This is a genomic window from Pseudonocardia yunnanensis (assembly GCF_039534065.1).
GTDB classification, from domain to species: Bacteria; Actinomycetota; Actinomycetes; order Mycobacteriales; family Pseudonocardiaceae; genus Pseudonocardia; species Pseudonocardia yunnanensis.
This window is the reverse complement of the sequence record NZ_BAAAUS010000032.1, coordinates 1-56,644: the sequence shown is the minus strand read 5'-3', so window position 1 is coordinate 56,644 and position 56,644 is coordinate 1. Positions and strand designations below refer to the sequence as shown.

The 56,644-nt window shown below is 71.3% G+C and carries 56 protein-coding genes (1 of these 56 cut by a window edge); 20 read left to right on the top strand and 36 right to left on the bottom strand.

Annotated features, from left to right (window positions below):
• The 7 genes from ABD743_RS28785 to ABD743_RS28755 form a co-directional block, all read right to left on the bottom strand.
• Window positions 1-198, bottom strand: the beginning of a protein-coding gene (locus ABD743_RS28785) for an arginine repressor (protein WP_344725485.1). It extends 324 nt beyond the left edge of the window; 198 of the gene's 522 nt are visible here — the first part of the coding sequence; the start codon lies at window positions 196-198; its stop codon lies off the left edge, out of view.
• A gap of 82 nt (window positions 199-280) precedes the next feature.
• Window positions 281-1,201 carry an ornithine carbamoyltransferase gene (gene argF / locus ABD743_RS28780; protein WP_344725484.1) on the bottom strand — a complete coding sequence of 307 codons (921 nt, stop codon included), beginning with the start codon at window positions 1,199-1,201 and terminating at the stop codon, window positions 281-283.
• Window positions 1,194-2,330, bottom strand: coding sequence for an acetylornithine transaminase (locus tag ABD743_RS28775; protein ID WP_344725498.1), 1,137 nt, complete (start codon window positions 2,328-2,330; stop codon window positions 1,194-1,196). The genes argF and ABD743_RS28775 overlap by 8 nt, the downstream gene beginning before the upstream one ends.
• Window positions 2,331-2,383: 53 nt before the next feature.
• Window positions 2,384-3,256, bottom strand: a complete 873-nt coding sequence (gene argB, locus ABD743_RS28770; protein ID WP_344725497.1) for an acetylglutamate kinase — start codon at window positions 3,254-3,256, stop codon at window positions 2,384-2,386.
• Window positions 3,257-3,308: 52 nt separating this feature from the next.
• Window positions 3,309-4,475, bottom strand: a complete 1,167-nt coding sequence (gene argJ / locus ABD743_RS28765) for a bifunctional glutamate N-acetyltransferase/amino-acid acetyltransferase ArgJ (RefSeq protein ID WP_344725483.1) — start codon at window positions 4,473-4,475, stop codon at window positions 3,309-3,311.
• Window positions 4,472-5,491, bottom strand: coding sequence for an N-acetyl-gamma-glutamyl-phosphate reductase (gene argC / locus ABD743_RS28760; RefSeq protein WP_344725482.1), 1,020 nt, complete (start codon window positions 5,489-5,491; stop codon window positions 4,472-4,474). Before argC ends, argJ begins: the two co-directional genes overlap by 4 nt.
• 75 nt (window positions 5,492-5,566) lie before the next feature.
• Window positions 5,567-6,121: a DinB family protein gene (locus ABD743_RS28755; RefSeq protein ID WP_344725481.1), complete on the bottom strand. Its 555-nt coding sequence runs from the start codon at window positions 6,119-6,121 to the stop codon at window positions 5,567-5,569.
• Between the two features lie 92 nt (window positions 6,122-6,213).
• On the opposite strand from ABD743_RS28755, the gene ABD743_RS28750 reads away from it, so the two are divergent.
• The 4 genes from ABD743_RS28750 (at window position 6,214) to ABD743_RS28735 (ending at window position 9,632) form a co-directional block, all read left to right on the top strand.
• Entirely contained in the window at window positions 6,214-7,185 is a 972-nt protein-coding gene (locus ABD743_RS28750; RefSeq protein WP_344725480.1) for a helix-turn-helix transcriptional regulator, read from the top strand.
• Window positions 7,186-7,210: 25 nt separating this feature from the next.
• Complete coding sequence (locus ABD743_RS28745; protein ID WP_344725479.1) at window positions 7,211-7,894, top strand: DNA alkylation repair protein; 684 nt, start codon at window positions 7,211-7,213, stop codon at window positions 7,892-7,894.
• Window positions 7,895-7,922: 28 nt separating this feature from the next.
• Window positions 7,923-8,972: an LLM class flavin-dependent oxidoreductase gene (locus tag ABD743_RS28740; RefSeq protein ID WP_344725478.1), complete on the top strand. Its 1,050-nt coding sequence runs from the start codon at window positions 7,923-7,925 to the stop codon at window positions 8,970-8,972.
• 90 nt (window positions 8,973-9,062) lie between these two features.
• Window positions 9,063-9,632: a hypothetical protein gene (locus tag ABD743_RS28735; protein ID WP_344725477.1), complete on the top strand. Its 570-nt coding sequence runs from the start codon at window positions 9,063-9,065 to the stop codon at window positions 9,630-9,632.
• Between the two features lie 7 nt (window positions 9,633-9,639).
• On the opposite strand, the gene pheT is transcribed toward ABD743_RS28735, so the two are convergent.
• The 6 genes from pheT to infC form a co-directional block, all read right to left on the bottom strand.
• Window positions 9,640-12,138, bottom strand: a complete 2,499-nt coding sequence (gene pheT, locus ABD743_RS28730) for a phenylalanine--tRNA ligase subunit beta (RefSeq protein ID WP_344725476.1) — start codon at window positions 12,136-12,138, stop codon at window positions 9,640-9,642.
• Window positions 12,139-12,169: 31 nt separating this feature from the next.
• On the bottom strand, window positions 12,170-13,234 hold the full coding sequence (gene pheS / locus ABD743_RS28725) for a phenylalanine--tRNA ligase subunit alpha (protein ID WP_344725475.1): 1,065 nt from the start codon (window positions 13,232-13,234) through the stop codon (window positions 12,170-12,172).
• A gap of 12 nt (window positions 13,235-13,246) precedes the next feature.
• The gene (locus tag ABD743_RS28720) at window positions 13,247-14,101 is read right to left on the bottom strand and encodes a TrmH family RNA methyltransferase (RefSeq protein WP_379659440.1); all 855 of its coding nucleotides are present in this window, start codon (window positions 14,099-14,101) and stop codon (window positions 13,247-13,249) included.
• 68 nt (window positions 14,102-14,169) lie between these two features.
• Window positions 14,170-14,559 (bottom strand): 50S ribosomal protein L20, encoded by a 390-nt coding sequence (rplT, locus tag ABD743_RS28715; RefSeq protein ID WP_344725474.1) that lies wholly within the window; start codon window positions 14,557-14,559, stop codon window positions 14,170-14,172.
• Window positions 14,560-14,610: 51 nt separating this feature from the next.
• Window positions 14,611-14,805, bottom strand: a complete 195-nt coding sequence (gene rpmI, locus ABD743_RS28710; protein ID WP_344725473.1) for a 50S ribosomal protein L35 — start codon at window positions 14,803-14,805, stop codon at window positions 14,611-14,613.
• A gap of 68 nt (window positions 14,806-14,873) precedes the next feature.
• Window positions 14,874-15,509 (bottom strand): translation initiation factor IF-3, encoded by a 636-nt coding sequence (gene infC / locus ABD743_RS28705; RefSeq protein WP_344725495.1) that lies wholly within the window; start codon window positions 15,507-15,509, stop codon window positions 14,874-14,876.
• 866 nt (window positions 15,510-16,375) lie between these two features.
• On the opposite strand from infC, the gene ABD743_RS28700 reads away from it, so the two are divergent.
• Window positions 16,376-16,609 carry a DUF397 domain-containing protein gene (locus ABD743_RS28700; RefSeq protein WP_344725472.1) on the top strand — a complete coding sequence of 78 codons (234 nt, stop codon included), beginning with the start codon at window positions 16,376-16,378 and terminating at the stop codon, window positions 16,607-16,609.
• Between the two features lie 29 nt (window positions 16,610-16,638).
• Here ABD743_RS28700 and ABD743_RS28695 read toward each other — a convergent pair whose 3' ends face one another.
• A complete protein-coding gene (locus ABD743_RS28695; RefSeq protein ID WP_344725471.1) occupies window positions 16,639-17,538 on the bottom strand; it encodes a helix-turn-helix domain-containing protein in 900 nt (299 codons plus the stop codon).
• Between the two features lie 310 nt (window positions 17,539-17,848).
• Between ABD743_RS28695 and ABD743_RS28690 the strand changes: the two genes are divergently transcribed.
• Window positions 17,849-18,940: a class I SAM-dependent methyltransferase gene (locus ABD743_RS28690; RefSeq protein ID WP_344725470.1), complete on the top strand. Its 1,092-nt coding sequence runs from the start codon at window positions 17,849-17,851 to the stop codon at window positions 18,938-18,940.
• 13 nt (window positions 18,941-18,953) lie between these two features.
• On the opposite strand, the gene uvrA is transcribed toward ABD743_RS28690, so the two are convergent.
• The gene (gene uvrA, locus ABD743_RS28685) at window positions 18,954-21,923 is read right to left on the bottom strand and encodes an excinuclease ABC subunit UvrA (protein WP_344725469.1); all 2,970 of its coding nucleotides are present in this window, start codon (window positions 21,921-21,923) and stop codon (window positions 18,954-18,956) included.
• 339 nt (window positions 21,924-22,262) lie between these two features.
• On the opposite strand from uvrA, the gene ABD743_RS28680 reads away from it, so the two are divergent.
• Entirely contained in the window at window positions 22,263-22,673 is a 411-nt protein-coding gene (locus ABD743_RS28680) for an OsmC family protein (protein WP_344725468.1), read from the top strand.
• 25 nt (window positions 22,674-22,698) lie between these two features.
• On the opposite strand, the gene ABD743_RS28675 is transcribed toward ABD743_RS28680, so the two are convergent.
• The 7 genes from ABD743_RS28675 to ABD743_RS28645 are packed head-to-tail and all read right to left on the bottom strand — an operon-like array spanning window position 22,699 to window position 28,085.
• Entirely contained in the window at window positions 22,699-23,031 is a 333-nt protein-coding gene (locus ABD743_RS28675) for a DUF202 domain-containing protein (protein WP_344725467.1), read from the bottom strand.
• Window positions 23,028-23,522: a YidH family protein gene (locus ABD743_RS28670; RefSeq protein ID WP_344725466.1), complete on the bottom strand. Its 495-nt coding sequence runs from the start codon at window positions 23,520-23,522 to the stop codon at window positions 23,028-23,030. The genes ABD743_RS28675 and ABD743_RS28670 overlap by 4 nt, the downstream gene beginning before the upstream one ends.
• A 34-nt stretch (window positions 23,523-23,556) precedes the next feature.
• On the bottom strand, window positions 23,557-24,261 hold the full coding sequence (locus ABD743_RS28665) for an ABC transporter ATP-binding protein (RefSeq protein WP_344725465.1): 705 nt from the start codon (window positions 24,259-24,261) through the stop codon (window positions 23,557-23,559).
• Window positions 24,258-25,016 carry an ABC transporter ATP-binding protein gene (locus ABD743_RS28660; protein ID WP_344725464.1) on the bottom strand — a complete coding sequence of 253 codons (759 nt, stop codon included), beginning with the start codon at window positions 25,014-25,016 and terminating at the stop codon, window positions 24,258-24,260. Before ABD743_RS28660 ends, ABD743_RS28665 begins: the two co-directional genes overlap by 4 nt.
• On the bottom strand, window positions 25,013-26,008 hold the full coding sequence (locus ABD743_RS28655; protein WP_344725463.1) for a branched-chain amino acid ABC transporter permease: 996 nt from the start codon (window positions 26,006-26,008) through the stop codon (window positions 25,013-25,015). The genes ABD743_RS28660 and ABD743_RS28655 overlap by 4 nt, the downstream gene beginning before the upstream one ends.
• A complete protein-coding gene (locus ABD743_RS28650) occupies window positions 26,005-26,868 on the bottom strand; it encodes a branched-chain amino acid ABC transporter permease (protein ID WP_344725462.1) in 864 nt (287 codons plus the stop codon). The genes ABD743_RS28655 and ABD743_RS28650 overlap by 4 nt, the downstream gene beginning before the upstream one ends.
• Complete coding sequence (locus ABD743_RS28645) at window positions 26,868-28,085, bottom strand: ABC transporter substrate-binding protein (RefSeq protein WP_344725461.1); 1,218 nt, start codon at window positions 28,083-28,085, stop codon at window positions 26,868-26,870. Before ABD743_RS28645 ends, ABD743_RS28650 begins: the two co-directional genes overlap by 1 nt.
• A gap of 150 nt (window positions 28,086-28,235) precedes the next feature.
• Here ABD743_RS28645 and ABD743_RS28640 point away from each other — a divergent pair, with 150 nt between their 5' ends.
• Window positions 28,236-28,910, top strand: a complete 675-nt coding sequence (locus ABD743_RS28640) for an MBL fold metallo-hydrolase (RefSeq protein ID WP_344725460.1) — start codon at window positions 28,236-28,238, stop codon at window positions 28,908-28,910.
• 113 nt (window positions 28,911-29,023) lie between these two features.
• Here the strand turns inward: ABD743_RS28640 and ABD743_RS28635 are convergent, their stop codons facing one another.
• Entirely contained in the window at window positions 29,024-29,317 is a 294-nt protein-coding gene (locus tag ABD743_RS28635; protein ID WP_344725459.1) for a hypothetical protein, read from the bottom strand.
• A gap of 205 nt (window positions 29,318-29,522) precedes the next feature.
• On the opposite strand from ABD743_RS28635, the gene ABD743_RS28630 reads away from it, so the two are divergent.
• Window positions 29,523-30,305 (top strand): bestrophin-like domain, encoded by a 783-nt coding sequence (locus ABD743_RS28630; RefSeq protein WP_344725458.1) that lies wholly within the window; start codon window positions 29,523-29,525, stop codon window positions 30,303-30,305.
• A 55-nt stretch (window positions 30,306-30,360) separates the two neighbouring features.
• Complete coding sequence (locus ABD743_RS28625) at window positions 30,361-30,732, top strand: DNA polymerase ligase N-terminal domain-containing protein (protein ID WP_344725457.1); 372 nt, start codon at window positions 30,361-30,363, stop codon at window positions 30,730-30,732.
• A gap of 207 nt (window positions 30,733-30,939) precedes the next feature.
• Here the strand turns inward: ABD743_RS28625 and ABD743_RS28620 are convergent, their stop codons facing one another.
• Window positions 30,940-31,350 (bottom strand): VOC family protein, encoded by a 411-nt coding sequence (locus ABD743_RS28620; protein WP_344725456.1) that lies wholly within the window; start codon window positions 31,348-31,350, stop codon window positions 30,940-30,942.
• Window positions 31,351-32,156: 806 nt separating this feature from the next.
• Here ABD743_RS28620 and ABD743_RS28615 point away from each other — a divergent pair.
• Window positions 32,157-33,368 carry an LCP family protein gene (locus tag ABD743_RS28615; RefSeq protein WP_344725455.1) on the top strand — a complete coding sequence of 404 codons (1,212 nt, stop codon included), beginning with the start codon at window positions 32,157-32,159 and terminating at the stop codon, window positions 33,366-33,368.
• 18 nt (window positions 33,369-33,386) lie between these two features.
• Here ABD743_RS28615 and ABD743_RS28610 read toward each other — a convergent pair whose 3' ends face one another.
• The gene (locus tag ABD743_RS28610; RefSeq protein ID WP_344725454.1) at window positions 33,387-33,929 is read right to left on the bottom strand and encodes an FKBP-type peptidyl-prolyl cis-trans isomerase; all 543 of its coding nucleotides are present in this window, start codon (window positions 33,927-33,929) and stop codon (window positions 33,387-33,389) included.
• 106 nt (window positions 33,930-34,035) lie between these two features.
• On the opposite strand from ABD743_RS28610, the gene ABD743_RS28605 reads away from it, so the two are divergent.
• Window positions 34,036-36,120 (top strand): S9 family peptidase, encoded by a 2,085-nt coding sequence (locus tag ABD743_RS28605; protein ID WP_344725453.1) that lies wholly within the window; start codon window positions 34,036-34,038, stop codon window positions 36,118-36,120.
• Window positions 36,121-36,132: 12 nt separating this feature from the next.
• On the opposite strand, the gene ABD743_RS28600 is transcribed toward ABD743_RS28605, so the two are convergent.
• Complete coding sequence (locus ABD743_RS28600; RefSeq protein ID WP_344725452.1) at window positions 36,133-37,644, bottom strand: MFS transporter; 1,512 nt, start codon at window positions 37,642-37,644, stop codon at window positions 36,133-36,135.
• A 66-nt stretch (window positions 37,645-37,710) separates the two neighbouring features.
• Here ABD743_RS28600 and ABD743_RS28595 point away from each other — a divergent pair, with 66 nt between their 5' ends.
• From ABD743_RS28595 to ligD, 3 genes are all read left to right on the top strand, one after another.
• Window positions 37,711-38,085 (top strand): FKBP-type peptidyl-prolyl cis-trans isomerase, encoded by a 375-nt coding sequence (locus tag ABD743_RS28595; protein WP_344725451.1) that lies wholly within the window; start codon window positions 37,711-37,713, stop codon window positions 38,083-38,085.
• Between the two features lies 1 nt (window position 38,086).
• On the top strand, window positions 38,087-38,608 hold the full coding sequence (locus tag ABD743_RS28590) for a metallophosphoesterase family protein (RefSeq protein WP_344725494.1): 522 nt from the start codon (window positions 38,087-38,089) through the stop codon (window positions 38,606-38,608).
• Between the two features lie 166 nt (window positions 38,609-38,774).
• Window positions 38,775-39,731, top strand: a complete 957-nt coding sequence (gene ligD / locus ABD743_RS28585) for a non-homologous end-joining DNA ligase (protein ID WP_344725450.1) — start codon at window positions 38,775-38,777, stop codon at window positions 39,729-39,731.
• A gap of 41 nt (window positions 39,732-39,772) precedes the next feature.
• Here the strand turns inward: ligD and ABD743_RS28580 are convergent, their stop codons facing one another.
• Window positions 39,773-40,165 carry a cupin domain-containing protein gene (locus ABD743_RS28580; protein WP_344725449.1) on the bottom strand — a complete coding sequence of 131 codons (393 nt, stop codon included), beginning with the start codon at window positions 40,163-40,165 and terminating at the stop codon, window positions 39,773-39,775.
• Between the two features lie 68 nt (window positions 40,166-40,233).
• Between ABD743_RS28580 and ABD743_RS28575 the strand changes: the two genes are divergently transcribed.
• From ABD743_RS28575 to ABD743_RS28565, 3 genes are all read left to right on the top strand, one after another.
• Entirely contained in the window at window positions 40,234-40,524 is a 291-nt protein-coding gene (locus ABD743_RS28575; protein ID WP_344725448.1) for an antibiotic biosynthesis monooxygenase family protein, read from the top strand.
• Window positions 40,525-40,612: 88 nt separating this feature from the next.
• Window positions 40,613-43,477 (top strand): alpha/beta fold hydrolase, encoded by a 2,865-nt coding sequence (locus tag ABD743_RS28570; RefSeq protein WP_344725447.1) that lies wholly within the window; start codon window positions 40,613-40,615, stop codon window positions 43,475-43,477.
• A 2-nt stretch (window positions 43,478-43,479) separates the two neighbouring features.
• Entirely contained in the window at window positions 43,480-44,370 is an 891-nt protein-coding gene (locus ABD743_RS28565) for an ABC transporter permease (protein WP_379659442.1), read from the top strand.
• Window positions 44,371-44,378: 8 nt separating this feature from the next.
• Here ABD743_RS28565 and ABD743_RS28560 read toward each other — a convergent pair whose 3' ends face one another.
• From ABD743_RS28560 to uvrB, 4 genes are all read right to left on the bottom strand, one after another.
• The gene (locus ABD743_RS28560; RefSeq protein ID WP_344725446.1) at window positions 44,379-45,299 is read right to left on the bottom strand and encodes an EamA family transporter; all 921 of its coding nucleotides are present in this window, start codon (window positions 45,297-45,299) and stop codon (window positions 44,379-44,381) included.
• A gap of 57 nt (window positions 45,300-45,356) precedes the next feature.
• Window positions 45,357-45,701: an MmcQ/YjbR family DNA-binding protein gene (locus ABD743_RS28555; RefSeq protein WP_344725445.1), complete on the bottom strand. Its 345-nt coding sequence runs from the start codon at window positions 45,699-45,701 to the stop codon at window positions 45,357-45,359.
• Complete coding sequence (locus ABD743_RS28550) at window positions 45,698-46,987, bottom strand: glycosyltransferase family 87 protein (protein ID WP_344725444.1); 1,290 nt, start codon at window positions 46,985-46,987, stop codon at window positions 45,698-45,700. The genes ABD743_RS28555 and ABD743_RS28550 overlap by 4 nt, the downstream gene beginning before the upstream one ends.
• 201 nt (window positions 46,988-47,188) lie before the next feature.
• Window positions 47,189-49,372, bottom strand: coding sequence for an excinuclease ABC subunit UvrB (gene uvrB / locus ABD743_RS28545; protein WP_344725443.1), 2,184 nt, complete (start codon window positions 49,370-49,372; stop codon window positions 47,189-47,191).
• Window positions 49,373-49,503: 131 nt separating this feature from the next.
• Here uvrB and ABD743_RS28540 point away from each other — a divergent pair, with 131 nt between their 5' ends.
• Window positions 49,504-50,034, top strand: coding sequence for a ribonuclease FAU-1 family protein (locus tag ABD743_RS28540; protein WP_344725492.1), 531 nt, complete (start codon window positions 49,504-49,506; stop codon window positions 50,032-50,034).
• A gap of 101 nt (window positions 50,035-50,135) precedes the next feature.
• Here ABD743_RS28540 and ABD743_RS28535 read toward each other — a convergent pair whose 3' ends face one another.
• The 5 genes from ABD743_RS28535 to rpsA form a co-directional block, all read right to left on the bottom strand.
• Entirely contained in the window at window positions 50,136-50,921 is a 786-nt protein-coding gene (locus ABD743_RS28535) for a hypothetical protein (protein WP_344725442.1), read from the bottom strand.
• Window positions 50,922-50,938: 17 nt separating this feature from the next.
• Window positions 50,939-51,808 carry an RNA polymerase sigma factor gene (locus ABD743_RS28530; RefSeq protein WP_344725441.1) on the bottom strand — a complete coding sequence of 290 codons (870 nt, stop codon included), beginning with the start codon at window positions 51,806-51,808 and terminating at the stop codon, window positions 50,939-50,941.
• Between the two features lie 38 nt (window positions 51,809-51,846).
• Window positions 51,847-53,043 (bottom strand): dephospho-CoA kinase, encoded by a 1,197-nt coding sequence (gene coaE / locus ABD743_RS28525; RefSeq protein WP_344725440.1) that lies wholly within the window; start codon window positions 53,041-53,043, stop codon window positions 51,847-51,849.
• 18 nt (window positions 53,044-53,061) lie between these two features.
• Window positions 53,062-53,766: a hypothetical protein gene (locus tag ABD743_RS28520; RefSeq protein ID WP_344725439.1), complete on the bottom strand. Its 705-nt coding sequence runs from the start codon at window positions 53,764-53,766 to the stop codon at window positions 53,062-53,064.
• Window positions 53,767-53,921: 155 nt separating this feature from the next.
• Window positions 53,922-55,391 (bottom strand): 30S ribosomal protein S1, encoded by a 1,470-nt coding sequence (gene rpsA, locus ABD743_RS28515; RefSeq protein WP_241041234.1) that lies wholly within the window; start codon window positions 55,389-55,391, stop codon window positions 53,922-53,924.
• 168 nt (window positions 55,392-55,559) lie between these two features.
• Between rpsA and ABD743_RS28510 the strand changes: the two genes are divergently transcribed.
• On the top strand, window positions 55,560-56,441 hold the full coding sequence (locus tag ABD743_RS28510; protein ID WP_379659439.1) for a class I SAM-dependent methyltransferase: 882 nt from the start codon (window positions 55,560-55,562) through the stop codon (window positions 56,439-56,441).
• Window positions 56,442-56,644 lie beyond the last annotated feature (203 nt).

The window sequence follows — 56,644 nt, the reverse complement described above, 5'->3', positions numbered from 1 at the left end:
CTCGTCGAGGTCGCGCGACAGAGTGGCCTGCGTGGTGCCGATGCCCTCGGCCTCCAGCAGCGCCAGCAGCTCGGACTGGCTGTGCACCGCCTGCTGCGTGATCAGTTCGACGATCCGGGCCTGGCGCCCGGCCCGCGTCCGGCCAGGCCCCGGTGCGGGCACGCCCGACGTCACGGCGTCGTCGCCCACCGCTGTCATCGGCCCGCTCCTCTGGTCCCTGTCATCGTCCCGCCCCGGTCATCGCTTGCTGGTGTTCACCTCGATCAGCGCAGTAACTCGGTCAGCGCCGCATCAGCCATGTGAGCAGCGCTTTCTGCGCGTGCAGCCGGTTCTCGGCCTCGTCCCACACCACGCTCGCCGGCCCGTCGATCACCTCGTCGGTGATCTCGTCGCCGCGGTGGGCCGGCAGGCAGTGCATCACGATCGCGCCGGGCGCGGCGCGGCGCACGAGAGCAGCGTTCACCTGGAGCCCCCGGAACGGTGCCGCACGGTCCAGGCCGTCGTCCTCCTGCCCCATCGACACCCAGGTGTCCGTCACGATCACGTCCGTGCCGTCGACGGCCTTGTCGACATCGGCGATCAGCTCCACCCCACCACCGGTGGCGGCCGCGCGGTTCGTCGCGTCGCGCAGCACCCCCGCATCCGGCTGGAAACCCTCGGGCGCACACACCCGCACGTGCAGCCCGGCGGTGGCGCCGCCGAGCAGCAGCGAATGGGACATGTTGTTGGCGCCGTCGCCCAGGTAGGTCAGGGTCAGCCCGGCGAGCCGGCCGAAGTGCTCCCGGACCGTCTGCAGGTCGGCGAGCACCTGGCAGGGGTGGAACTGGTCGGTCAGCGCGTTGACCACAGGCACGGTCGCGACGGCCGCCATCTCCTCGATCCGCGACTGGTCACCCGTGCGCCAGACGATCGCGTCGACGTAGCGGGAGAGCATCCGCGCGGTGTCGCTGATCGTCTCGCCGCGTCCCATCTGGCTGGACCGGGCGTCGACGATCAGCGGATTCCCGCCCAGCTGCGCGATCCCGGCCTCGAACGACAGCCGCGTGCGGGTAGATGGCTTGTCGAACAGCACGGCGACCGGGCGCGGACCTGCGAGCGGCCGGTGCGCGTACCGGTCGGCCTTCATCGTGTCGGCGAGGTCCAGCACCTCCCGCTGCTCGTCGGGGGTGAGGTCGTCGTCGCGGAGAAAGTGCTTAACCATGGCCGGCGTCCAGGAACGACGGGAGCGCGGAGAGGAACTCTCCGGCCTGCTCCTCGGTGATGATCAGGGGCGGAACCAGCCTGATCCGGTCGGGAACCGCGTTGTTGATCAAGAAGCCGGCGTCGCGTGCGGCGGCGGCGACGGCGGCGGACACGGGCGCGGTGAGACCGATGCCGATGAGCAGGCCCGCCCCGCTCACCTCGCGCACCAGCGGGTGGCGCAGCTCCTCGATGCCTGTGGCGATGCCCTTGCCGACCAGCGTGACGTGCTCCAGCAGCCCGTCGGCGGCGATGGTGCGCAGCACGGCCACTGCGGCGGCGCAGCACACCGGGTTGCCGCCGAACGTCGTGCCGTGCTGCCCGGGTTCGAGCAACGACGCCGCCGCCCCGATCCCGATGCACGCCCCGATCGGAAGCCCTCCACCGAGGCCCTTCGCCAGGGTCACGACGTCCGGGACGATGCCCTCGCGCTGGTGGGCGAACCAGGTGCCGGTGCGGCCGATGCCGGTCTGCACCTCGTCGAGCACGAGCAGGGCGCCACGTGCCGCGGTGATCTCCCGAGCGGCCTTGAGATACCCCTCCGGCGGGGTGATCGCGCCGGCCTCGCCCATGATCGGCTCGAGGACCACGGCAGCGGTGTCGGGACCGACAGCGGCATCCAGCGCGGCGACGTCGCCGTAGGGCACGTGCGAGACGCCGGGCGGCATCGGCTCGAACGGCGCGCGCTTGGCCGGCTGACCGGTGAGGGCCAGCGCGCCCATCGTGCGTCCGTGGAAGGCGTTCTCTGCCGCCACCAGGTTCGGCCTTCCGGTGCGCCGGGCGATCTTGAACGCCGCCTCGACCGCCTCGGTGCCAGAGTTGCAGAAGAGCACTCGCGCGTCGGGCTGCTCGAGAAGCTCCTTGAGCCTCTCCGCGAGCTCGAGGCTGGGCTCCGTGATGTAGAGGTTGGAGGTGTGGCCCAGCGTGGTCAGCTGCTGGGTGACGGCCTCGACCACGGCCGGGTGCGCGTGCCCGAGGGAGTTGACGGCGATGCCGCCCACCAGGTCGAGGTAGCGGCGGCCGTCGGCGTCCCAGACCTCGGCGCCCGCACCGCGCACGAGCGCGAGCGGCGGCACGCCGTAGTTGTTCATCAGGGACGCCTGCCAGCGGCCGGCGAAGTCGTTCTTCGTCACGTTGCCCTCGTTCACGGGATCACCATCGTTCCCACTCCCTCACTGGTGAACACCTCGAGCAGCACCGAATGCGGCACCCGCCCGTCGATCACGTGCGCTCGCCCGACCCCGCCGCGCACGGCACGCAGGCAAGCCTCCATCTTCGGTGCCATCCCACTCTCGAGTTCCGGGAGCAGCGGCTCCAGCTCATCGGCCGTGAGCGCGCTGATCACGGACTCCGGGTCCGGGTAGTTCGCATACAGGCCCTCGACGTCGGTGAGCACCACGAGCTTCGCTGCACCGAGAGCGGACGCGAGCGCGGCGGCCGCGCTGTCGGCGTTGATGTTGTACACGGTGCCGTTCTCGTCGGGTGCGACACCCGCCACCACCGGGATCCGGCCCGCCTCGACGATGTCGAGCACCGCATCGGGGTTGACCTCCACGACGTCCCCGACGAGGCCGATGTCGACCGGCTCCCCGCCGACGAGCGCGGTGCGCCGCTCCGCCCGGAAGAGCCCGGCGTCCTCCCCCGACAGGCCCACGGCGTAAGGGCCGTGCTGGTTGATCAGCCCGACCAGCTCCCGGCCGACCTGCCCGACCAGCACCATCCGGACGACGTCGATCGTCTCCGGAGTGGTGACGCGCAGGCCGCCGCGGAACTCGGCCTGCATGCCCAGGCGGCCCAGCATCGCGGTGATCTGCGGCCCGCCGCCGTGCACCACGACCGGATGGATACCGGCGAGCCGCAGGAACATCATGTCCTGCGCGAACGCCTGCTTGAGGTCGTCGTCGATCATGGCGTTGCCGCCGTACTTCACCACGACGATCTGGTCGTGGAAACGCTGCAGCCACGGCAGAGCCTCGGCCAGCACGCCGGCCTTCTCGGTCGCCCGTTTCAGACGCATGGCCGTGGACCCCTCGTCGTCGCCCGCGGCGTCGGCGGCCGGGGAGGCGCCCTCAGGTGGGGTAGGCACTGTTCTCCTCCACGTAGCCGTGCGACAGGTCCGTGGTGCGGATCTCCGCGGTGCCCGTCCCGATCCCCAGCTCGATCTCGACGAGGACGTCCTTGCCGGACAGATCGGCGTCCGTGCGGCCACCCGCCGCGACACCGCCCTTGCACAGCAGCGCATCGTTGATCGTGACGTCCAGCCGGTCCGGGTCGACCTCCGCGTCGGAGTAGCCGACGGCAGCCGCGATCCGGCCCCAGTTGGCGTCCGAGCCGAAGATCGCGGTCTTGACCAGGCTGTCCCGGGCCACCGTCCGCGCGATCGTGACGGCGTCGTCCTCGTCGGCTGCGCCCGTGACCCGCACCGTGATCCGCTTGGTGACGCCCTCCGCGTCGGCCTGCATCTGGCGCGCGAGGTCCTGGCAGACCGCGGTCAGCGCGGCGGTGAACTCCTCGGCCGCAGGGGTGACGCCCGAGGCGCCGGAGGCGAGCAGCAGCACCGTGTCATTGGTGGACATCGAACCGTCGACGTCCAGGCGGTCGAAGCTGACGCGCACGGCGGCCCGCAACGCGGCGTCGAGCGCGGCGGGCTCGAGCACGGCGTCGGTGGTCAGGACGCTCAGCATCGTGGCCATCGACGGCGCGATCATTCCCGCGCCCTTGGTGGTGCCGCCGATGCTCCAGCCGGCCTGGTCGCTGTGCACCGCCTGCTTCGCGACGGTGTCGGTGGTCATGATCGCGGTGGCCGCGGCCAGCCCGGCCGCGGCGCTGTCGGCCAGCCCCGCGGCGGCTTTCTCGACCCCCGCCAGCACGAGGTCGCGCGGCAGCTGGCGGCCGATCAGGCCCGTGGAGCACACCGCCACCTCGATGGCGCCGCAGCCGAGCAGCTCGGCTGCCTTCTCCGCCGTGGCGTGCGCGGTCTGGAAACCTTCCGGGCCGGTGCACGCGTTGGCGCCGCCGGAGTTGAGCACCACCGCGCGCAGCTGTCCGGTGGTGAGCACCTGCTGCGACCACAGCACCGGCGCGGCCTTGACCTTGTTGCGCGTGAACACACCGGCCGCGTCGAACCGCGGCCCGTCGTTGACCACGAGCGCAAGGTCGGAGGCCCCGCTGGTCTTGAGGCCGGCGATCACGCCTGCCGCGCGGAACCCCTTCGGGGCGACGACACCCTGGCTCACGGAGCCACCCCCGTGAACGGCAGCCCCGTGGTCTCGGGAAGCCCGAGAGCCAGGTTCATGCTTTGCACGGCGGCGCCGGCCGTGCCCTTCGTGAGGTTGTCGATCGCGGCGACGGCGACGAGTCGCTGTGCGTCGGGATCGACGGTGACCTGCACTTGCGCGGTGTTCGCACCCAGCGTGGCCGCTGTGGTGGGCCAGCTGCCCTCGGGGAGCAGCGCGATGAACGGCTCGTCGGCGTAGGCCTTCTCGTACACCTCCCGGATGCCGGTTCCGTCACCGGTCAGTGCCGCGGTGCACGTGGCCAGGATGCCGCGCGGCAGCGGGGCGAGCACCGGCGTGAAGCTCACCGTGACGGGAACGCCGGCCGCTCCCGACAGGTTCTGCACCAGCTCCGGCGTGTGGCGGTGCGTGCCGCCCACCCCGTACGCCGAGAGCGAGCCCATCACCTCCGCACCGTGGAGGTGGGGCTTGGGCGCCTTGCCTGCGCCGGACGTGCCGCTGACGGCCGTGACCACCACGTCCGGCGCGACGAGCCCGGCGGCCAGTGCGGGGAAGAGCGCAAGGGTGGCCACTGTCGGGTAGCAGCCCGGCACGGCAACCCGCCGGGTGCCGCGCAGCGCGTCCCGGGCACCGGGCAGCTCGGGGAGTCCGTACGGCCAGCTCCCGGCGTGCTCGCTGCCGTACCAGCGGGTCCAGGCGGCCGGGTCGGTGAGCCGATGGTCCGCGCCGCAGTCGATCACAACGGTGTCGTCGCCGAGCTGCGCGGCCAACCGGGCCGAGCTGCCGTGCGGGAGCGCGAGGAACACGACGTCGTGGCCCGCGAGGGTCTCCGGCGACGTCTCCTCCAGCACTCGGTCTGCCAGTGGCAGGAGGTGCGGCTGGTGCACGCCGAGTGGCGTGCCCGCGCTGTCGCCTGCCGTCAACGTGCCGATCTCGACCTCCGGGTGCGCGAGGAGGAGCCGGAGCAGCTCCCCTCCCGCGTACCCGCTCGCACCCGCCACCGCGATCCGCTTCACGTGAATGACTATGCACGAGAGCGCAAGTCAATGCAATCGAGTTCGGATCACGGCGACGATCAACCGCGGCGACGATCACCCCATCGTCTTCTGCCCGTCCAGGGACTCCCTGATGATGTCGGCGTGCCCGGCGTGCTGGGTGGTCTCCCCGATGATGTGCAGGAACACCTGCCGGAACGACCAGCGCTTGCCCTTCTCGAACCAGGGAGCCTCGGGCAGCGGGTGGGAGACGCCGAGGTCCGGGAGGGTGCGCACCAGCTCATCGGTGCGGCGCGCCACCTCCTCGTACTCGGCGAGCACGCCTGCGAGGGTCTCGTCGGGGAGCAACTGGAACTTCGCCGTCCACGAGTCGATCACTTCCTGCGTCGGCTCCTCGCCGTCCCAGCCACCGCCGGCCGCGGCGGACGGGCCTTCGAGGATGAAGTCCGCCCACCCGCGCTCGACCTCGGCGACGTGCTTCACCAAGCCACCGAGGCACAGCGCGCTGGCCGTGGTGCGCTGCCGCGCTTGGTCGTCGGTGAGTCCCCGCACCGTGTAGCGGAGGAACTGGCGACGCGTCGCCAGGGCCTCCAGCAGGTCGGTGCGCTCGTCGATGGTGGTCGTCCCGGTGGTCGTTTCAGCGCTGGTCATCGGTGTCGTCCTTCGGTCTCGGGGTCCGTCGAGAAGTACGTTACGGAGCATTGGTGTCACTTTCTGACCTCAATTGCCCGAGAATCTCCACCATGGCCAACACGAGTTCGCGGACGCTGCGGCTGCTCTCGCTCCTGCAGACCCACCGGTACTGGCCGGGCACCGAGCTGGCGGAGCGGCTCGACGTCTCCGTGCGGACGCTGCGCCGCGACATCGACCGGCTGCGCGAGCTGGGCTACCCGGTCGAGGCGAACCGCGGGGTCGACGGTGGCTACCAGTTGGCTGCGGGCGCGGCGCTGCCCCCGCTGGTGCTCGACGACGAAGAGGCCGTCGCCCTCGCCGTCGGTCTGCAGGCCGCCGCACAGGGCGGAGTCGCGGGCATCGCCGAGTCATCCGTGCGCGCCCTGGCCAAGGTGGTGCAGGTGATGCCGCCCCGACTGCGCAGGCGGATGGAGGCCCTGCGGGCCATGACCGTGCCCGCCGGATGGAACGGCGCTGGTCCCAGCGTCGACCCCGGCGTGCTCACCGTGCTCGCTCAGGCCTGTCGCGACACCGAACGGCTCGAGTTCGGCTACACCGCGGCGGGCGGCGAACGGACCGATCGCCACGTGGAGCCCCTTCGCCTCGTCCCGCTCGGCCGGCGCTGGTACCTCGTCGCCTATGACCTCACCCGGCACGACTGGCGCAGCTTCCGCCTGGACCGCCTCGACCGGCCGCGTAACACGGGGGCCCGGTTCCGGCCGCGCGAGCTCCCCGCCGAGGACGCCGCGGCGTTCGTGCGGGCGGGACTCGGCAACCTCCCCACCTTCCACGCGGTCGAGGTGCTGGTCGCCGCACCGGCGACGGTGGTCCGACAGCACCTCGGCAGGTGGGCCGACGTGGAGGAGGCCGACGGCGGCCGGTGCCTGCTGCGGATGCGGGCCGACTCGCTGGACTGGCCGGCGATGGCCCTGGGATCGCTGGGTGCCGACTTCACCGTGCTGTCGCCGCCCGAACTGCTCGACCACGTCCGCGGCTGGGCGCGGACGTTCGGCCGGGCCACCGGAGCGACCGATCGTGACTGACGGCCGAACCCGTAGCGTCACCGGCGTGCTACCGATCGTCGAGCGTGCCCGCCTCGGCCTCGCCGAGCTGGCTGATCCCGTCGTCGCACCGCAGATGCAGCGGTACATGAAGTCCGAGATGCCGTTCCGGGGCGTCCCCAAACCCGCGCGGATCCAGCTGGTGCGCACGCTGGTGGCCGAGTGCCCGCTCCCGGACGCGGCAGCATTGCGCACAGCAGCCGAGGAGCTGTGGACCGGCGCCCGCTTCCGCGAGGAGCGCTATCTCGCGCTCGCGCTCGTCGACCACAGCCGCTACCGGCGCTGGTCCGACCCCTCGTGGGTGCCGCTGCTGCAGGGCTGGATCGTCACGGGCGCGTGGTGGGACTTCACCGATGACATCGCGAGCAGGCGGATCGGGCCGCTGTTGCGGGCGCATCCGGAGCAGCTCACGCCGGTGCTGCGCGCGTGGGCCACCGACGAGGACAGGTGGCTGCGTCGCACGGCGGTGATCAGCCAGCTCGGCTCCGGCGCGGCCACCGATCTGGGCCTCCTGCGCTACGCCGTCGAGGCGAACATCGCCGATCCCGACTTCTTCCTGCGCAAAGGCATCGGGTGGGCGCTGCGCCAGCACGCTCGCGTCGACCCGGTCTGGGTACGCGGCTTCGTCGCCGACCATCCCGGCCTCTCGCCCCTTTCCCGCCGGGAAGCGCTCAAGCACCTCGGGGAATGACGAACCGCGCACCGGAGTTGGTGGCGGCGTGGAGATCGGAGTGCACACCTTCGCCGACGTCAGCCTCGACCCCGCAGGTGTCGGGCCGGCGCAGCGGGTGCGCGAGGTGGTCGAGGAGATCGCGCTGGCCGACGAGGTCGGCCTGGAGATATTCGGCGTCGGTGAGCACCACCGCCGCGACTACGCCGCGTCCGCTCCGGCGATGATCCTGGCGGCCGGCGCCGAACGCAGCTCCCGGATCCGGCTGACCAGCGCCGTCACCGTGCTGAGCTCCGACGACCCGGTGCGGGTGTTCCAGCAGTTCTCGACGCTGGACCTGCTCTCCGCGGGCCGCGCAGAGATCATGGCCGGGCGCGGGTCGTTCACCGAGTCCTTCCCCCTCTTCGGTTACGACCTCGCCGACTACGACGAGCTGTTCGCCGAGAAGCTCGACCTGCTGCTGGCCGTCCGTGACGCGGAACGGGTCACCTGGTCGGGACGGCTGCGCGCGCCGCTGCACGACCAGCCGGTGTACCCGCGGCCGGTGCAGGACCCGCTGCCGATCTGGGTGGCCGTCGGCGGCAACCCGCACTCGGTCGTGCGGGCCGGGGCACTCGGGCTGCCGCTGGCGCTCGCGATCATCGGCGGTGAGCCGGAGCGGTTCGTGCCGCTCGCGCAGCTGTACCGGGAGGCCTTGACGCGCAGCGGCCACGGGCCGCTTCCGGTCAGCCTCAACCTCCACGGCTTCGTCGCCGAGACGTCGCAGGCGGCCGGGGACGTCTACTACCCGGCGCACTCGGAGGTCATGAACCGGATCGGGCGCGAGCGCGGCTGGGGACCGACCAACCGCGCCGCGTTCGACGCCCAGGTCGCGCTACGCGGGGCGTACGTCGTGGGTTCTCCCGAGCAGGTGGCCGAGAAGATCCTCTTCCAGCACGAGCTGTTCGGGCACCAGCGAACGGCGATCCAGGTCGCGATCGGCAGCGTCCCGCACCGGGAGGTGCTGCGTGCCATCGAGCTGCTGGGCACCGAGGTGGCGCCGCGGGTTCGCGCGGAGGTGGCTCGCCGCGAGGCAGTGGTGGCCCCGGCCACAGGCTGACCCATCCCCACAGCCCGTGAGGCGCCCGCGAGTCGCCTCTTGTGCCGAACGGCCCCGCGGTAGCAGGTGGCCCGGCTACGGTCGCGTCTCGTGCGACGCTCGTGGCTCGGACCGGCAGCCGGAGTGCTGGCCGTGGTCGCCCTCGCGGCCACGGGCTGCACGGTCACCGTCCCCGGCAGCGGGGTGGGCACGCCGCCGGGAGTCGAGGCGGCGGAAGCGCCCGTGCCGACGACGCCGCCCGGTCCGCGCAGCGGCCTGGACGTCGATCCGCTCCCTGACGAGTGCCTGCTCAACGCCGCCGAGTTCGGGCAGCTGGTGGGTGCCACGGTGCGGCCGCCGATGCAGGGTTCGGTTCAACGCGACGACGGATCCCGCAGCGCCGCCTGCGTCGCTGTGGACGGCACGGAGCCGGTCGCCATGATCAACGTCTACACCGTGCGCTCGGGCACCCCGGCCGACTACGTCCGAGCCGGGCCGGCGAGCCGCCGCGACCTGCAGGACGTCGGTGATGCCGCCGCGGTGATCGACACCGCCACCGGGCCCACCATGCAGCTCGCGAGCCCCCGCTACCTGGTGACGATCCTCGTGGCCGGCCGTGCGCCCTCCGACGACGCCTGGCGCAGCGCGGCCGCGGCCGCGCTCTCCCGCCTGCCGGCCTGACGCGGAGTCAGCGCAGGGTCGCCATGTGCCGCTCGGCGGCCACGGCCACGGCGGAGTCGCGGGCGGCGTTGGCCTCCTCGCTCGTCAGCGTGCGGTCGGCGGCGCGGAAGCGGAGGGTGAACGCCAGCGAGCGGCGACCCGCCCCCACCTGCTCGCCCGTGTAGACGTCGAAGAGCCGGACGTCCTCCAGCAGCTCGCCGCCCCCGTCGATGAGCGCGTCGGCCAGCTCGGCGGCGGGCACCGACGCGTCGGCCACGAGGGCGACGTCCACCGCGATCGGCGGGTACGGCGACACCTGCGGCGCGGGGCGGCGGTCGTCCAGCGGGAGGAGGTCGAGGTCGAGCTCCATGGCGCAGGTGCGCTCGGGCAGCCCGAGGGCCTCCACGACCTTGGGGTGCAGCTCCCCCGCGTGCCCGACGATCCAGTCGCCCACGCGCAGCGCGGCGCAACGTCCGGGGTGGAACGGAGGGAGCGACGCCGCCGTGACGCGCAGCTCCACGCCTGCGGCCTGCCCGACCAGGCGTCCGGCTTCCACGGCGTCGGCCCAGTTGGCGGCTCGACCCTGGCCCCACCAGCCGCGCGCCTCGCGGTCACCGGCGAGCACCACCCCGACGTGCACGGGCTGGGCGGGCAGGGCGGCCTCGATCTGCGCGAGCTCCGCGTCGGAGGGGCGGGCGTCGACGCCGGGATCGGGCATCGGCACCGGCTTCGCGTGCGGCAGGACGACCTGTCCGATGTGGTAGAGCGCCAGGTCGGTGGCGCCGCGGGAGCGGTTGCGGATCAGCGCGTCGAGCAGGCCCGGGAGCAGCGTGCCGGCGAGCTCGGCACGCTCGGCGTCGAGCGGGTTGAGCACGTGCACGGTGCGGCGGCGGACGTCGTCGGCGGCGAGGCCGAACGCGTCCCAGACGGCTGGGTCGACGAACGGGAACGGCAGCACCTCGACGTACCCGTCCTCGGCCAGCGCACGCGAGACGACACGACGGCGCAGCTGAGCAGGAGTCAGGCCGCGACCGGGCGGGGCTGCAGGCAGCACCGACGGGATGACGTCGAGCCCTTCGAGCCGCAGCACCTCCTCGACGAGGTCGGCAGGCTGCACGAGGTCGGGTCGCCAGGACGGCGGCAGGGCCACCACATGCCCGCGGCCGTCGTCGCCCGTGACGAGCTCGACGCTGCAGCCGATCTGCGTGAGCCTGCGCACGGTGGCGCCGGGCGGGTAGGCGATGCCGGCAACGCGGTCGGGCAGCTCCAGCGGCATCTCGACTGGGACGGGCCGCGGTGCGGCGCCGGCGTCGGTGCGGCCGGGGGCGATCGTGCCACCACCGTGCTCGACGAGCAGCTGCGCGGCGCGTTCGGCGGCTATCGGCGGCAGCAGCGGGTCGACCACCCGCTCGAAGCGCCGGGACGCCTCGCTGGGCAGCTTGTGGCGGCGCGCAGCCCGCGCGATCACCGCGGGGTCGAAGTGCGCGGCCTCGATCAGTACGTCGATCCGGCCGTTCTCGTTCGGGCCGGCGATCTCGGTGGACGCCCCGCCCATCACACCGGCCAGCCCGATCGGGCCGGAGTCATCGGTGATCAGGAGGTCGTCGGGGTTCAGCGTGCGCTCGACGTCGTCGAGGGTGCGCAGCTTCTCCCCCGCCAGGGCCCGCCGCACGACGATAGGACCGGTCACGCGGGCGGCGTCATAGGCGTGCAACGGCTGACCCAGCTCGAGCATCACGTAGTTGGTGACGTCGACGATCAGCGAGATGGGTCGCATGCCGGCGGCCAGCAGACGCCGCTGCATCCACCACGGCGCCGCAGCGGTGGGGTCGACCCCGTCCACCCGGCTGGCGACGAACCGTGGGCACGCAGGGTCGGCGAGCACGACCGGCCAGGCCTCACCCTGGGCCGGGGGGACCTCGACCCGGGCAGCCGGGTCGGTGTAGCCGACGTCCAGCGAGCATGCGAGCTCGCGGCCCAGCCCGCGCACGGAGAAGCAGTAGCCGCGGTCGGGCGTGATGTTCAGCTCGATCACGTCGTCCGGGTCGTCGGGCGCGAGACCCAGCAGCGGGCGAGCGTCGTCGCCGGGCATCGCGGTGCCCTCCGGGAGCACCAGGATGCCGGCGTGGTCGGCGCCGATGCCCAGCTCCCGTGCCGAGGAGATCATGCCGTCGGAGACGTGGCCGTAGGTCTTGCGGGCCGAGATCTCGAAGCCGCCGGGGAGCACGGTCCCCGGCAGCGCGACGACCACCAGGTCGCCCACCGCGAAGTTGCTCGCGCCGCAGATGATCCCCCGCGGCTCGGGCTCCCCCACGTCGACCTGGCACCACCGGATCGGTTTCTTCAGCCCGGTGAGCTCCTCGATGCCCAGCACGCGGCCGACGACGACCGGGCCGGTGAGGTCGGGTGCCCGGTGGATGTCCTCGATCTCGAGGCCGACACGGACGAACGCCTCGGCGGTGTCATCCGCCGGTGGGACGTTGCCGGCGCCGAGCAGCTCGGCGAGCCAGGACTGGGAAACGCGCACGGGGTTGCTCCTGGGGGATCAGATGCCGGACTCAGACGCCGAACGCGCGGCTGAACCGGACGTCGCCCTCGACCATGTCGCGCATGTCGGGGATGCCGTTGCGGAACTGCAGCGTGCGCTCCAGGCCCATGCCGAACGCGAAGCCGGAGTAGACGTCGGGGTCGACGCCGCAGGCGCGCAGCACGTTGGGGTTGACCATGCCGCAACCGCCCCACTCCACCCAGCCGGCCCCGCCCTTCTTCTCCGGGAACCACACGTCCACCTCGGCGGACGGCTCGGTGAACGGGAAGAACGACGGGCGCAGCCGAGTGCGCGACGTGGCGCCGAACATCGCGCGGGCGAAGGCGTCGAGAGTGCCCTTGAGGTGCGCCATCGTGATGCCCTTGTCGACGGCGAGGCCCTCCACCTGGTGGAACACCGGGGTGTGGGTGGAGTCGAGCGCGTCGGTGCGGAAGGTACGACCCGGGCAGACCACGAAGACGGGCAGCTCACGCTGCAGCAGCGCCCTGACCTGCACCGGCGAGGTGTGGGTGCGCAGCACCATGCCGGAGCTCTCGGAGTCGTCCCCTGCCGATCCGGCGAGGTAGAAGGTGTCCTGCATGGTGCGCGCAGGGTGGTCCTTGCCGAAGTTCAGCGCGTCGAAGTTCAGCCACGACGACTCGACCTCGGGCCCCTCCGCGACCTCCCAGCCCATCGCCACGAAGACGTCCGCGATCTGCTCGGAGATCTGCGTGAGCGGGTGGCGCGCGCCGCGCGGGATGCGGTCCCACGGCAGCGTGACGTCGACGGTCTCCTCGGCGAGCACGCGCGCGTCGCGCTCGGCGACCAGCGTCTCCCGGCGGGCGTCGAACGCCTCCTGCGCCCGCTGACGGGCGGCGTTGACGCGCTTGCCTGCCTCGGCACGCTCGGGACCGGGCAGCGAGCCGAGCTCGCGGCGCGCCAGCAGCAGCGGGGCGCGATCGCCCAGGTGCGCCGGCTTGACGGCGGCGAGCGCGGCCAGGTCGGAGGCCCCCGCGAAAGCCTGGACCGCGGCGTCGACGGCGGCGTCCAGCGAATCCGGGTCAAGCGGGCTCATCACGTCCGTGCTCTCACTCATGGTGGCTCGATCCTAGGGTCCGGTCGGGGACGGCTCGCCGACGGCCGCCGCCGACGGGCTTCGACGACGTCGCGCCGCCACGCTCGCGTACAGACACACCGCCGCGGCCGTGGCGAGGTTCAGGCTCTCCGCCCGGCCGTGGATCGGCACCCGGACGCGGTGGTGAGCCCGCTCTGCAACGGTGGCCGGGACGCCGTGTGCCTCGCCACCGAATATCCAGGCGACGGGCCGCGCGAGCACGGCGTCGGCGGCAGGGTCGTGCAGGTCGAGCTCGCCGTGGCCGTCGGCCACGAGCAGCGTGAGCCCGGCCGCCCGACAGGCGTCCAGCACGGCGCCGGCGTCGCGGTCGCGAGCCAGGGGCAGGTGGAACACGCTGCCGGTGGAGGCCCGGACGGCCTTGCCGTTGTGCGGGTCGACCGTCTCGCCCGCGAGCAGTACGGCATCGGCGCCCGCTGCGTCGGCCACCCGGATGACGGTGCCCGCGTTGCCGGGATCGGCGATATCGGCGCACACGGCGACCAGCTCGGGCCCGTTCGACAGCGCGGTGGCGAGCGGAACGTCGAGCAGGTCGCAGACGGCCACCAGCCCTTGCGGGGTGACGGTGTCGGACAGCGACTCGGCGACCGGTTCGGGGACCGGGCTGAGACGGGCTCCGGCGGCCTGCGCCGCCGAGACCAGCTCAGGGTGACGGGTAGCGGCCGCGTCGGTGACGAACAGCTCGTGCACCCGGCCCGATCCTGCGCCCGACCACTCCAGCGCCTCGCGGACGGCCTGTGCGCCCTCCACGAGAAACCGCCCGGCCCGATCGCGGCCGGCGCGGCGGAGCAGCTTGCGTGCTGCGACGACGCGCGGCGTGCGCTGCGTCAACGCGATCTCCGCTGACGCTCGGATCGGTGTACCGGGCGGTTCGGTCACGGCGGTGCCGGACGGACGGCTCAGGCCGCGGTCCCGTCCTGCGAGCCGCTCTGGGCCGGCACGTTGGCCTTGGCCAGCTCGACGAGGGCGGTGAAGGCGGCCGGGTCGCTGATGGCGAGCTCCGAGAGGATCTTGCGGTCGACCTCGACGCCCGCGGTCTTGAGGCCCTGGATGAAGCGGTTGTAGGTCATGCCGTTGGCGCGGGCGGCCGCGTTGATACGGGTGATCCACAGCTGCCGGAAGTCGCCCTTCTTGGCGCGACGGTCGCGGTAGGCGTAGTTCAGCGAGTGGAGCATCTGCTCCTTCGCCTTGCGGTACAGCCGCGAGCGCTGCCCGCGGTAGCCGCTGGCGAGCTCCAGGGTGGTGCGGCGCTTCTTCTGAGCGTTGACCGCGCGCTTCACGCGTGCCATGGGGGTGTCCTTACGTCTTGGTCAGGCGGGGAAGGGGGGCGTGCGCCCGCGTCAGCGGCCGAGCAGCTTCTTGACGCGCTTGACGTCGGCCTTGTTCACGGGCACGACGCGAGAGAGATCGCGCGTCTCCTTGCTCGACTTGACCTCGAGGCGGTGCCGCAGGCCGGTCTGCTGGCGCAGGATCTTGCCCCGGGCAGTCACCTTGACCCGCTTGGACATCCCACTGTGCGTCTTGTTCTTGGGCATGACAGTTCCGTTCACCGGTGACGCCCCGGGGGCGGGGCGTCAGTTTGGTCGTGCTGGCGTTGCTGCCGTCAGGCCTGCTGCGCGTCCGCCTGGGCGACGGGGCGCGGGCGGGATGCCGGCTTCTTGTTCGGAGCGATCACCATCGTCATGTTGCGGCCGTCCTGCTTGGGGGCAGCCTCGACCGTGCCCAGCTCCGCCACGTCCTCGGCGAGGCGCTGCAGCAGCCGGAACCCCAGCTCGGGGCGGGACTGCTCACGTCCGCGGAACATGATGGTGACCTTCACCTTGTTGCCACCCTCGAGGAAGCGCACGACATTGCGCTTCTTGGTCTCGTAGTCGTGGGTGTCGATCTTCGGTCGGAGCTTCTGCTCCTTGATCGTGGTGAGCTGCTGGTTACGGCGGGACTCCCGGGCCTTCTGCGCGCTCTCGTACTTGAACTTGCCGTAGTCCATGAGCTTGCAGACCGGCGGGCGGGCCTGAGCCGCGACCTCGACAAGGTCGAGCTCTGCCTCCTGCGCGAGCCGCAGGGCGTCCTCGATACGCACGATGCCGACCTGTTCGCCGTTGGGTCCGACCAACCGGACCTCGGGAACTCGGATGCGGTCGTTGATGCGCGTCTCTGTGCTGATGGGGTCTCCTCGTATCGACGTCGTGTGGCGCGACGGAGCGGAGACCTGAACCCGACGATCACAGCCGACGAGCATGCGGCTCATCGACGGACCGGACCCGGACGCCTGAGGCGGCGGGTGGGAGCGGGGCTCCACTTGATCGCCCTGACGCCTTGTGCAACGCGCGACAGGGTGGTCGCATTCCGCAGGATAGCAGCCCGCGGCCACGCTCCGTGCCCGCACCCGGTAACGGTTGAGGAGATTGGGCTGTGAACCCCCGGCGAGGCGCCGGCGCGACGTCGAGACTACGGGTGCGCGGGCCGATACCGATCGCAGGGCGGGCGCCGCAGGAAGACCGCGGCCGAGCCTCTGGCGCCCTCCATCCGGACGCGACCTGCGGTTTTCGCGTGAACGAAACACTGCCCGGCCCAGGGCCGACGTTCGATCAGGGCCTTGCGACCGGGCGGCTCACTTCCGCCGAATCGGACCGCTCAGGCGTGCCCGGTCATGCACCATTGGCGTCGCGGGTCGTCGCCGCGCCGGTGATGGCCACGGCGGAACAATGAACGCAGACCAGTGATGAGGCGCAGCGAAGAGTCCGCTTCGCTCGCCCTGCGCGCACCCGTCCCGGCGTCGCTCGGGGTGCGGGTTGATGACGTCGGGTTGCCCTGCACCCCCTTAGCGTGCCGAACGATCGATGCAGATGCAAGAGTCGCCTGCACGTGCACCTGTACGAACCGCGAGGTGGAGCCTCGGCCTCCCCCGGCCTGCCCAGATAGCGCTATCCCCCATTCTGGCGCTCTGACCAGCCGAAACCGTTGCAGGCACGCAGCGATTCGGACATCTCCGCAGCCATGAGGCGCAATCAGGCCCATCAACCCGTGCAAATGCACGTGCAGGTGCAACTGATAAGGTCCGTGCAGAACGAGCGCCACCAACTCAGCACGAGCGAGGATGATGACGTGCCCGACACGAATCACGAGGGCTGTTCAGCAGCACTGCTTCGGGGCGCCGTCTGGCGCAAGAGCAGCAGGAGCGGCGCAATGGGCAACTGTGTCGAAGTTGCCGCACTCGACAACGGCGAGTTCGCGGTCCGCAACTCGCGACACCCCAGCGGTCCCGCACTCGTCTTCACCCGGGCCGAATGGCTCGCCTTCCTGGGCGGGGTCGAGCACGGCGAGTTCCGTCCCGCTTGATCACCTTCTGAGCAGGGCGTTCCCGCTGCTCAGAGGTCGGTCAGCACCTTCGCCAGCAATTGGCGCGATTCGTCGGGAGTGAGCGCGTCGACCGTCAGGCGGTCGACCGCCCTTCCGTACAACTCGATCTCGTCCTGGCGGTCGAGATAGAGCGCGCCACTGAGATGCTCGACGTACACCACATCCGGCAGTTCCGCCTCGGCGAACCTCAGCATCGTGAACGATCCTTCTGCGCCGTATCCGCTCAACTGCCACGGCACGACCTGAATGGTGATGTTCGGCAGCTTCGAGAGTTCGAGCAGCCGGTCGAGCTGGTCCCGCATCACCATTCGGCCGCCGATCGGCCGGTGGAGAACGGACTCGTCCAGCACCACCCACAGTTTCGGCGGGTGCATGCCGCCGAGAATCTTCTGCCGCCGCATGCGCAGCGCGATCCGCCGCTCGCCTTCCTCCGACGCGGAGCCGACGCGCCCGCGCGTGGCGATCGCCCGCGCATACGCCTCGGTCTGCAGCAGCCCGGGCACGAACTGCAGCTCGTAGCTCTGGATCCGCGACGCGGACTCCTCCAGGCCCACGAAGTCGTGGAACCAGCCGGGCATCACGTCGCTGTAGCGGCGCCACCAACCCGGCTCGTTCGCCTGCTCGACCATCTCGAGAAACGACTCGCGCTCTGCGGCGTCGGCAATTCCGTACAGGGTGAGCAGATCTGAGATGTCCCGCGCCTTGAGAGCGACGCGGCCGAGCTCGATACGCGACACCTTCGATTCCGACGAGCGGATGGCGTACCCGGCGTCGGCTCGCGAGATGCCGGCCGCTTCCCGCAACCGCCGCAGCTGGGCGCCGAGCACGATTCGCCTGGCCGTGGCTCCCCTGGCGGACTCGCCTCCCGGAGAATACGACGTCACGACTGTGGTGACGTCCCGCCGCACGCGGGCCGCTCGCCGTGGTGGCGAGCGGGCCGGGGGAGCTGTGGCGCCACCTTGCCGACAGGCGCTTCATCGACGGGCGTCTGCGATGCGTCCGACGTCACGATGATCACCGTACCGGACGGTATCTCCGACGATCACCGCGAGTACGGGTACTGGCTGAACCGTGCAGAGCCCGCGCGTGGAAATACCATGGGTATGCGCGCCGGTCTCACTGCGGCCGTGGGTGCAGTGACAGGGCGCCGACAGCAACGCGACAGGGCGCGCTCCCAGCGTCGCCGTCGGACACACCGCATCCAGACAGGGAGCACCGATGACCGAGACGACCGCCGCCACGACCCCCGATACCGAATCGGCCACCGAGGCTTTCGTCGAGCGCCTGTTCGGCGCCGTGCTCGGCGCCCAGCTCGTCCAGGCCGCGTACCTGGGCGATCGGCTCGGCTTCTACCGGGCTCTCGCCGAGGAGGCGCTCACCCCGCCCGAACTGGCCGCCCGCACCGGAACAGCGGAGCGGTACGCGCGCGAATGGCTGGAGCACCAGGCCGTCGCCGGCGTCCTCACCGTCGATGACGCCACTGCCGCACCCGATGAGCGGCGCTTCCGGCTGCCGACCGGCCACGCCGAGGCGCTCACCGACGTACTCAGCCCGAACCACGTGCTGCCGCTGGCCCGGATGGTGGCCGGCATGGGACAGCACATGGACGCGCTGGTCGACGCGTACCGGTCCGGCGGCGGGGTGTCGTGGGCCCAGTTCGGCACCGACGCCCGGGAGGCGCAGGCCGCTGCCAACCGGCCGCTGTTCCTCGGGGCGCTCCCCCGCGAGTACTTCCCCTCGGTGCCCGCCATCCGGGACGTGCTGGAGCGGGGCGGCCGGATCGCCGACGTCGGCTGCGGGTTCGGCTGGTCGGCCATCGGCCTCGCGCTCGCTCACTCCGACGTGACCGTCGACGGCTACGACGTGGACGAACCCTCGATCGAGGCTGCCCGGCGCAACGCGCAGGAAGCCGGGGTGGCGGACCGCGTGCGATTCCACTGCGCCGACGCCGCCACCGCGGACGGACGCTACGACCTCGTGACCGCCTTCGAATGCATCCACGACATGCCCGCCCCGGTCGGCGTGCTCGACACGATGCGCCGCATCGCCGGGCCCGACGGGATCGTGCTGGTGGTGGACGAGCGGGTGGCGGAGCGATTCCACGCGCCCGGCGACGAGACCGAACAGCTCATGTACGGCTGGAGCATCACCTGCTGCCTGCCGGACGGGCTGGCGCACACGCCGTCGGTGGGCACCGGCACCGTGATGCGCCCGGACACCCTGCGCCGGTACGCCCAGGAGGCCGGGTACGCCGACATCGAGGTCCTCCCGATCGACGACGCCTTCTTCCGCTTCTACCGCCTCACGTGAGCCGTGCCGGTGGTCAGCCGGCCGCCGCAGCCTTGCGGCGTCGCCGGACCGCCACCGGGGCCACCGCCGGCTCCTCCGGAGTGACCAGACCGACGAGGAACTGGCCCGTGTAGCTCTCCGGGTTGGCCGCCACCTGCTCCGGCGTTCCCTGTGCGACCACCGTGCCGCCACCCGAGCCGCCCTCCGGCCCCATGTCGATGATCCAGTCGGAGGTCTTGATCACGTCGAGGTTGTGCTCGATCACGATCACAGAGTTGCCCTTGTCGACCAGACCGTTGATCACCTGGAGCAGCTTGCGGATGTCCTCGAAGTGCAGGCCCGTGGTGGGCTCGTCGAGGATGTAGACGGTGCGGCCGTTGGAGCGCTTCTGCAGCTCCGACGCGAGCTTGACGCGCTGCGCCTCGCCACCCGAGAGCGTGGGCGCCGGCTGGCCCAGCCGGACGTAGCCGAGCCCGACGTCCACCAGCGTGCGCAGGTAGCGTGCGATCGAGTTGATCGGCGCGAAGAACTCGGCCGCCTCCTCGATCGGCATGTCCAGCACCTCGGCGACCGTCTTGCCCTTGTAGTGCACCTCGAGCGTCTCGCGGTTGTAGCGGGCGCCCTTGCAGACCTCGCACGGCACATACACGTCGGGCAGGAAGTTCATCTCGATCTTGATCGTGCCGTCGCCGGAGCACGCCTCACAGCGGCCGCCCTTGACGTTGAACGAGAAGCGTCCGGGCTGGTAGCCGCGCACCTTGGCCTCGGTGGTGGCCGCGAACAGCTTGCGGATCTGGTCCCACACGCCCGTGTAGGTGGCCGGGTTGGACCGCGGGGTGCGCCCGATCGGTGACTGGTCGACCCGCACCAGCTTGTCGAGCTCGTCGAGACCCGTGATGCGGGTGTGGCGGCCGGGGACCTGCCGAGCCTTGTTGAGCTTGTTGGCCAGCACGGTGGCGAGGATGTCGTTGATGAGCGTGGACTTGCCCGACCCGGACACCCCGGTGACCGACACGAGGCAGCCGAGCGGGATGTCGACGTCGATGCCGCGCAGGTTGTGCTCGCGCGCACCGACCACCGTGAGCTGGCGCTTCTTGTTGATCGGCCGGCGGATGTCGGGCACCGGGATCGAGCGACGGCCCGACAGGTACGCCCCGGTGAGCGAGGTGTCATGGGACTCCAGCCCCGGAACCGGCCCGCTGTAGACGATCTCACCGCCGTGCTCGCCAGCGCCCGGACCGATGTCGACGGCCCAGTCGGAGGCGCGGATGGTGTCCTCGTCGTGCTCGACGACGATCAGGGTGTTGCCCAGGTCGCGCAGGCGCACCAGGGTCTGGATCAGGCGCCGGTTGTCGCGCTGGTGCAGGCCGATGGACGGCTCGTCGAGCACGTACAGCACGCCGACCAGGCCGGAGCCGATCTGCGTGGCCAACCGGATGCGCTGGGCCTCCCCGCCGGAGAGTGAGCCGGCGGCGCGGTCGAGCGACAGGTAGTGGAGCCCGACGTCGAGCAGGAAGCCCAGCCTCGCCTGCACCTCCTTGAGGATGCGGCCGGCGATCATGGACTGCCGGGCGTCGAGCACCATCCCGTCGAGGAACGCCGAACACTCGGCCACCGACATCGCCGACACCTCGGCGATCGAGCGCTCGCCGCGGTCGCGATGGGCGAGCGTGACGGCCAGGACCTCCGGCTTGAGCCGCGCCCCACGGCAGGCGGGACACGGCACGTCACGCATGTAGCCCTCGTAGCGTTCCCGCTGCGACTCGGACTCCGTCTGGTCGAGGCGCCGCTCGAGGAACGGGATGACGCCCTCGTAGCTGGCGTAGTACGAGCGCTCCCGGCCGTAGCGGTTGCGGTAGCGGACGTGCACCTGATCGGTGCTGCCGTGGAGGATCGCCTTCTGGGCGGCCGCGGGCAGCTTGCGCCACGGCGTGTCCATCCGGAACCCGATCGCCTTGGCCAGCCCGTCCAGCAGGCGCCCGAAGTACTCCGCGGACTGCCCACCGGCCCAGGGGGCGATCGCGCCGTCGGCGAGGCTCGCCTCGTGGTCGGGCACGACGAGCTCCGGATCGACCTCCTTCTTGATCCCGATGCCGTGGCACTCGGGGCACGCGCCGTAGGGCGAGTTGAAGGAGAACGTGCGGGGCTCGAGGTCGTCGAGGCTCAAGGGGTGGCCGTTGGGGCAGGCCATCCGCTCGGAGAAGCGGCGCTCACGCTGGGGGTCGTCGTCGGGGAGATCGACGAAGTCGAGCACGACGAGCCCGTCGGCCAGCCGCAGCGCGGTCTCCACCGAGTCGGTGAGCCGCTGCTTGGCCGAATCCTTGACGGTGAGCCGGTCGACGACCACCGAGATGTCGTGCTTCTCCTGCTTCTTGAGCGTGGGAGGGTCGGTGAGAGTGTGCACCGTGCCGTCGACCATCACGCGGGAGTAGCCCTGCGTCTGCAGCGTGGAGAACAGGTCGACGAACTCGCCCTTGCGGGTGCGCACGACCGGCGCCAGCACCTGGAACCGGCTGCCCTCCTCCATCGCGAGCACCTGGTCGACGATCTGCTGCGGTGTCTGCTTCTCGATGACGTGGCCGCAGACCGGGCAGTGCGGAACGCCCGCCCGCGCGTAGAGCAGGCGCAGGTAGTCGTAGACCTCGGTGATGGTGCCGACCGTGGACCGCGGGTTGCGGTTGGTGGACTTCTGGTCGATCGACACCGCGGGCGAGAGGCCCTCGATGAAGTCGACGTCGGGCTTGTCCATCTGGCCGAGGAACTGCCGCGCGTACGCCGACAGCGACTCCACGTACCGGCGCTGGCCCTCGGCGAAGATCGTGTCGAACGCCAGACTCGACTTGCCTGACCCGGACAGCCCGGTGAAGACGACGAGGCTGTCGCGCGGCAGGTCGAGATCGACACCACGTAGGTTGTGCTCACGGGCCCCGCGGACAACGAGACGGGGAGCGTCGACACGGCGCACGGCGTCGGCGGAACGCCCATCAGTGCTGCGGTCGGCCACGGTGGGGAGCCTCCTGTGAATCCGAACGGCGAACAGGTCTGGCAACGAGCAGGGTCTGGCACGAGCTGGGCCTGACACGAGCAGACTCGACACGGCCGGGGCATGACAGTGTGCCCTCATCCATGCTAAGCGCGGCCGCCGACAGTTCTGTTCCGGCAGCTAGCTCGCCCGGCGGGCGGCGGGCCGGGCGAGCCGAACCGCCATGACGAGGGTCGCACAGACGTTCGAACAGCCGTGCAGCGGGGGTCGAGGACCGCCTCCGGCATCGCGTCGCCGAGCGCGAACGACACGGGCCGGGAACTGGCCGGCGAGTCCGCGACGACGGTTACGCTCGACCGGGTGGGAGAGTCCAACGTCTGGTCCACCGCTCGTCTGCCCACCGGGGACGGCCGGGCCGCCGGCGTCACGGTCAACGGGCTCGAGCTGAGCTGCGAGATACCCGCCGACCTCGGTCCGGAGCCGGCGGGCGCCACGCCGTTCGGCCTGCTTGCGGGTTCGCTGTCGGCCTGCACGGCGATGTCGGTCCGCACGTTCCTGCAGCTCTGGCACATCGAGCCCGGCGAGGTGACGGTGCACGTCGGGTTCCGCACGGGGTCGCCGCCGATGATGGACCGCCGGGTCACCGTCGAAGCAGAGGTCAACCCGGACCTGCGCGAGCAGCTCGCGGCGGTGGTCGACCACACCCCCGTCACGGTCCTGCTGCGCGACGCACTGACGATCCGCACGGAGCTCACCACCGGCGCTTCCTGACCTGGCGGCCCACCGCCACCCGTCGTCAGAGAAGGACGATGCCGCTGACGATGGCCAGCGCCACCACCGACCAGCCGATCACCGGCACCGAGACGACGGGGGCCACGCGAGCCGGGAGCGGGGAACGGCGCAGGACGGTCGCCCGGTGCCTGCCGACCGCGACCGTGACCAGCGCGATGAGCATCGCCATGGTGACGGGCACCAGCGCCACGGTGGGTCCCGCCGCACCGATCTCGCGCACCGAGAGCAGCGCCCCGTTGGCCAGCACACCGAGCGCCGTGCGGTTCCAGGCGAGCCTCGTCCGCTCGGGCTGGAGCCCGGGGGCTCCCGGGGGCGGACCGGGACGCAGGGGCCTCATCCGTCAACCCCTTTGACGATCACCAACGCCAGTCCCAGCAGCGCCAGCACGACGAGACCGACGGCGAGCACCCACGGGGCCCGCTGCCGTGGGAGTGCACCGTCGCGTCGCATCGCGTACTCGACCCGCTGCCAGCGCAGCACACCGTTCGCGGCGCACAGCACCGCGAGGACGACCAGGAGCCCGCCTGTGATGGTGCGCACCCCTGGCAGCGGGAAGGCGGGCACGAGCTGCACCACCGCGATCCCCGCCGCCAGCAACGACAACGACGATCGGATCCAGGCGAGGAAGGTGCGCTCGTTGGCGAGGGTGAACCGGTAGTCCGGTTCGTGCTCGCCGGCACCGTTCCCCGAGTCGTTGTCCTCGGAGGAATCGGCGCCCTCGGAATCGGCACGGCCCGACGCGGCACTGTCCACGGAGACAGCATCGTCCTCGGGAGCGGCCCTGTCCTGTGGAACGGCCCCCTCGTCGGAGTCGACCTGACGGCGCATCGGATGATCGCGACGAGCCGGGCGTTTCTGCAGCTCAGGCCACTCCGAGGAGCCGGTGCGCGGTGTCGGGATCGCGACGGAACTCGGCGGTCGGCACCCGGTGCACGAGCGTGCCCTTCTCCATCACGGCGATCTCGTCCGCCACGCTGAAGGCCAGGTGCAGGTCCTGCTCCACCAGCACGACGGTGACACCCTCGGCGCGCATGGTGGTGACCACACCGGCGAGCTGGTCGACGATGGCCGGGGCGAGCCCGTCGGACGGCTCGTCGAGCAGCACCAACCTCGGGTTGGTGAGCAGGGCCCGGGCCACGGCGAGCATCTGCTGCTCGCCGCCGGAGAGCTGCCCTGCAAAGTGGCGGCGACGCTCGGCGAGCCGGGGCAGCAGGTCGAGCACGGCGTCGACGGTCCAGGTGCCGGATCGCGACCGCGAGCGCGCCAGTGCGAGGTGCTCGGCCACCGTGAGCGTGGCCCACACCCGGCGCCCCTGCGGCACCAGCGCCACCCCGGCCCGGGCGATCAGGTCGGGCCGCTTCCCGGCCAGCTCGGCCCCGCCGAGGCGCACCGATCCCTCGCTCACCGGGACGAGCCCGGCCAGCGTCATGATCAAGGTGGACTTGCCGACGCCGTTGCGGCCGAGCAGCCCGAGCACGGCACCGGCGTCGAGGGTGAGATCGACGCCGTTCAGCACCCTGCCCCGGTCGTACCCGGAGACGAGGCCACGTACCTCGAGGAAGGTCATGGCAGGAACAGCTCCTCACGCCGGCCGGTGCCCAGGTAGGCCTCGCGCACGGCGTCGCTCGCCCGGACGTCGTCGGGCGTGCCGGAGAGCAGCACGCGGCCGAGATGCAGCACCGTCACCGCGTCCGCCAGCGAGAACACCAGGTCGAGGTCGTGCTCCACGAACAGCACGGTGATCTCCGGCGGCAGCCCGCGCAGCAGCTCGACCAGCCGCGCGCTCTCGCCGGGCGACATCCCGGCCGCGGGCTCGTCGAGCAGCAACAGTGACGGGCGGCAGGCCAGCGCGAGTGCCACCTCCAACTGCTTGCGCTCACCGTGCGACAGGGCGGAGACACGCATGCCACCACGACCGGCGAGGCCGACGTCGGACAGCAACTCCTCCGCCCGTGCGACCACCCGGGGCTGCCGTCGCGGCAGCAGGGAGATCCGCCCGTTGTCGTGGCGCTGCACGGCCAGCGCGACCGTCTCGACCGCCGTCATCGAGGCGAACAGGCTCGCGTGCTGCATCGTCTGGCTCATCCCGAGCCGGCAGCGCTTCACCTCCGACAGCCTGGTGACGTCGCTGCCCGCGAGCTCGACGCGGCCTGCGTCCGCTCGCATCGTGCCCGTGGCCAGCTTGAACAGCGTCGACTTGCCAGCGCCGTTGGGACCGATCAGCGCGTGGCGGGCCCCCGGGGCGACCGCCAGGTCCACGGCGTCGACCGCCTTCAGTGCGCCGAACGACCTGGTCAGCCCGGTGCAGTGCAGCGCGGTCACGACGAACCTCGCCGTCGCCACAGCTGCAGGCCTGCGGCGCCCCGCGGAAGCAGGTAGACCACCAGCACGAACACCGCACCGAGCACCAGGGTGCCGTGACCGTCGAGGCTGGGCCCGAGCGCATCCCGGACCAGGATCACCAGCGCCGCACCGATGCACGCGCCCCACAGCGAGCCCGCCCCGCCGATGATCACGGCCAGCAGCGCGAACGAGGCGGTGAGGAACCCGAGATCGGCCGGCGTGACGAGTCGTTGCTGAGCCACCAGCAGCGAGCCGGCCAGGCCCGCGACGCCGCCTGCCACCACGAAGACTCCGTACTTGTACAGCGCCGTCGGGTAGCCGACGGCACGCATGCGTGGCTCGTTGTCGCGGATTCCGCGCAGCGCCGCGCCGAACGGCGAGCGCGCCACGAGCCAGACGAGCACGAAGCCGATGACGAACACGGCGAGCACGTACCAGTACAGGAAGCCCGGATTCGCGAGCGGAGCGCCCGCGACCCGCACGGACGGGACGCCGGTGAGCCCGTTGGCCCCGCCGGTGACGCCCTCCCACGTGTTGGCCACCTGTTGCACCATCTCGCCGATGGCGAGGGTGAGCATGAGGAAGAAGACCCCGCCGGTGCGCACGGTGATCCATCCGGTCAGCGCGGCGGCGACGGCGCCGACGGCAGCACCGACCAGTAGCGGCACCGGCGCCGCAGCGGTGACGTTGATCGACACCCAACCGGCGGCGTACGCGCCTGCGCCGAAGTAGGCGGCGTGGCCGAGCGACGGAAGGCCGGTGACGCCGACGAGCAGGTCCAGGCTCACGGCGAAGAGCGCGAACACCAGAATGCGGGTGAGCGTGGTGGTGGCGAACGGGGCGAGGAACAGCGGAGCCGCGGCGAGCACGACGAGCACGGCGGCCGCCACGAGCCCGCCCCGGCCCCGGGGCACCCGCGGGGACATCGCGGCCGCTCCTCCGGGCACCGCAGGTGCGTCCAGCGCGGTCATCGGGCGCCCGCCGATGCCGGACTCCCGAACAGACCGTGCGGGCGCAGCACGAGCACCAGCGCGAGCGCGGCGAACAGGATGAACGAGGCGAACTCCGGCAGCAGCCAGCGGCCCAGCGTGTCGACCTGCCCGATGATCAGAGCCCCGACGAGCGCTCCACGCACCGAACCGAGCCCGCCGATCACGACGACGACCAGCGCCAGGATGAGAACCGTCGCATCGAGCCCCGGGCGCGCGCCGTAGATCGGGCCGCCCAGCACTCCGGCCGTGGCGGCGAGCAGCGAGCCGACGGCGAACACCGTGGCCTGGACCATCCTGTTGTCGACGCCGAGCGCGGCCACCATCTCGCGGTCGGCCACGGTGGCCCGCACGAGCGCACCCACCCGCGTCCGCTCCACCACGAGGTACACGGCCAGGGCGAGCACGGCACCCACCCCGATCAGCACCAGCCGGTACGTGGGGTAGGTCGCTCCGAGGATCGACACCGAGCCGTCGAGCGCGGGCGGCGCGGCCACCGACAGCGGGTCGTCCCCGAACGCGATGATCAGCAGTTCGGCCACGACGAACGCCACGCCGAGCGTCAGCAGGGCCTGGTCGAGGTGCGAGCGTTTGCGCAGCGGCTCGGTCATGAGCGACAGCAGCGCACCAGCGGCGAGGCCGCCGACCGCCGCCAGCGCGAGCGCGGCGAGAAAGCCGCCCCAGCTGCCGGCGAAGGCGGCGCCGAGATAGGCGCCCCCGAGGAACAGCGCGCCGTGCGCGAGGTTGAGGACGTCCATCATCCCGAACACGAGCGAGAGCCCCACGGCCAGGATGAAGAGCAGCGACCCGATCGCGAGGCCGTTGAGGACACTGACGAGCATCAGGCCGCCGGCTGGCTCTGCGGGCCGAGGTCCTGCACCACAGCGTTCACCAGCGTGCCCCCGGAGTTGTCCACCCGGCGCAGGTAGATGTTCTGCCGTGGGGTCTGGTTGTCGAAGGTCCATGGCCCGCGCGGGCTGTCGTCGACGGTGCCGATGCCGCCCAGCGCGGCGGCGAGCGCGTCGCCGTCGACCCCCGTGGCCGAGGTGAGTGCCCGGTTGAGGACGTTGGCGGCGTCCCAGGTCTGCACCGAGAAGCAGCTGGGGTTCTCGCCGTACTTCGCGCTGTAGGCCTGCACGAACGCGTTGTTGGCCGGGTTGTCGAGCTGGTCGGTGTAGTGCAGCGTCGTCTGCACGCCCACTGCCGCGTCGCCCTGCTGCGGCAGCACGTTGCCCTCGGTGAGGAAGCCCGACCCGTACAGCGGGATCGTCGACGAGAGCCCGAACTGCGCGTACTGCTTCACGAAGCTGATCGCCTCGGCTCCCGAGTAGAAGCAGAACGTGGCGCGTGCGCCGGAGCTCTGGATGCCGGTGAGGAACGGCTGGTAGTCCGAGGTGGTGCCGAACGGCGTCTTCGCCTGCCCGACCACCCGTCCGCCGCCGGTCTCGAACGCCTTCGTGAAGGCGGTGATGACCTCGGTGCCTGCCGCGTAGTCGGGGGCGATGGCGTAGACGCCCTCGGAGAAGCCCGACTGGGCGAGGTGCGTGCCCATCGCGGCCGCGATCTGGCCGTTGGTGAAGGAGCTGCGCCAGATGTAGGGCGTGCGGGCCTTGCCCGTGACGTCCTCGGCGCCTGCGTTCGTGACGATCAACAGCTTCTTCGACTCGGTGAGCGCGTCGCGCACGCCCAGCGCGGTGGCGGAGTTGACCAACCCGACCACCACGTCGACCCCGTCGCTCTGCAGGACCTTCTGCACGGCAGGCACGCCCGTCTGGGGCGTCTCGCCCTCGTCGGCGACGACGGTCTCCACGGTGTAGTTCCCGAACTTCTGCCCGTGGTCGGCCAGCCAGAGATCCCAGCCGCGCTGCATGTCGGTGCCCAGGGCGGCGTAGACGCCCGACTGCGGGACGACGAGGCCGACCTTCACCGTGCCGCCTCCGCCTGCGGTGGTCCCGCCGCCCCCGACACTGCTCCCGCACGCCGACAGCACCGGCAGAGCCCCGGCCGCGCCGAGGAGACCGAGGAACCGCCGCCGGTTGACCATGGGGTGTTGCACCATCTCAGAACGCTCCTCGTCGACCGGGCCCCAGCCGGGGTGCGATGTCGACGGATAGTTGTCGAGCGACCTTCTCAATGTCAACGATTCGGATCAACCGGGCACTTGCTCGCGATGCAATCGTGACGGGCCGTCGCTGGCTAGGCTGTCGCGGTGGACGTCCTCGACAGCTACTCAGGTCACACCGACCCCGGCGGCGCAGCGATCCGGCGCGACCTCGACGCCTTGAGCATCACCAAGCTCTCCGTCGGCCCGATGGACAACAACGCCTACCTGCTCGTATGCCGGGCCACGAACGAGGCCCTGCTGATCGACGCGGCCAACGAGCCCGACCGGCTGGCGGATCTCGTCGGCGCCTCCCCCACCCGGCCCGAGCTACAGCACCTGGTCACCACCCACCGCCACGCCGACCACTGGCAGGCCCTCGGCGCCGTCGCCGGCATGTTCCAGACCCGCCAGATCGCCCACCCGCTGGACGCCCCCGAGCTGCCCATCCCGATGGACGAGCTGGTGGAGCAGGGCGACACCGTGCGCTTCGGGGAGATCGAACTGGAGGTCGTGCACCTGCGCGGCCACACGCCGGGATCGATCGCGCTGGTCTACCGCGGCGCCGACCACCCACACATCTTCACCGGCGACTCCCTGTTCCCCGGCGGGCCCGGCAAGACGGCCGGACCGGCGGAGTTCACCTCGCTCATGAACGACCTGGAGGAGCGGGTGTTCGGCCCGCTGCCCGACGAGACGTGGGTGTACCCGGGCCACGGCGACGACACCACGCTGGGCACCGAGCGGCCGAGTCTTAAGGAGTGGCGCGCCCGCGGGTGGTAGGCCCGGCGGTGGCCGTACATATGGCGACAGCGTGTAGGTGTCGATCGCAGCCACGATCGACACGAGGCCGTGCACGTCGTCAAAGGCGCGGGTGGAAATCCTCGCCCAGGTTGTCAGGCACTCTCGAAGAACATGAAGTCTCCGACCTGAGTGCTCTCGAGCCGAATCCGGTCGGCCAGGTTCTCGCTGACCCAGGAGGCGGCCAGCTCATTGGCTTGCCGAGCCTGCTCGCCTGAGTCCCACAGGCTCACCGAGATCAGTTTGCCCTCTTGGGTCTCGGCCAGCCCGTAGGCCTTGAAGCCAGGCTGGTCCCGGAACGCGCTCAGCATTCCCTCCTGAGCGCGGTCACCGGCTTCCTTGGCTGTCCCGCTGGTCAGCGCGTAGACGCCGATACGAACGTGGCTCATGGCCTGCTCCTCTCCTAGCGGAGCCGCAATCCTTCGCACAGCTGGAGAGGCCGTCAAGAGCAGCAGTTGAAAACCTCGAGAATCGCGAAAATCGATCTCTGGCCCGACAACGTCTCGCGAGTTTTTTAGATCTTGCGCCGCGAGCACCGGCCAGGGATCCCATCCCATCTTGAATCCGGCGCCGGCGGCGAGGACGATTCGAGGAGTGCCGGACTGGCTGCACGGCCTTCCCCTGTTCTGGTTGGCCGCGTTCGTGTTCGGGGTTGCTGTTCTCATCACGGCGGCGATCTACGCGGTGGTGATCTCACTCTCCACCGGTGAACGCGGCCGCGCGTTCACGTCTGTTTCACCAGGGCTGCTCCCGCCGTTGGGAATCGTGTTCGCGCTGCTGGTGGGGTTTCTGGCCGCGCAGGTCTGGAGTTCAGGAGACAGCGCCGCGACCGCGGTGAGCCAGGAGGCGAGCTCGGTGCGCGCGGTCGTCCTGCTGTCCTCCGAGTTCCCGGGTGAGCCGGAGGCGCGGGTGCACAGCCTCGTTCACCGCCACATCGAGAACGCGGTCACGACGGAGTGGCCACAGATGGCCGAGCAGGGAGCGACGCTGTCCGTCGTGTCGCAGCCGCTCGCAGATCTCCAGGCGATGGCGCTCCGCCTGCGCCCCGAGACCCCCGGCCAGACGATCGCCCAGCAGGAGATCGTCACGTCGGTCGAGCAAGCGCTGGACGCCCGGCGCCAGCGGATCATCGTGAGCGAGTCCTCCGTCAACGGGGCCAAGTGGGGAGCCGTGGCCGCCCTGGCGATCCTCACCCTGATCGCGATCGCGTTCGTCCACAGCGGCAACCGACGCGGAGCGGCGATCGCGATGACGCTCTTCGCCTTGGCTGCGGCGGCGGCGATCTTCATGATCGCGGCCCAGGAGCGCCCGTTCGCGGGATACTTCTCTGTCAGTCCGACGCCACTCGTGGAGGTCGATCCCACGCTGCCGCACTAGCCCAGTGCGCTCGTGAACGCCAGGAACGCGCAGCAGGTTTGGCACCATCTCGGACATGGCGGACCTGCGGGTGGTGACGGGCGAGCACCGTCGGCCGGCCTTCGTCCTGCACGAGCACCGGCAGCCGCGCCACCACTTCGACCTGCGTCTGGAAGAGGATGGCGTGCTGCGCTCGTGGGCGGTGCCGAGAGGGCTGCCCGAGGTGCCCGGGGAGAAGCGGCTGGCGGTCGCGGTGCCCGACCACGAACTCGAACACCTCACCTACGAGGACGAGGACAAGTCGATCGCCGACATCGGCTGGTGGGAGGAACACGACCGCTCCGAGCGGCGCATCCTCCTCACCCTGCACGGCAGGCACGACGACCGGCGCTACGCCCTCATCCGGACATCCCAGGGCTGGCTACTGCACCGCCTCGCGGATCAGTAGCGGACGGCGCGCACCCCCGGATTCAGTCACGTCGCTGATCCGGGAAGTCGTCGTCACCGACACGATCTTCCGTACCGAAGAACTCGTCGGCCTCCCGACGCATCATTCGAGAGTCGACGCGTGGGAGCCTCCGATGCCGTTCCACCAGTTCCTCGGCGCTGAGCGCTCGCCGTCGGGGACCCGGACGCGGCTCGGCGACCACTGTTCTCAGCTCGACCGAGTGATGTTGACCATCCAGGGAACCCCGAACCGGTCGACGCACGCACCGAACTCGTCGCCCCACATCTGCTTCCCCAGTGGGACCGACACGGTGCCGCCGTCGGACAGCTTCTCCCAGTAGCCGCGCAGCTCGTCGGCGTCGTCGCCGCTCAGGCTCACCGAGATGGCATCCCCGGGGTTGTGCTGCATTCCCTGCGGGCAGTCAGCGCCCATGAGCGTGAATCCGCTGTCGGTCTCGAGCTGGCCATGCATGATCTTGTCGGCATCCGGGGAGCCCGCCGCACCGGCCTCTCCGAATGTGTGCAGCATCAAGGTGCCACCGAAGACGTTGTTGTAGAACTCCATGGCCTGCCGCGCATCGCCGGCGAAGTTGATGTAGGGGTTCAGGCGAGAAGGCATCAGACGCTCCTGTGTCGCTGGGACGAGAATAGTTGCAGATTCGGGGCATGGTCGAACCGCTGCGAGACGCGAGCGGCATCCTGGATCGCACGAGCGGCACTCCGGTCCGAAAGGATCGGACGGGCGTGCCGTTCATCTGGCCGGCGGCTTGTTCGGCGGTCGACCGCTCGGGACGTCGACGATGATCGTGACGACGGTGATGGGCTCGGCCGTCTCGATACAGGTCCGGAACACCTCGGCACGACGGCAGGAAGGTCATCGGCGCCCGCGGCGACCACACGGCCACCGATGGCCGTGGCATCGCGGGCGAGTTCGGCGGCGTCGGCGGCACCGATCCGGATGGCGAACATCGGCACGGACGACAGTGCACGGGCGCGGTGATCGCCGATGCGAGCTCGTAGGCATGATCCCGCCGTGTGGCGTCGAACGAGTCGGAGCCGACGAAGTCACCAGTTCGGCGAGGTCACCCGCCGTGCCCGGCACGAACTCGCGCTCCGCGAGCACCCGCCGCGCGGTCCTGCTTCCCCCACGATCGCCGTACGGTGGGGGCGGCCGTTAGGACGTATTTGTGCGTCCGTTCAGCGTAGTAGGGAGACGACCGGAGTGCCGGGTGGTTGCCGGATCAGAGGTTGTTTCGACCCCGGCCGGCGGGCTCCGACCCATCCCACCGACAATTCGCTTCGTCGTCGCTTCTCGAACTCCTTGTCGAGAAGCGTGGTTATGGTGGATCGGGGTCGCGACGGCGGCCGTTGAAATCCCAGGCGGTCGCGCCGCGGCCCGGTCCTGGCGCAGTCGACCGGAGAACGATGGACGCGAGACGGGCCCTTCGTGTGGGCGTACGCACGCTGGTGGCTCTCGCGTCCGTCATGGCGCTGGCCGTGGCGGGCCTCGCGTGGTCGCTGCAGCAGCAGCTCGACACGGCGGTCACCAGCAGGGCGGCGATCCCCGACGCGGCTCCGACCCCTCCCGGCCAGGCCTACAACGCCCTGCTCGTGGGTCTCGACGCCCGCACCGACGCCGCGGGCAACCCGCTGCCCCCCGAGCTGTTCAACGCCCTGCACGTGGGCCCGGACGCCGGCCAGCTCGACACCGACACGATCATCCTGTTGCACGTGCCTGCGGACCCCAGCCAGCCCGCCGAGGCGATCTCGATCCCCCGCGACTCCTACGTCCCCATTGCAGGCGGACGCGGGATGCACAAGATCAACTCCGCGTACGAGGCCGGGCTGAAGAGCGCCGAGGACACCCTTACCGCGCAGGGCATCACCGGCCCCGAGCTCGACCGGCGCGGCCGTGAGGCGGGGCGCGCCACGCTCGTGGCCACGGTCGAGCAGCTCACCGGGGTGCAGATCGACCACTTCGCTGAGATCAACTTCGTCGGCTTCGTCCAGCTCACCGAGGCCCTCGGCGGGGTCCCCGTCTGTCTGAACAAGCCCGTGCACGACTCCTACTCCGGCGTCGACCTCCCGGCAGGCCCGCAGACGGTCAACGGAGCAACCGCGCTCGCGTTCGTCCGGCAGCGCCACGGCCTGCAGGACGGCGACCTCGACCGCATCGCCCGTCAGCAGGCCTTCGCCGCAGGCTTGGCGGACCGGCTGATCTCGACGGGCACACTCACCAACCCGGTGCGGCTCGCCCAACTGGTCGGCGTCGTGAACAGAAACGTCGTGCTCGACGACGGCTGGAACGTCGAGCAGGCGCTCGCGCAGTTCGCGGGTCTACAAGGCAACGACCTGCGCTTCCTCACGATCCCCACCGGTCGCCCCGACCTACGGACGCCCTACGACGGCATCGCCATCCAGATCGACCAGGCCGCGGTGCGCACATTCGTGCGGTCGGTGATCGCGGGACACGAGGGCAGGACACCGACGTCGACCGGGCCGTCCGGCTCCGGCCCGTCGAGCTCCGGCCTGTCCGCCGAGGGAGCCCCCACCGGTCCGGCAGGGGGATCACGCAGGACGCCCACCACGACCCCGCCCCAGGTCATCACGGCCGACGGGATCCCCTGCGTCAACTGACCGGCCCCGCTGGTCGCGTCAGGTGTTGATGCCGACGAGGTCCACGACGAACACCAGCGTCGAGCCGCCGGGGATCGGGCCGGAGGAGCGGTTGCCGTAGCCCAGGTCGGGCGGGATCACGAGTACGCGCCGGCCCCCGACCTGCATCCCCTCGATGCCCTGCGCGAAGCCCGGCACCACGCCGTTGAGCGGGAAGGTGGCGGGTTCGCCGCGTGACCAGGAGCTGTCGAACACGCTGCCGTCGGAGTAGAGGGTGCCGGTGTACTGCACGTCGACGGTGTCGGCGGGTGTGGCGGCAGGCCCGCTGCCCACCACGATGTTCTGCGTCACGAGCTTCGACGGCGGCTGGCCGGTGCCGGCCTGCGCCTGGCTGGCCGTCGTCAGGTCCGTCGGGTTGCCGGTGAGCGCCGGGACGCCGGGCGCGGGCGCGGGGGCCGAGGCCGCCGGGGGCGCGCTCGAGGCGGGCGCCGCGGGAGGTGCTGCCGGCGCGGTGGGCGAGCCACAGGCGGCGACGACGGCCACGGCGACGACGGCGGCGGCCGTGAGGAGGGAGCGTTTCATGAAACAAGTCGAGCACGCCCGGCCGCAGGCCCGGCCAAGGGGGCCCGGAGGATGCCGGGCAGGTCAGGTGCCCGCCCCGAACGGTTGACGGGCAGACTGATCCATCGTGACGGACAGCTTCCCCCGCAGGCAGGCCCGTACCCGGCGGTTCACCCTCGGTGCCCCCCGCAGCATCACGGTCTCCCCCGACGGCGGCCGTGTCGTGTTCCTGCGCAGCCGCGGCGGCACCGACCCGGTGACGTGCCTGTGGACCCTGGACCTCGAGACGGGGGAAGAGCGCCTGGTCGCCGACCCCCGCGAGCTGGACGACAGCACCGCGGAGGACCTGCCTCCGGAGGAGCGGGCGCGGCGGGAGCGCAGCCGGGAGCAGGCAGGCGGCGTGGTGGCCTACGCGACCGACCGTCCCGTCACGATGGCGGCCTTCACCCTGTCCGGGCAGCTCTACGTCACCGAGTTCGCCGCAGGGCTCACCCCGCGACTGGTGGAGACACCCGGCGGGGTGATCGACCCGCGGCCCGACCCGACGGGCAGGCTCGTGGCCTACGTCAGCGGCGGCGCGCTCCACGTGCACGACCTCACGGCGCGCACCACCACGACCGTCGCCGCACCAGACGGCGAGGACGTGACGTTCGGCCTGGCCGACTTCGTGGCGGCCGAGGAGATGGGCCGGATGCGCGGGTACTGGTGGTCGCCCGAGGGCGATGCGCTCCTCGTCGCGCGGGTGGACGACGCGCCCGTCCGCCGCTGGCACATCGCTGACCCGGCAAACCCCGACCGCACCCCGGCCGTCGTCTCCTATCCCGCCGCCGGCACGGCCAACGCCCGTGTGTCACTGCAGATCCGCACGCTCGACGGCGCCAGCACACCGGTGAGCTGGGACGACGTCCGAGACGAGTACCTCGTGCAGGCGGTGTGGGACGCCCACGACCTGCTCATCGTCGTCCAGCCCCGGGACCAGCGCGCCCTGCGGGTGCTGCGGGTCGACCCGGCCACCGGCGCGACCTCGGTCGTGCACGAGCAGACCGACCCCGCGTGGGTGGAGATCGTGCCCGGCGTTCCCGCCCACACGGCATCCGGCGCGCTGGTGACGGTGGCGGATGTCGACGGCGCGCGCAGGCTCGTCGTCGACGGCGAGGCGGTCACCGCGCCGTCGCTGCAGGTACGCGACGTGCTGGACGTCGACGGCGACGTGGTGCTCTTCCGGGCGGGCGAGGACCCGACGTCGATCGGGCTGTGGACCTGGGGGCCGGGCGGGCCGGCGGAGCTCACCCCGCAGCAGGGCGTGCACTCGGGTCGGCTCGTGGCCGGCACACTCGTCGTCGCCCGCCAGAGCCTGGACGCCGACGGCACCACCACCACCGTCCACAGGAACGGCGCCGAGCGGACCATCGCGTCGTTGGCCGAGCTGCCCGGGTTGGAGCCACGCGTCACGCTGAGGATCGTCGGCGCGCGCGAACTGCGCACGGCCCTGCTCCTGCCTGCGGGGCACGAGCCCGGCACGCGCCTGCCCGTCCTGATGGACCCTTATGGCGGCCCGCACGCCCAGCGGGTGCTCGCCGCCCGCGGAGGACACCTGACCAGCCAGTGGTTCGCCGACCAGGGCTTCGCGGTGGTCGTCGTCGACGGCCGCGGCACGCCCGGGCGGGGCCCGGAGTTCGAGCGCGCGGTGCGCGGCGACCTGGCAGGCCCGGTGCTGGAGGACCAGATCGACGCCCTGCACGCCGTCGCGGAGCAGAATCCCGACCTGGACCTCACGCGCGTGGGCATCCGGGGCTGGTCCTTCGGCGGGTACCTGGCCGCGCTTGCCGTGCTGCGCCGTCCCGACGTGTTCCACGCCGCCGTCGCCGGTGCACCCGTCACCGACTGGACCCTCTACGACACGCACTACACGGAGCGCTACCTCGGCCACCCCGAGGAGGAGCCGGACACGTACGCACGCTCGTCGGTCGTCGAGGACGCACCACGGCTCACCCGGCCGCTGATGCTGGTCCACGGGCTCGCCGACGACAACGTGGTGGCCGCCCACACCCTGCGGCTGAGCTCGGCCCTGCTGGCCGCGGGCAAACCCCACAGTGTGCTGCCGCTCTCCGGCGTCACGCACATGACGCCGCAGGAAGTGGTGGCGGAGAACCTGCTCCTGCTGCAGGTGCGGTTCCTCAAGGATGCGTTGCGGTCGCCCGACCGGATCTGACGATCCTCGCGGTCAGTGCAGGTCGGGACAGGGCAGCTCAGCCTGCGGCACGGGCGTAGCGGGGAGACGGGCGCGCTTGCGGGACGTCCGCCACTCCATGATGCCGACGCCCAGGGCGACCACCTCCGTCGCAGTCGCCAGACCGACCGCGATCGCCACCGCCCGGTGGATGTCGCCCCCGGTCCGAATGAGCGCCGCGTAGTAGATGCCAACCAGGGTGGCAGTGCCGATGGCAGCGCCGATCCGCTGCCCAGTCTGCAGCGCGCCACCCGCCGACCCGGCCTTGCTGACGGGCACACAGCGCAACGTCATCGTTGTGTTGGGCGAGATGACCCAGCCGCCGCCGATCCCTGCCACCAGCAGGGGAGCCGCCACCAGGTACCCCGCCGTATGGGGCGGCGCGATCATCAGCACCACACCGGTCGCCGCCAGCCCGACGACGACGAGGCTCAGACCCATCACGGTGAGGAGCCGCCCGAGCCGCGCGACGAGCCGGCCGCCCACCACCGACGACACCGCGGAGCCGAGCGCGAACGGGGTGACCGCGAGGCCGGACTGCAGCGGGGTGAACCCGAGGCCGGTCTGGAAGTACAGCGCGAACACCAACCACATCCCGCTGAAGCCGATGAAGTAGACGGTGCCGAGCGCCACACCCGACGCATACCCGACCGTGTTCCTGAGCAGCCGGATGTCGAGCAGCGGCTCCTTGCCGCGGCGCTCCTCGCGCCGTTCCCAGAGGACGAAGCCCACCGCCAGCACCGCGGCGACGGGGAAGAGCCACCACAGCCGGGCGAGCCCGCCCACCCCCGCCTCGACCAGCGGCAGCAGGAGGGCGAGCACCACGCCACCGAGCAGCCCGGTGCCGACCACGTCGATGTGACCGCGCGACCTGCGGCGACTGTGCGGGATGAACCGGGCCGCGAGGAGCAGCGCGACCACGCCGATCGGCACGTTGACGTAGAAGATCCAGCGCCACCCGTCGGGACCGGCCGCGAGCGCCAGGATCAGGCCGCCGATGATCGGCCCCACCGCCGTCGAGATCCCGACCGTGGCGCCGAAGAAGCCGAACGCCCGCCCGCGCTCCGCACCGCGGAACATCTGCTGGATGAGCGCGGAGTTCTGCGGGGCGAGCGCGCCCGCGGCGATCCCCTGGGCCAGCCGCGCGAACACGAGCAACGTCGCGTTCGGTGCGGCGCCGGCCAACGCACTGAACAGGACGAAGCCTGCGAGCGCGATCAAGAACATGCGCCGGCGGCCGATGGCGTCGCCCAACCGGCCGGCAGGCACCAGCGCGAGCCCGAACGTCAACGCGTACCCGGAGACCACCCACTGCACCTGGGCGGGTGTCGTGCCCAGGTCGCGCTGCAGCGAGGGCAGCGCGACGGACACGATGCTGACGTCGAGCAGGCTCATGAACCCGGCGACGAGGGTGACCGAGAGCGCCTTCCACCGCCGCGGGTCAGGTTCTTCCGCGGTGAGGTCGGCTCGCCCCGAGGTGGGACCAGCACCGTGTGGGCTGGTCATGCCTCCTGTCTACCTCGTGTCACCCGCTCTGGCAGTCTGACGACCACACGAATCGGAGGAGCCGAAGTGGCATTGCAACGACCCGAGATCGACCCCGTCGACGGCCCCGCGCCCACCGACTTGGTCGTCGAGGACATCCAGACCGGAGACGGCGCCGAGGCCACACCTGGCAACACCGTCGAGGTGCACTACGTCGGGGTGGCCCATTCGACGGGAGAGGAGTTCGACGCCTCGTGGAACCGCGGCTCGACGTTCCGGTTCCCGCTGGGCGCCGGCCGCGTCATCGCGGGATGGGACCGCGGGGTGACCGGGATGAAGGTCGGCGGACGCCGCCGGCTCGTCATCCCGCCGCACCTCGGCTACGGCGACCGCGGAGCGGGTGGCGCGATCAAGCCGGGCGAGACCTTGATCTTCGTGGTCGACCTGGTGGGCGTGGGCTGACCTGCGACTGCTGCTGATCTCCGACACCCACCTCCCGGTGCGGGCGAAGGACATGCCCGCACCGGTGTGGGACGCGGTCGACGCCGCCGACGTGGTGGTCCACGCGGGTGACTGGGTGTCGGTGGATCTGCTCGACGCGCTCGAGGCCCGCGCGAAGCGGGTCGTCGGCGTGTACGGCAACAACGACGGCGCAGCGCTGCGTGCCCGGCTCCCCGAGGTGGCGAAGGTCGAGCTCGGTGGAGTCAGGTTCGCGGTGGTGCACGAGACCGGCGCCGCGGCCGGGCGGGAGCGCCGCTGCGCCGCCGCCTACCCGGACGCCGACGTGCTGGTGTTCGGACACAGCCACATCCCCTGGGACACCACTGCGCCCGGCGGCCTGCGTCTGCTCAACCCCGGCTCCCCCACCGACCGGCGTCGGCAGCCGACGTTCACGTGGATGACGGCCGAGGCCGCCGACGGCAGCCTCGCCGCGGTGGAGCTGCACCATCTCGGGCCCGTCGAACGCGCCCGACCGGGGCGCTGACCGCTCGCGGCCTGGCCGTGGCCCAGCTCACGTGGTAGGAGGTGACGGTGTCGCCGACCACGCCCGACGTGCCCGTAGTGAGCGAGCTTGCGAGCGAATCATCGACAGAGCGCCTTCGCACGGTGACGTCTCCCGATGGGCCGACCGAGCGCAGCGAGGGCGAGCGATGAGCCCCGCGAAGCCCGACGAGATCCGCGACGACGTGGAGCTCACGAGCCTCGACAAGCCGCTGTTCGACGGGGCCGGGGCCACCAAACGCGATCTGATCGACTATCTCGACGCCGTTCGCGAGCGCATCCTGCCCGAGCTTCGTGACCGGCCGCTGTCGGTGATCCGCGTGCGGCCCGGCCAGCAGCCGTTCATGCAGAAGAACGTGCCCAAGTACACCCCTGACTACGTACGGACCACCGCCGTGTGGGCCGAGGCGTCGCATCGGGAGGTGTCCTACGCGCTCTGCAACGACCGCCGCACGCTGCTCTGGTTCGCCAATCAGCGGGCCGTGGAGTACCACCCCACGCTGTTCCGCGTCGGGGAGAGCCACCCCACGTACATGGTGCTCGACCTCGATCCGCCGGAGGGCGACGCGTTCCCCCACGTCGTGCGCACCGCCCGGCTCGTCCGGCAGGCGCTGGCCGACTCCGGGCTCGCCGGAGTGGTGAAGACCAGCGGTGCGAAGGGGCTACACGTGTGCGTGCCGCTCGACGAGCACACGGGGTTCGAGGACGCTGCGGCGGCCACCCGCGCCCTCGCAGCACGGGCGGCCCGGCTCGACCCGGACGTGGCCACCACGGCGTACATCAAGGAGGACCGCGGCGGGCGCGTCTTCGTCGACTCCACCCGAGCCGGCGGCGGCACGATCGTGTCGGCGTACAGCCCGCGGGCGCGGCCCGGCGTCCCCGTCTCGTTCCCGGTGACGTGGGACGACCTGGACCACGTCACGCCTGCGGACTTCACCGTCCACACCGCGGTCGCACTTCTCGGCGACGGCGACCCGTGGCACGAGCGGATGCCTGCGCCGCAGGTGCTGCCCGCCGACCTGGTCGAGGAGGGGCACACCATTCCGATCGCCCGTGTGCAGGCGATGCACGAGGGGAAGCGGCGCGCCCGCGCCCGCCGGCAGTAGCGGCACGACCTGCCGGCGGGTGGCTCGAGCGACTCGCGGGGTCAGCTCGTGGGTGGCTCGTCCTTGCCCTCCGCCTCGGCCTTGTCGGCCTCTTCCTTCGTGTGGTGCACAACGCCGTCGGCGTGCTCCGGCGGCCCGTAGACGGTGTAGAGAACCAGCGGGTTGGGGCCTGTGTTGACGAAGTTGTGCTTCCTGCCCGACGGAACGACGACGAGGTCGCCCGCTGTGACGTTCTTCGTCCGCCCGCTGACCCTGGCCTCGCCGGTCCCGCTGACGAAGGTGAGGATCTGGTCGATGCCGTCGTGCACCTCCTCACCGATCTCCCCACCCGGCGGGATCGTCATGATGACGAGCTGGGTGTGCTCACCGGTCCACAGGACGCGGCGGAAGTCGGCGCTCTGCTCGGCGACAGTGGCGATCGTGAAGTGGTCCATGCGGAGATGTGCCCGCAACGGACCTTTCGCATTCCTCCGAGTACCGGAAGCCGTGCGAGGATGCCGACATGGTCTTGGAGATCGCCGACTTCGCCGTCCAACCGGGCACCGAGGAGCAGTTCACCGAGGCGGTGCGTGAGGGCGTCAAGTTCGTGTCGGACACGCCCGGATTCCGCGAGGCGCGGCTCACCCGCAGCGCGGAAACGCCCACCCGCTTCGTCCTGCTGGTGGAATGGGACAGCATCGAGGCCCACACGGAAGGCTTCCGGAAGTCGGAGAACTACACGCGGTGGCGCCAGCTCATCAGCCCTTACTTCGCCGGCAACCCGCATGTCGAGCACTTCGACGACGTGCTCTGAGCTGACGCTCCGTCGAAGCGACCACGGCCAGGTTCGTCACTGAGAGACGGCTGAGGGGTCGTTCCCGACCTTCGCATAACGTCGTCGTGTGCACCGAACCCTGCGCGCGCTCGCCGCGGCACTCACGCTCGCCACGGCCGCGCTGGTGGTTCCGACGGCCACGGCGTACGCAGCGCCGGAATCCTCGGTCCGCACGCAGGAGCAGCGCATCGAGGTGCCCGGCGGCCCTGGCACCACCGGCCCCGTCAGCCTCGACACCACGCTCTACCTGCCTGCCACCACCCCCGCCCCGGCCGTGCTCGTCGCGCACGGGTTCGGCGGCAGCAAGGCCTCGGTCGACGCCGATGCCCGCGACCTGGCCGACCGCGGTTTCGTCGTGCTGGCCTGGTCGGCCCGCGGCTTCGGCGCGAGCACCGGCCAGATCTCGCTGGACGCCCCCGACCACGAGGTCGCCGACGCACGAGCGCTGGTCGACTGGCTCGCCGCCCGCCCGGACGTGACGCAGGACGGCCCCGGAGATCCGCGGGTCGGTGTCACGGGCGGTTCCTACGGCGGCGCGCTGGCGCTGCTTCTCGCCGGGTACGACCGGCGAGTCGACGCCATCGCTCCCGTGATCACCTGGAACGACCTGGGCCAGGCCCTCTTCCCGAACGCCGCGACCACCACCGACCTCCCCGTCGATACCCCGGCACACGGCGCGTCCGGATCCGACGGGGTGTTCAAGCGCGGCTGGGCCGGTCTGCTCTTCTCCGCGGGTGCCTCCTCGTCCGACGACCCGGCGGACTCGGCGATGCAAGGTGGCGCCCCGACTCCGGCTGACGCGTCGCCCCCGGGTCCGGGATCGTCGGCCGGCGCCGCTGCGCCCACCGCCATGCCGGGCGCCCCGCTCCCCTGCGGGAGGTTCACCGCGGAGCTCTGCGCCGCCTACACGGACGCCGCCACGACCGGCAGGCTCTCTCCCGCCGTCGCCGCTCTGCTGCAACGCTCGTCGCCGTCGACGGTGACGGACCGGATCACCGCGCCGACCCTTCTGGTGCAGGGCGAGCAGGACACGCTCTTCGGGCTCGACCAGGCCGACGCCAACGCGCGGCAGATCGCCGCGAACGGCACCCCGGTGAAGGTCCTCTGGTACGGGGGCGGCCACGACGGCGGCGCTCCGGGCGATTCCGTGCGCGAGGCGATCGACGACTGGCTCACCTTCCACCTCGCCCACACAGGCCCGGACCCAGGTACCGGTTTCGCCTACACGGTCCAGAGCGGCGTGCGCACGGGTGGCAGCGCGCCCAACAGCCGCACCGTCGAGGCGACCGCCTACCCCGGTATCTCGAGATCCCCGGCAGTGGAGACGCATCGGCTCGGGCTGGAGGGCCCTGCCCAGCCCGTCGTCAACCCGGCCGGAGGCAACCCCGCCGCGATCACGTCCCTGCCGGGCGTCGGATCGTCGCTGGGCTCACTGGCCGGCAGGCTCTCGGCCGCCACGGCGGAGGTTCCCGGGCAGTCCGCCCAGTTCCGCACCGCGGCGCTCGAATCACCCACGCTGGTCGCGGGCGTGCCTCGGGTCGACGTCTCGGTGTCGCGCGTGCCCGGCCAGCCCGCGCCCACCGAGGCGGTGCTCTTCGCGAAGACCTTCGAGGTGTCCCCCGACGGACTGCGCACGCTGCTCGGCAGCGCGGTCGCCCCGATCCGAGTGCCTGTCCCGGCCGACGGCTCGGCGGCACGGGTCAGCGTCGCCCTGCCCGGCGTCGTGGCTCCGGTGGAGGCGGGAAACCACCTCGTGGTGTCGGTCAGCACCACCGACCAGGCCTTCGCGGGTCCCACCGAGCCTGCGGTCTGGCAGATCGGCCTCACCGGTGACGACGCCCTCACGGTGCCGGTGGTGCCGGGCGAGGCCGTCACCGCGAGCACTGTGCCACTCGCGCCGCTGATCGGTATCGGGGTGGTGCTGGCGCTGGCTCTGCTGGCCTGGGGCGCGTCGCGGCTGGTCGGACGCCGGGCGGCGGCGGGCGCCGAGGCCGCAGCCGACCCCGCGGCCCCACCGCTGGAGGTCCGCGACCTCGCCAAGACCTACCGCGGCGGGTTCAGCGCGGTGAAGGGCGTCTCGTTCACCGTCCGCACCGGGATGGTGCTGGGGCTGCTCGGCCCCAACGGCGCCGGTAAGACCACGGTGCTGCGAATGCTCATGGGCCTGATCAGGCCGAGCGCCGGGACGATCACGGCCTTCGGGCAACCGGTCGGGCCGGGCGCGCCGGTGCTCGCGCGGATCGGCGCTTTCGTCGAGGGACCGGGGTTCCTGCCCCACCTCTCGGGACTCGACAACCTGCGCCTCTACTGGGCAGCCACCGGGCGCCCGGCGGAGGAGGCGCACCTCGACGAGGCCCTGCAGATCGCGGGGCTCGGGGCGTCGGTGCAGCGCCGGGTGGGCACCTACAGCCAAGGCATGCGGCAACGCCTGGCGATCGCGCAGGCCATGCTGGGCCTCCCGGAGCTGCTCGTCCTCGACGAGCCCACCAACGGGCTGGACCCGCCCCAGATCCACGCGATGCGCGAGGTGCTGCACCGATACGCGGCAGGCGGGCGCACGGTGCTGATCTCGAGTCACCTGCTCGCCGAGGTGGAGCAGACGTGCAGCCACGTCGTCGTGATGCACCAAGGTCAGGTCGTCGCCGACGGCACCGTCGACGACATCATCGCCGGTGGCGGCGCGGCCACATTCGGAGTCGACGCCCCGGACCAGGCCGCCGCCGTGCTCAGCGCGCTCAGCGGAGTGCACGCCGTGGCGATCGAGGGCAGCTCGGTGCATGCCGAGCTCAACGGCACGCCGCGCGCCTCCGCGGTGCGGGCGCTCGTCGAGGGCGGGGTGGACGTCACGTCCGCAGGGCCGCGCCGGCGCCTCGAGGACGCATTCCTGCAGCTCGTCGGAGAGGACGCCGGAAAAATGGATGGTGCGCCGTGACGCTGAACGACGGTCCGTCCACCACGAAGGGCACGGTCGGCGCTCTCGCCGACGCCGTCCGGCCCGCCCGGTACCGCCCCGGCCGCACGCTGCCACTGCGCGTCGAACTGCGGCGTCAGCTGTTGCGCCGCCGCACGCAGGTGACGTTCGCGCTGGTCGGCCTGCTCCCGGTGATCCTCTGGATCGCGTTCGAGCTGGCCGACGACGGCACGACCACCGGCTCGCTGAACCTCGTCGACCTGGCGAAGGGCAGCGGGAGCAACTTCGCGGTCTTCGCGCTGTTCGCGTCGTCGTCGTTCCTCCTGGTCGTGGTGGTGGCGCTGTTCTTCGGCGACACGGTGGCAGCGGAAGCGTCCTGGTCGAGCCTGCGCTACCTGCTCGCCGCTCCGATCCCTCGGGCCCGGCTGCTGCGGCAGAAGGCGGTGGTGTCGGCGGCGCTGTCGGTGGCGGCCCTGCTACTGCTGCCCGTGGTGTCCCTGGTGGTCGGCGCACTGGCGTACGGCACCGGGGATCTGGTGAGCCCCACGGGCGAGTCCCTGACCTTCTGGACCGGTGTGGGGCGGGTTCTCCTCGCAGCGCTGTACATCGCGGTGCAGCTGAGCTGGGTGGCCGCGCTCGCACTGCTGCTGTCCGTGAGCACCGACGCCCCGCTCGGGGCGGTGGGCGGCGCTGTGACCGTGTCGATCGTCTCCCAGATCCTCGACCAGATCACCGCGCTGGAGGAGCTGCGCGACTACCTGCCCACCCATTACGACAGCGCGTGGGTGGGGCTGCTCTCGGAGCAGATCGACTGGGCCGGCATGACCCGCGGCGTCTTCTCCGCCCTCTGCTACGCGGCCGTGCTCAGCGCGCTGGCGGTGTGGCAGTTCCGCCGCAAGGACGTCACGAGCTAGCACGGGCGCTACGTCCTTGCCGGCGTGCTCCCGCTCTCCCCCACGTCCACGGCGGCGGGCAGGCTCACCGGCCGGGGCGTCCCGAGCAGCACACCCCCGACGATCACCACACCCGCCACCAGCTCCACCGCGCTGGGCCGTTCGCCCAGCGCGGCCGCGGCGAGCGCGATCCCGACCACCGGCACCAGCAACGAGTACGGCGCGACGACGCCTGCCGGGTAGCGGCGCATCAGCGTCGTCCAGATACCGGAGCCGAGCACGGTGGCGAGGATGGCGAGGTAAGCGATCGACAGCACCCCGGGCACTCCCTCCAGGGTGACGGCGCCGCGCAACGACGTCCAGTCCGCGGCCGGCCCTTCTGTCAGCAACGAGACCGCGAACAGCGGGATCGGCGGCACCACGGACATCCAGAGCGTCAGGTGCAGCGGGTTCGGCGGGTCGGCGAGGCGGGCGGCAAGGTTGCCGAACGCCCAGCCCAACGCGCCGATCAGCGTGAGTACCAGCGGGATCAGAGCTGCTGCCTGCGCCTGCGCCACGGCGATGGCCAGGAGCCCCACCACCGCGAGGGTGATCCCCACAACCTGCCGGGCGCTCATCCGTTCCCGCAACAGCACCGCCCCGAGCAGCACGGTGAACGGGGCCGACGCCTGCAGCACCAGGGATGCGAGCCCGGTGGGCATACCGACGTCCATCGCCACGAACAGGAACAGGAACTGCACCGTGCCGAAGCCGAGCCCGTAACCGATCAGCCACCGCAGCGGAACCCGCGGCCGAGGCACCAGCAGCACCGTCGGGATCGCGAGTACCGCGAACCGCAACGCGGCGAGGAAAAGCGGCGGGTAGTGCTCCAGACCCACGTGGATGGCAAGGAAGTTCGCGCCCCACAACACGGCGACGACGGCGGCGAGTAGGCGGTCGCGGGCGGTCACTATGTCACGTTCCGCGTTGCCGACGACGAAGACCAGCGAATGTGGCCGTCCTCGCGATCAGGTGGTCTGCGGGCGCAGCCGTTTGGGCAGCTTCGCGACCACCGCTGCGTAGGAGTCGTCGACGAGCTCGCGCAGCTCGTCTTCGGGGACCGTGCCGTCGACCGCGACGGTGTTCCAGCCGTGCCGTCCGATGTAGGGCATCACCGAGGCGGCCCCGGGGTAGCGATGGCGGAGCTCGGCCGCCTCGTCGGCGTCCCGGCCACATTTGACGCCGAGCCCGCCCGTTCCGAGGAACGCGAAGATCTTGCCGCCCACCTTCGCCACGAGGTCGCCCTCCCACGGCTCGTCGGGGGTGGCTCCTGGCTTGGCCAGGCAGTAGGCGACCAGCTCCTCGTGGTTCACGGCCGGCGCTCGGGCGCCGACCGCGACCGCAAAGCGAGCCACAGCAGCACGAACAGCAGCACCGTAAACCAGACATAGGTGCTGCCGATCACCTGCTGGAGCGGCGTCCACGCCAGCTCCCGGTTGTCGGCCCGGGGAAGGCCCTGCTGGTGGGGCGCGATCACGAACACCGCCCCCATCGCGACGGTGACCGCCGTCCACGCCCAGGACCTCGCCCGCCACGCCGTGGCAGCGGCGACCAGCAGCGCGGGCGCCACCCACACCCAGTGGTGCGACCAGGAGGTGGGCGACACCAGCAGCGCGACGCCGGCCGTGGCGACGAGCGCGAGCGGCGCGGAACCACGCCGGATCACCGGCACCGCGAGTGCGAGCAGCCCGGCGGACAGCAACAGCCAGCAGATGGTGCGCGCGGAGCCGTCGACATGGGCCCGCACGAGCACGGCCTCGAACGTCTGGTTGGTGAAGAACGGCGAACCGCTGACGCCACCCGCCGGATTGTCCAGCCAGAACGTCCACGACTGACCGGGCGCTACAACGAACCCGATGGCGGTGGCGACCGCACCGGACACAGCCGCGGTGGCAGCGGAGCGGTAGTCACGACGCAACAGGAAGTACAGGACGAACGCTGCCGGCGTCAGCTTGATGGCGGCCGCGATCCCGACGAGCATGCCGCGCGGCCAGCGCGGCCGCGCCACCAAGCAGTCGATCGCCACCAGCGCCATGAGCAGGAGGTTGATCTGCCCGAACTGGATGGTCTGCGAGACCGGCTCGAGGCTCAGCGGCGGCCGCGGCGACGCGTCCGGGGCGTTGAAGTCGATGATCTTGCCGGGCTCCACGGCGAGCGCCAGCGGCAGCGCGATCGACGCCACCGACAGGGCCCCGGCCCGCCCGCCCGCTTCCCACAACCGGCGCGCGACCACGTAGAGGGTGGCGCCGAGCGACAACGTCGAGAGCGCGAGCAGCCCCGTCCAGGCCACGACCCACGGCACGACGGCCAGCGGAATCATCGCCAGCGCGGCGAAGGGCGGGTAGATGAACGGGAGCGCGATGTGGGCCGCGGTCTGGGGCAGTGGCCCGTAGAGACCACCGCCGGACAGCCACGCCTGCACCCCGAAGCGGTAAACCTGCAGGTCGATGTGCCTGCCGCCGGTGTAGATCACGACTCCGACCAGCACCAGGGCCAGGAGCGGAACGGTGACCAGCAGAACGCGCCCGGGTGTGCGGAGCAGATCGAGGATCCGCTGCTCGGCCGAGGTGCGGGCGATGGATGCGCCGACAACCGTCACGCTGCTGCCCTCTCCTCCGCCGATAGATCGCCCGCCACGGTAGCTCCCGCCCGACCGACACCACCGAGCCCCCCTCCGGAGAGACCGGACACGGAGGCCCGCCCGCACCCGGGCGACCGCCGCCGCACGCACCGCAGAACGTGGGTGCGGCGGGCCGTCAGCGTGTGCGCTCCGGCGCGGACTCCGCACGCGGGCGGGGCGTCACCGGATGCCGGCGGCGTCCATCCCGCGCAGTTCCTTCTTGAGGTCGGCAATCTCGTCGCGGAGGCGGGCCGCCAGCTCGAACTGCAGGTCGCGCGCCGCGGCGAGCATCTGATCGGACAGCTGCTGCACGAGGTCGGCGAGCTCGGCGCGGGGCATCGTGGAGGTGTCGCGGCCGGCGACCACCCCCGAGCTGGCGCTGGCCCGGCCCGGCTCCCCCGCCGCGCGCTTGCCGCGGGACTGGTTGCGCCCGGATCCGCCCACCGGGACCTCGGTGTCCTCGGCCTCCCGATACACCTGGTCGAGGATGTCGGCGATCTTCTTGCGCAGCGGCTGTGGATCGAGCCCGCGCTCCTCGTTGTAGGCGACCTGCTTGGCCCGGCGCCGGTCGGTCTCGTCGATCGCGAACTGCATCGAATCGGTGACCTTGTCGGCGTACATGTGCACCTCACCCGACACGTTGCGCGCCGCGCGGCCGATGGTCTGGATCAGCGAGGTGCCGGAGCGGAGGAAGCCCTCCTTGTCGGCGTCGAGGATCGCGACCAGCGACACCTCGGGCAGGTCGAGACCCTCCCGGAGCAGGTTGATGCCGACGAGCACGTCGAACTCGCCGAGCCGCAGCTGGCGCAGCAGCTCGACACGCCGCAGCGTGTCGACCTCCGAGTGCAGGTAGCGCACCCGGATGCCCAGCTCGAGCAGGTAGTCGGTGAGGTCCTCGGCCATCTTCTTGGTGAGCGTGGTGACGAGCACGCGCTCGTCGCGCTCGGACCGGCTGCGGATCTCGTGGACCAGGTCGTCGATCTGGCCCTTCGTCGGCTTCACGACGACCTTGGGGTCGACCAGGCCGGTGGGCCGGATGACCTGCTCGACGAACTCCCCACTGGTGCGGCTGAGCTCGTAGGGGCCCGGCGTGGCCGACAGGTAGACGGTCTGGCCGATGCGGTCGGCGAACTCCTCCCACGTCAGCGGCCGGTTGTCGACCGCGGACGGCAGCCGGAACCCGTACTCGACGAGGTTGCGCTTGCGCGACATGTCGCCCTCGTACATCCCGCCGATCTGCGGGACCGTCTGGTGCGACTCGTCGATGACCAGCAGGAAGTCGTCGGGGAAGTAGTCGATGAGAGTGGCGGGCGCCGAACCGGGGCCACGGCCGTCGATGTGGCGCGAGTAGTTCTCGATGCCCGAGCAGAACCCGACCTGACGGATCATCTCGATGTCGTACTGCGTGCGCATCCGCAGCCGCTGCGCCTCGAGCAGCTTGCCCTGGCGCTCGAGCTCGGCGAGCCGCTCCTCGAGCTCCTGCTCGATGGCGTGGACCGCGCGCTCCATGCGGTCGGGACCCGCGACGTAGTGGGTGGCCGGGAAGATGCGGACATCGTCGACCTGACGGATGACGTCGCCGGTGAGCGGGTGGAGGTAGTAGAGCGCCTCGATCTCGTCGCCGAAGAACTCGATGCGGATCGCGAGCTCCTCGTAGGCCGGGATGATCTCCACCGTGTCGCCGCGCACGCGGAAGGTGCCGCGGTTGAACGCCACGTCGTTGCGTGTGTACTGGACGTCGACGAGCGCACGCAGCAGCTGGTCGCGATCGACGCTGCCGCCGACCTCGATCTGCACCGACCGGTCGAGGTAGGACTGCGGGGTGCCGAGGCCGTAGATGCAGGACACCGAGGCCACCACGACGACGTCGCGCCGGGAGAGCAGATTGCTCGTGGCCGAGTGGCGCAGCCGCTCGACGTCCTCGTTGATCGAGGAGTCCTTCTCGATGTAGGTGTCGGTCTGCGCGATGTACGCCTCGGGTTGGTAGTAGTCGTAGTACGAGACGAAGTACTCGACCGCGTTGTTGGGCAGCATCTCGCGCAGCTCGTTGGCCAGCTGCGCCGCGAGGGTCTTGTTGGGCGCCATCACCAGCGTAGGTCGCTGCAGCCGCTCGATCAGCCAGGCCGTGGTGGCCGACTTGCCCGTGCCCGTGGCGCCGAGCAGCACGACGTCCTGCTCGCCCGCCGTGATGCGCTTCTCCAGCTCGTCGATCGCAGCCGGCTGGTCGCCCGCGGGCTCGAACTCGCTGACGACCTCGAAATGCCCGCCGGTGCGGGGGATCTCCCCGACCGGACGGAACTCTGAGTGGGCGACCGGCACGTCCTGCTTCGCTGCGCTACCGGGAACCTCTGTCGCGAATGCCACGGTTCCAGGGTACGAGCCCCCACCGACACTTCGCGGATCCCGGCTGAGCCACCGAGCCGGAAGAGCCCGGAGCACCGGCGAATCGGGCATCGACGCCGAGCACGCGGCGAACATCGGCAGGACCTGACAGGATCGGGGCGGTGCATCCGCCGAAGATCTCCAGCTTCGACGTCCCGGCCCGCATCAACATCGACACCAAGGGCGTGGCCCGCGCGGTCGACGAGTACCGCGTCACGCCGTACGGGCTCTACATGAGCAGGGCCATGATCGATCGGCCCACGGCCCACTGGATGGAGTCGTGGCTCCTTCCGGATCTCGGCCTTTGCGTCACCGACTGGTGCTGGAACCCCGGCCACCACCGCGACCAGGACTTCTATCTCGACGTGTGCGAGATCGTGCGCCACGGCGAGCGGTGGACGCTCACCGACCACTACCTCGACGTGGTGGTGCAGCAGCGGCGCAGCGCGCTCGTGGTGGACATCGACGAGTTCGTCACCGCGGTGGCGCTCGGGCTGCTCGAGCCGCAGGCGGCCGAGACGGCACTGGACCGCGCCTTCCGCGCGGTGGACGGCCTCGCCTCGCACGGCCACGACCTCGACGCCTGGCTCGCGGAGCGCGGGATCGTGCTCACCTGGACACACCGCCACGACAAGCACTCGTGACGGGTGCCTCCGGCGTCCGGCGGCTCGCCGTCACCTGCGACGCCGCCGGCCGGACCCCCGCAGGCGAGCGGGGATCCGGGCGCCTGCACCGTTGCCTCGGCCTAGGCGATGCCGGAGGTCGAGGCGGCAGCCGGACTGGTGCTGGAGTCCGACGTCGTCGGTGACGTGGGTGACGGCGACGACGTCGTCTTGGGCGGGCTGGACGGGCTGGCGTTGTTCGAGGAGGACGGCGGCGGGTCATCCGGAGTACTGGGCCGCGTCTCCGTGGTCGTCGGTGGCGGCTCCTCCGTGGTCGTCCGCGGCGGAGTGGTAGTGCGTGGCGGCTGCGTAGTCGTCCGGGGCGGCGTGGTCGTCCGGGGCGGCTGCGTAGTCGTCCGCGGCGGCTCCGAGGTCGGCGGCTCCGGCGGCGGGGTCTCCTCCACTGGCGGAGGCGGCGGTGGCGGAGGCGGCGGCCCGGCCGGACCCGGCGGAACAACCACGGGCGGCGGGGCACCCGGAACGACGGGCGGCTGCTCGTGCGGGGCGACCTCGTGGGGTCGGCGGAACCTGTCGTCCGAACCCTCCGGGGCAGGTGCGCCCGCGTTGTCGTCCGGGTGGGAGACGGGCTGCGGCAGGTCGGGCGAGATCACCGGTTCGGTGCCGACATCGCCCTGGCTGCCGACCGGTGCGGAACCGGGGGCGACGGTGGAGGCGTCGGCCGACGATGCCGGTGCCGCGACCTGGAGGATCGCCGTGGTGGCACCGAGCGCACCGACGGTGAGCACTGCGGCGGCAGCGGCGGTGCTGGCACGGTTGAGCGTGCCGGCCCGGCGGATCACCGAATCCACGGCGGGCAGGGTGACGGCGGCTGCGAGCTGGTCGTCGAGCCGCCGAAACTCCCGAGTCACTCGGTCGAACTCCTCGGTCACCGCTGTTCCCCCCTCTGGTCGTCTCTGCCGGTCCGGCGCTCTGCGCCGCCGTACACGGCGTCGTACGCGTCGGACGCGAAATCGCCCGGCCGGTAGTCCCCGTACCCCGCGCCATGACCTTCGGATCCGTGCCCCTCGGATCCGAAGGTGTCGAAAGCGTTGTCGCCACTGATGCCGGCGCTCACGTTGTCGCCGACCACACCTCCCAGTACCTCGGGAAGGACGTCGGCCATTCCCTCGGTGACAACCAACCGTGCTCGGGCCAGCCGCGCCTGGACCGAGCCCATCGAGACCTGCTCCACAGCGGAGATCTCGGCCAGCGGAACGCCGGCCATGTGCGACAGGACGACAGCCCGCCGCTCGGCCGCCGTCAGCCTTCCGAGCGCGTTGAGCAGCGCGGCGGTACGCGCGTCGACGCCCTCGCCGACCGAGCGGGGCCGGCCGATACCGATGCGGGCCAGCATGCGTCGCCAGCTCCGGATGGTGGATCTGACCGCCACCCGCCGGATCCATGCGCTCGGATCAGGCGAACGGCCGATCACCGCCCAGTTCCGCCAGGCCCGCGAGTACGCGTCCTGAACGGCGTCGTGGGCCTCACCCGGATCGAGGGTGATCGCATAGAGCTGGGCGACCAGACGCTGGTAGTTGGCCTCGAGATGCGCCCCGAAGTCGACCCGCAACTGAGCAGGGGTCGCCACGGGACCGTGACGCACGACCTGCGTGGAACCTGACCTGGACTGCACGTGCGCGCTGCCGTGGCCGTCGTCGGAACCCGGAGGATGATCGACAGGTGTGCCCACCGTCACGTCCCCCCGCCCGCCGGAGCCGAGCTGGTCACCCGGATGTGGATTTTCCTGTCCCTCCATCGTGTCACGGTGGCGCACCGTTACGACGGAGCGACCGATCACTCCAACGAGGGAACCCACCCAGAGGATGCGGCCCATGCATCAGCTCGTGGAGCGGCCGCGTCGAACCATGGCTCCTTGACCTCGACGTAGCGGCGCGCGTCGCCGTCGCCCCCGTATCGCGCCTCGGCCTCGCGCTTGACCGCCAGGTACTCCTCGCGGGCCGCGGCATCGGACCGCAGCCAGTCGCGGAAGAGCAGCGCATAGCGCCAGCCAGGTGAGCCGACCTCGCGAACGTGCAGGTGGACGACCTGCCCAGGGTCGGCCGAGCCGTGGTAGCGCTTCGGCCAGGGCGGTGAGCCCGGCGGCTTGGCGTTGTCGCGGTCGATGTCAGGGCGCCACGGGAAGCCCACGTCCTGCAGCGCATCCCGCACGGCGTCGGCGTCGGCCAGCGACTCCACGCCGAGCTGCAGATCGATCACGTCCTTGGCAGGAAGCCCGGGCACCGCGGTCGAGCCGGTGTGCGCGACCCCACGGCTCCGCTCCCCCGCGGCTGCCGCCACCCGCGCGCACAGCCGTGCACCCTCGGCCGCCCACTCCGGGCGGGGTTCGACGAGCCGGGGCGCGCCGGCCTGCACCGTGCGCCGCAACCGCAGGTTCTCCTCGAACGGGACGAGCCGCTCGCTCCAGAGCCGGTCGACCGCGGCCTCGAGGTCGGCCGGATCGCCGCTGTTGTCGAGCCACACGTCCGCGGCGGCCCGACGTGCGGCGTCGTCGGCCTGGGCGGCGATGCGGGCACGCGCGTCGGACTCGGGCATGCCACGGAACTCCACGAGCCGCCGCACCCGCTCCTCCGGATCGGCGTGAACCACCACGACCAGCGGGAACAGCGGCGCCATCCGACCCTCGACGAGCAGCGGGATGTCCTGCACCACCACTGCGTCGCCCGGCGCCGCCGCGATCAGCTCCTCGGATCGCTGCCGGACCCGCGGATGCACGATCCCGTTGAGCCGCTCACGCGCGGCAGGGTCATGGAAGACCACGGATGCGAGCGCCGCCCGGTCCAGACCCCCGTCCTCGGCGAGCATGTCGTCGCCGAACTCCGCGACGATCTTCGCCAGGCCCTCGGTGCCCGCAGCCACGACCTCGCGGGCGAGGAGATCGGAGTCGACCAGCACCGCTCCGCGCTCCACCAGCCGTCGGGCCACCGTCGATTTGCCAGAACCGATCCCGCCGGTCAGCCCCACCCGCAGCACGGCGGCCACGCTACCCGGTCAGGACGGGGCAACCTGCAGGCCGGCCGCGTTGCCCGACGCGGTGGGCGACGGTGATGCCGGCGGCGGCGCGGTCCCGGACGTGCTCACCGCGGGGAGCACGCGCAGTGCGAGGTCGACCAGAGCGTCGCCGCGTGGACGATCACCCGGGAGCTGCTGGTTCGGGAGCACGAGCGTCAGGTTGGTGACCCCGTTGACCACCATGAGAACGGCCTCGTCCGAGCGTTCGACGAGCACCGCGGAGGCGCTACCGATGGGCAGCTCGCGACGATCGCCGGTCTCGGCGTCGGCGTTGACGCGCCACTGCTTGGTGGCGGCGTCCGGATCGGCGTAGGCCGACGAGTTGACGTTGAGCAGGGTACGACCGCGAGCCGGACCGCCCGCCGTGCCGTTGTACGAGCAGGCCACCCGTTCCGTGCGGCTGACAGTGGGCTCCGGAACACCTCTCGTGGTGCGCACGTCCACCGAGCCGAGCGGCAGACCCAGCACCGCCTCCAGGTCACCGACCGTGAGGATCCGGGTGCAGTCGTCGGGAAGGACGCCCTGGTCCGCGTTGGGCATCGCCGTAGCCATCACCTGGGCATCTGAGGGAAACGTCGGCACCTCGGTGCGCTCGCCGGACGACGCGCTGCACGCCGTCAGCGCGATAGCCGCAGCGGCCAGCCCGGTGCCGAAGCGTCCGTACCGCCGGTCTGCCCCCCGCATGGAACTACGGTAGGGCGAAATCACCCGGACCTCTCGCTACAACCCCCATTCGGCGGCCAACGCAGCCCAACCGTGACTGATCGGCTGAGGACACGGAACAGCCCCGGTGACGGACGGTCACCGGGGCTGTTTCGTTTGGTCTAACCGCTGGACGATCAGGCTCCGCCGGAGAGCTTCTCCCGCAGCGCCGCCAGCTGCTCGTCGCTGGCGAGCGATCCACCGGACTCGGCCGGCTCACCGCCACCCTGCGAGGAGTAGTTGGTGCCGCCGCCGTCGGCAGCCGCCTCGGCCTCGGCCTCGGCCGACTTCTTGATCTGCGTGATGTGCTGCTCGTAGCGGGCGTGCGCCTCGGCGTACTCCTTCTCCCAGGCCTCGCGCTGAGCCTCGAAGCCCTCCTGCCACTCGCCGCTCTCGACGTCGAAGCCCTCGGGGTAGATGTAGTTGCCCTGGTCGTCGTACTCGGCGGCCATGCCGTAGCGGGTGGGGTCGAACTCGGTGTCGACCGTCATGCCCTCGTTGGCCTGCTTGAGCGACAGCGAGATGCGCCGCCGGTCGAGGTCGATGTCGATGACCTTGACCATGCAGTCGTCGCCGACCTGCACGACCTGCTCCGGGATCTCCACGTGGCGCTCGGCCAGCTCGGAGATGTGCACCAGGCCCTCGATGCCCTCCTCGACGCGCACGAACGCACCGAAGGGAACGAGCTTGGTGACCTTGCCCGGCACGATCTGACCGATCGCGTGGGTGCGGGCGTAGAGCCGCCACGGGTCCTCCTGCGTCGCCTTCAGCGACAGGGAGACACGCTCGCGGTCGAGGTCGACGTCGAGAACCTCGACGGTGACCTCCTGGCCCACCTCGACGACCTCGCTCGGGTGGTCGATGTGCTTCCAGGACAGCTCGGAGACGTGCACCAGACCGTCGACCCCGCCCAGGTCGACGAACGCACCGAAGTTGACCACCGAGGAGACGACACCCTTGCGCACCTGGCCACGGGCCAGCTGGTTGAGGAACTCGCTGCGAACCTCGGACTGGGTCTGCTCCAGCCACGCCCGGCGGGACAGCACCACGTTGTTGCGGTTCTTGTCCAGCTCGATGATCTTGGCCTCGATCTTGCGGCCGACGTACGGCTGGAGGTCGCGCACCCGGCGCATCTCGACCAGCGAGGCCGGGAGGAAGCCGCGGAGCCCGATGTCCAGGATCAGGCCGCCCTTGACGACCTCGATGACCGTGCCCTCGACGGGCTCGTCGGCCTCCTTGAGGGCCTCGATCGTGCCCCAAGCGCGCTCGTACTGCGCACGCTTCTTGGACAGGATCAGACGGCCTTCCTTGTCCTCCTTCTGAAGGACGAGGGCCTCGACGTACTCACCGACCGACACGACCTCCGCGGGGTCGACGTCATGCTTGATCGAGAGCTCCCGAGAGGGGATGACGCCCTCGGTCTTGTAGCCGATATCGAGCAGGACCTCGTCGCGGTCGACCTTGACGATGGTGCCCTCGACGATGTCGCCATCGTTGAAGTACTTGATCGTCTGATCGATAGCGGCGAGAAAGTCCTCCTCCGACCCGATGTCGTTGACGGCGACCTGCGGCGTTGTGGTCGGGGCGGCGGTGGTGTCGGTGGACATGTAGTGGGGTGCTCCGGTTATGGATGGAATGGTGGTGCTGACCAGGTGGAGTACGTCTCGTGACGTGGTGCTGTCACCCTTGCTCATGGATCGTTGCTCAAGAACGTGCGTGACGTGGTCGGTCGAAGCGCGCGCTGAACCCGCGACGTTGACCACTTCGCTCCTACCATGCTACGCGCGACCCGATCAGCACGGCAATGCGGGTGGGCCCCGCTCAACTGCCACGATGCACCGGTGAGCGCGGAGGAGCGGCTGGGAACGGCCGGAGTGGCGCGGCGGCCCGTCGGCGCGGCGGAGTCACAACGGGCAAGCCGGATGTGGTGGGACGCCGACGCCGAAGACTACTTGGCCGAGCACGGACGGGACATCGGTGACGCCGACTTCGTCTGGTGCCCCGAGGGTTTACGCGAGGCCGACGCCCACCTGCTCGGCGACGTCACCGGGGCACGGGTGCTGGAAGTCGGGTGCGGATCCGCGCCGTGCTCGCGGTGGCTCGCCCGTGCCGGGGCGAGGCCGGTGGCGCTGGACCTGTCCGGCGCGATGCTGCGCCACGCCGCCCAGCTCGGGGCGGCCACCGGCACACCGGTGCCGCTCGTACAGGCAGGCGCTGAGCGGCTGCCGTTCGCCGACGGGTCCTTCGACGTGGCCTGCTCCGCGTTCGGTGCGGTGCCGTTCGTTGCGGAGCCGGAGCAGGTGATGCGCGAGGTCGCCCGTGTGCTGCGGTCGGGGGGACGCTGGGTGTTCGCCGTGAACCACCCCATGCGCTGGATGTTCTCCGACGACCCGGGACCCGACGGCCTCACCGTGCAGCAGTCGTACTTCGACCGCACCCCCTACCTCGAGGTGGACGGCGCGGGCCGGGCCACCTACGTCGAGCACCACCGGACGCTCGGCGACCGCGTGCGTGACCTCGTGGCCGCCGGACTCCTCCTCGACGACATCGTCGAGCCGGAGTGGCCGGAGGGCCGGGAGACGGTGTGGGGCCAGTGGTCCCCCCTCCGGGGCGCCCTGTTCCCCGGAACCGCGATCTTCGTGTGCCACAAACCCTGACCCCCCGCGGGCAGGGCCCGCACCGGACGAGAGTGCCCCTCGCCCAGACCTATCGAACGAAAGTGCCGCTCAACCCGCACGAGCGGAGCAAGGACCCCCCGCCGCGGGCCCGCGCCACCGGACGAGAGTGCCGCTCGACCGGACCTGATATGTAGCCGTGGTTGTCAAGTGGGCAGGGTGGAGCGGTGCCCACTTGACCACCA

What these genes read in the sequence shown, in the direction of transcription:
- argF (WP_344725484.1), bottom strand. Translation starts at nt 1,201, where the DNA reads ATGGTTAAGCACTTTCTCCGCGACGACGACCTCACCCCCGACGAGCAG.
- ABD743_RS28775 (WP_344725498.1), bottom strand. Translation starts at nt 2,330, where the DNA reads ATGAACAACTACGGCGTGCCGCCGCTCGCGCTCGTGCGCGGTGCGGGC.
- argB (WP_344725497.1), bottom strand. Translation starts at nt 3,256, where the DNA reads ATGCGTCTGAAACGGGCGACCGAGAAGGCCGGCGTGCTGGCCGAGGCT.
- ABD743_RS28755 (WP_344725481.1), bottom strand. Translation starts at nt 6,121, where the DNA reads ATGACCAGCGCTGAAACGACCACCGGGACGACCACCATCGACGAGCGC.
- ABD743_RS28750 (WP_344725480.1), top strand. Translation starts at nt 6,214, where the DNA reads ATGGCCAACACGAGTTCGCGGACGCTGCGGCTGCTCTCGCTCCTGCAG.
- pheS (WP_344725475.1), bottom strand. Translation starts at nt 13,234, where the DNA reads ATGAGTGAGAGCACGGACGTGATGAGCCCGCTTGACCCGGATTCGCTG.
- rplT (WP_344725474.1), bottom strand. Translation starts at nt 14,559, where the DNA reads ATGGCACGCGTGAAGCGCGCGGTCAACGCTCAGAAGAAGCGCCGCACC.
- rpmI (WP_344725473.1), bottom strand. Translation starts at nt 14,805, where the DNA reads ATGCCCAAGAACAAGACGCACAGTGGGATGTCCAAGCGGGTCAAGGTG.
- infC (WP_344725495.1), bottom strand. Translation starts at nt 15,509, where the DNA reads ATGCTCGTCGGCTGTGATCGTCGGGTTCAGGTCTCCGCTCCGTCGCGC.
- ABD743_RS28690 (WP_344725470.1), top strand. Translation starts at nt 17,849, where the DNA reads ATGACCGAGACGACCGCCGCCACGACCCCCGATACCGAATCGGCCACC.
- ABD743_RS28675 (WP_344725467.1), bottom strand. Translation starts at nt 23,031, where the DNA reads ATGAGGCCCCTGCGTCCCGGTCCGCCCCCGGGAGCCCCCGGGCTCCAG.
- ABD743_RS28670 (WP_344725466.1), bottom strand. Translation starts at nt 23,522, where the DNA reads ATGCGCCGTCAGGTCGACTCCGACGAGGGGGCCGTTCCACAGGACAGG.
- ABD743_RS28665 (WP_344725465.1), bottom strand. Translation starts at nt 24,261, where the DNA reads ATGACCTTCCTCGAGGTACGTGGCCTCGTCTCCGGGTACGACCGGGGC.
- ABD743_RS28655 (WP_344725463.1), bottom strand. Translation starts at nt 26,008, where the DNA reads ATGACCGCGCTGGACGCACCTGCGGTGCCCGGAGGAGCGGCCGCGATG.
- ABD743_RS28650 (WP_344725462.1), bottom strand. Translation starts at nt 26,868, where the DNA reads ATGCTCGTCAGTGTCCTCAACGGCCTCGCGATCGGGTCGCTGCTCTTC.
- ABD743_RS28645 (WP_344725461.1), bottom strand. Translation starts at nt 28,085, where the DNA reads ATGGTGCAACACCCCATGGTCAACCGGCGGCGGTTCCTCGGTCTCCTC.
- ABD743_RS28635 (WP_344725459.1), bottom strand. Translation starts at nt 29,317, where the DNA reads ATGAGCCACGTTCGTATCGGCGTCTACGCGCTGACCAGCGGGACAGCC.
- ABD743_RS28625 (WP_344725457.1), top strand. Translation starts at nt 30,361, where the DNA reads ATGGCGGACCTGCGGGTGGTGACGGGCGAGCACCGTCGGCCGGCCTTC.
- ABD743_RS28620 (WP_344725456.1), bottom strand. Translation starts at nt 31,350, where the DNA reads ATGCCTTCTCGCCTGAACCCCTACATCAACTTCGCCGGCGATGCGCGG.
- ABD743_RS28615 (WP_344725455.1), top strand. Translation starts at nt 32,157, where the DNA reads ATGGACGCGAGACGGGCCCTTCGTGTGGGCGTACGCACGCTGGTGGCT.
- ABD743_RS28610 (WP_344725454.1), bottom strand. Translation starts at nt 33,929, where the DNA reads ATGAAACGCTCCCTCCTCACGGCCGCCGCCGTCGTCGCCGTGGCCGTC.
- ABD743_RS28600 (WP_344725452.1), bottom strand. Translation starts at nt 37,644, where the DNA reads ATGACCAGCCCACACGGTGCTGGTCCCACCTCGGGGCGAGCCGACCTC.
- ligD (WP_344725450.1), top strand. Translation starts at nt 38,775, where the DNA reads ATGAGCCCCGCGAAGCCCGACGAGATCCGCGACGACGTGGAGCTCACG.
- ABD743_RS28580 (WP_344725449.1), bottom strand. Translation starts at nt 40,165, where the DNA reads ATGGACCACTTCACGATCGCCACTGTCGCCGAGCAGAGCGCCGACTTC.
- ABD743_RS28575 (WP_344725448.1), top strand. Translation starts at nt 40,234, where the DNA reads ATGGTCTTGGAGATCGCCGACTTCGCCGTCCAACCGGGCACCGAGGAG.
- ABD743_RS28530 (WP_344725441.1), bottom strand. Translation starts at nt 51,808, where the DNA reads ATGGAGGGACAGGAAAATCCACATCCGGGTGACCAGCTCGGCTCCGGC.
- ABD743_RS28520 (WP_344725439.1), bottom strand. Translation starts at nt 53,766, where the DNA reads ATGCGGGGGGCAGACCGGCGGTACGGACGCTTCGGCACCGGGCTGGCC.
- rpsA (WP_241041234.1), bottom strand. Translation starts at nt 55,391, where the DNA reads ATGTCCACCGACACCACCGCCGCCCCGACCACAACGCCGCAGGTCGCC.
- ABD743_RS28510 (WP_379659439.1), top strand. Translation starts at nt 55,560, where the DNA reads ATGCTACGCGCGACCCGATCAGCACGGCAATGCGGGTGGGCCCCGCTC.